Annotated in this window: 50 protein-coding genes and 1 riboswitch (1 of these 51 cut by a window edge); of the genes, 33 read left to right on the top strand and 17 right to left on the bottom strand. The window is 73.2% G+C overall.

All coding sequences use genetic code 11. From position 1 onward, the window contains the following. The 5 genes from MNZ29_RS00970 to MNZ29_RS00950 all read right to left on the bottom strand — a co-directional run. Positions 1-827, bottom strand: the start of a protein-coding gene (locus MNZ29_RS00970; protein WP_242352273.1) for a sensor histidine kinase. 859 nt of this gene lie to the left of the window's left edge; 827 of the gene's 1686 nt are visible here — the first part of the coding sequence; it begins with the start codon at positions 825-827; its stop codon lies beyond the left edge, outside the window. A gap of 158 nt (positions 828-985) precedes the next feature. Next, positions 986-1690: an NAD(P)-dependent oxidoreductase gene (locus tag MNZ29_RS00965; protein WP_242352271.1), complete on the bottom strand. Its 705-nt coding sequence runs from the start codon at positions 1688-1690 to the stop codon at positions 986-988. 249 nt (positions 1691-1939) lie between these two features. Further along, positions 1940-2698, bottom strand: coding sequence for an amino acid ABC transporter ATP-binding protein (locus MNZ29_RS00960; protein ID WP_242352269.1), 759 nt, complete (start codon positions 2696-2698; stop codon positions 1940-1942). Positions 2699-2706: 8 nt separating this feature from the next. After that, positions 2707-3342 carry an amino acid ABC transporter permease gene (locus MNZ29_RS00955; RefSeq protein WP_242332954.1) on the bottom strand — a complete coding sequence of 212 codons (636 nt, stop codon included), beginning with the start codon at positions 3340-3342 and terminating at the stop codon, positions 2707-2709. A 10-nt stretch (positions 3343-3352) separates the two neighbouring features. Further along, complete coding sequence (locus MNZ29_RS00950; protein WP_242332953.1) at positions 3353-4141, bottom strand: amino acid ABC transporter substrate-binding protein; 789 nt, start codon at positions 4139-4141, stop codon at positions 3353-3355. A gap of 182 nt (positions 4142-4323) precedes the next feature. Beyond that, a riboswitch (cobalamin riboswitch) is annotated at positions 4324-4529 on the top strand. A gap of 126 nt (positions 4530-4655) precedes the next feature. Between MNZ29_RS00950 and MNZ29_RS00945 the strand changes: the two genes are divergently transcribed. The 5 genes from MNZ29_RS00945 (at position 4656) to MNZ29_RS00925 (ending at position 9614) form a co-directional block, all read left to right on the top strand. Next, complete coding sequence (locus tag MNZ29_RS00945) at positions 4656-6764, top strand: ribonucleoside triphosphate reductase (RefSeq protein WP_242352267.1); 2109 nt, start codon at positions 4656-4658, stop codon at positions 6762-6764. Continuing rightward, complete coding sequence (locus MNZ29_RS00940) at positions 6761-7444, top strand: anaerobic ribonucleoside-triphosphate reductase activating protein (RefSeq protein WP_242332951.1); 684 nt, start codon at positions 6761-6763, stop codon at positions 7442-7444. The genes MNZ29_RS00945 and MNZ29_RS00940 overlap by 4 nt, the downstream gene beginning before the upstream one ends. A gap of 32 nt (positions 7445-7476) precedes the next feature. Continuing rightward, positions 7477-8199, top strand: coding sequence for an adenine nucleotide alpha hydrolase (locus MNZ29_RS00935; RefSeq protein WP_242352265.1), 723 nt, complete (start codon positions 7477-7479; stop codon positions 8197-8199). A gap of 59 nt (positions 8200-8258) precedes the next feature. Next, positions 8259-8687, top strand: a complete 429-nt coding sequence (locus MNZ29_RS00930) for an Rrf2 family transcriptional regulator (protein WP_242352263.1) — start codon at positions 8259-8261, stop codon at positions 8685-8687. Between the two features lie 75 nt (positions 8688-8762). Further along, positions 8763-9614 (top strand): SDR family oxidoreductase, encoded by an 852-nt coding sequence (locus tag MNZ29_RS00925; protein ID WP_242352262.1) that lies wholly within the window; start codon positions 8763-8765, stop codon positions 9612-9614. A gap of 45 nt (positions 9615-9659) precedes the next feature. On the opposite strand, the gene MNZ29_RS00920 is transcribed toward MNZ29_RS00925, so the two are convergent. Then, entirely contained in the window at positions 9660-10466 is an 807-nt protein-coding gene (locus MNZ29_RS00920) for a hypothetical protein (protein WP_242352260.1), read from the bottom strand. A 201-nt stretch (positions 10467-10667) separates the two neighbouring features. Here MNZ29_RS00920 and MNZ29_RS00915 point away from each other — a divergent pair, with 201 nt between their 5' ends. After that, positions 10668-13379: a serine/threonine-protein kinase gene (locus tag MNZ29_RS00915; RefSeq protein WP_242352259.1), complete on the top strand. Its 2712-nt coding sequence runs from the start codon at positions 10668-10670 to the stop codon at positions 13377-13379. An 18-nt stretch (positions 13380-13397) separates the two neighbouring features. Next, positions 13398-13817 carry a hypothetical protein gene (locus tag MNZ29_RS00910; protein WP_242332943.1) on the top strand — a complete coding sequence of 140 codons (420 nt, stop codon included), beginning with the start codon at positions 13398-13400 and terminating at the stop codon, positions 13815-13817. A gap of 46 nt (positions 13818-13863) precedes the next feature. Here MNZ29_RS00910 and MNZ29_RS00905 read toward each other — a convergent pair whose 3' ends face one another. Together MNZ29_RS00905 and MNZ29_RS00900 are read right to left on the bottom strand one after the other, a co-directional pair. Further along, positions 13864-14508 carry a dihydrofolate reductase family protein gene (locus tag MNZ29_RS00905; protein ID WP_242332942.1) on the bottom strand — a complete coding sequence of 215 codons (645 nt, stop codon included), beginning with the start codon at positions 14506-14508 and terminating at the stop codon, positions 13864-13866. A 78-nt stretch (positions 14509-14586) separates the two neighbouring features. After that, a complete protein-coding gene (locus MNZ29_RS00900) occupies positions 14587-14787 on the bottom strand; it encodes a hypothetical protein (RefSeq protein ID WP_242332941.1) in 201 nt (66 codons plus the stop codon). Positions 14788-15051: 264 nt separating this feature from the next. Between MNZ29_RS00900 and MNZ29_RS00895 the strand changes: the two genes are divergently transcribed. From MNZ29_RS00895 to MNZ29_RS00830, 14 genes are all read left to right on the top strand, one after another. Beyond that, positions 15052-16314 carry a hypothetical protein gene (locus MNZ29_RS00895; protein ID WP_242352257.1) on the top strand — a complete coding sequence of 421 codons (1263 nt, stop codon included), beginning with the start codon at positions 15052-15054 and terminating at the stop codon, positions 16312-16314. Positions 16315-16331: 17 nt separating this feature from the next. Next, positions 16332-17033 carry an ABC transporter ATP-binding protein gene (locus tag MNZ29_RS00890; protein WP_242332939.1) on the top strand — a complete coding sequence of 234 codons (702 nt, stop codon included), beginning with the start codon at positions 16332-16334 and terminating at the stop codon, positions 17031-17033. Beyond that, positions 17030-18385 carry an ABC transporter permease gene (locus tag MNZ29_RS24775; protein WP_242352255.1) on the top strand — a complete coding sequence of 452 codons (1356 nt, stop codon included), beginning with the start codon at positions 17030-17032 and terminating at the stop codon, positions 18383-18385. The genes MNZ29_RS00890 and MNZ29_RS24775 overlap by 4 nt, the downstream gene beginning before the upstream one ends. Beyond that, complete coding sequence (locus MNZ29_RS00880; protein WP_242352253.1) at positions 18382-19113, top strand: outer membrane lipoprotein-sorting protein; 732 nt, start codon at positions 18382-18384, stop codon at positions 19111-19113. Before MNZ29_RS24775 ends, MNZ29_RS00880 begins: the two co-directional genes overlap by 4 nt. Positions 19114-19115: 2 nt before the next feature. Beyond that, entirely contained in the window at positions 19116-20438 is a 1323-nt protein-coding gene (locus MNZ29_RS24770) for an ABC transporter permease (RefSeq protein WP_242352251.1), read from the top strand. Between the two features lie 367 nt (positions 20439-20805). Further along, positions 20806-21822, top strand: coding sequence for an ABC transporter permease (locus MNZ29_RS24765; protein WP_242352249.1), 1017 nt, complete (start codon positions 20806-20808; stop codon positions 21820-21822). 2 nt (positions 21823-21824) lie between these two features. Further along, positions 21825-22577 carry an ABC transporter ATP-binding protein gene (locus tag MNZ29_RS00865; RefSeq protein WP_242352247.1) on the top strand — a complete coding sequence of 251 codons (753 nt, stop codon included), beginning with the start codon at positions 21825-21827 and terminating at the stop codon, positions 22575-22577. 10 nt (positions 22578-22587) lie between these two features. After that, positions 22588-23544: an MlaD family protein gene (locus tag MNZ29_RS00860; RefSeq protein WP_242352245.1), complete on the top strand. Its 957-nt coding sequence runs from the start codon at positions 22588-22590 to the stop codon at positions 23542-23544. Beyond that, complete coding sequence (locus MNZ29_RS00855; protein WP_242352243.1) at positions 23541-24140, top strand: membrane integrity-associated transporter subunit PqiC; 600 nt, start codon at positions 23541-23543, stop codon at positions 24138-24140. Before MNZ29_RS00860 ends, MNZ29_RS00855 begins: the two co-directional genes overlap by 4 nt. A gap of 111 nt (positions 24141-24251) precedes the next feature. Continuing rightward, the gene (locus MNZ29_RS00850) at positions 24252-25583 is read left to right on the top strand and encodes a hypothetical protein (protein ID WP_242352241.1); all 1332 of its coding nucleotides are present in this window, start codon (positions 24252-24254) and stop codon (positions 25581-25583) included. A 150-nt stretch (positions 25584-25733) separates the two neighbouring features. Continuing rightward, positions 25734-26069 (top strand): hypothetical protein, encoded by a 336-nt coding sequence (locus tag MNZ29_RS00845; RefSeq protein WP_242332925.1) that lies wholly within the window; start codon positions 25734-25736, stop codon positions 26067-26069. Between the two features lie 246 nt (positions 26070-26315). Continuing rightward, positions 26316-28016 carry an AMP-binding protein gene (locus tag MNZ29_RS00840; protein ID WP_277957193.1) on the top strand — a complete coding sequence of 567 codons (1701 nt, stop codon included), beginning with the start codon at positions 26316-26318 and terminating at the stop codon, positions 28014-28016. Positions 28017-28018: 2 nt separating this feature from the next. Then, entirely contained in the window at positions 28019-31306 is a 3288-nt protein-coding gene (gene icmF, locus MNZ29_RS00835; RefSeq protein WP_242333168.1) for a fused isobutyryl-CoA mutase/GTPase IcmF, read from the top strand. Between the two features lie 13 nt (positions 31307-31319). After that, complete coding sequence (locus MNZ29_RS00830) at positions 31320-33119, top strand: acyl-CoA dehydrogenase (protein WP_242332923.1); 1800 nt, start codon at positions 31320-31322, stop codon at positions 33117-33119. Between the two features lie 120 nt (positions 33120-33239). Here MNZ29_RS00830 and MNZ29_RS00825 read toward each other — a convergent pair whose 3' ends face one another. Further along, a complete protein-coding gene (locus MNZ29_RS00825) occupies positions 33240-34295 on the bottom strand; it encodes an AraC family transcriptional regulator (RefSeq protein WP_242332922.1) in 1056 nt (351 codons plus the stop codon). Between the two features lie 147 nt (positions 34296-34442). Between MNZ29_RS00825 and MNZ29_RS00820 the strand changes: the two genes are divergently transcribed. Next, positions 34443-35240, top strand: a complete 798-nt coding sequence (locus MNZ29_RS00820; RefSeq protein WP_242333166.1) for an electron transfer flavoprotein subunit beta/FixA family protein — start codon at positions 34443-34445, stop codon at positions 35238-35240. A gap of 9 nt (positions 35241-35249) precedes the next feature. Beyond that, positions 35250-36203 (top strand): electron transfer flavoprotein subunit alpha/FixB family protein, encoded by a 954-nt coding sequence (locus MNZ29_RS00815; RefSeq protein ID WP_242332921.1) that lies wholly within the window; start codon positions 35250-35252, stop codon positions 36201-36203. Positions 36204-36206: 3 nt separating this feature from the next. On the opposite strand, the gene MNZ29_RS00810 is transcribed toward MNZ29_RS00815, so the two are convergent. Then, positions 36207-38642 (bottom strand): GNAT family N-acetyltransferase, encoded by a 2436-nt coding sequence (locus tag MNZ29_RS00810; RefSeq protein ID WP_242332920.1) that lies wholly within the window; start codon positions 38640-38642, stop codon positions 36207-36209. A 326-nt stretch (positions 38643-38968) separates the two neighbouring features. Between MNZ29_RS00810 and MNZ29_RS00805 the strand changes: the two genes are divergently transcribed. Next, on the top strand, positions 38969-41374 hold the full coding sequence (locus tag MNZ29_RS00805; protein WP_242332919.1) for a catalase: 2406 nt from the start codon (positions 38969-38971) through the stop codon (positions 41372-41374). 94 nt (positions 41375-41468) lie between these two features. On the opposite strand, the gene MNZ29_RS00800 is transcribed toward MNZ29_RS00805, so the two are convergent. Both MNZ29_RS00800 and MNZ29_RS00795 read right to left on the bottom strand, forming a co-directional pair. Further along, the gene (locus MNZ29_RS00800) at positions 41469-41819 is read right to left on the bottom strand and encodes a DsrE/DsrF/TusD sulfur relay family protein (protein WP_242332918.1); all 351 of its coding nucleotides are present in this window, start codon (positions 41817-41819) and stop codon (positions 41469-41471) included. Between the two features lie 32 nt (positions 41820-41851). Continuing rightward, complete coding sequence (locus MNZ29_RS00795; RefSeq protein WP_242332916.1) at positions 41852-42376, bottom strand: OsmC family protein; 525 nt, start codon at positions 42374-42376, stop codon at positions 41852-41854. Positions 42377-42788: 412 nt separating this feature from the next. On the opposite strand from MNZ29_RS00795, the gene MNZ29_RS24185 reads away from it, so the two are divergent. From MNZ29_RS24185 to MNZ29_RS00785, 3 genes are all read left to right on the top strand, one after another. After that, positions 42789-42923 carry a hypothetical protein gene (locus tag MNZ29_RS24185; protein ID WP_255821288.1) on the top strand — a complete coding sequence of 45 codons (135 nt, stop codon included), beginning with the start codon at positions 42789-42791 and terminating at the stop codon, positions 42921-42923. Positions 42924-43091: 168 nt separating this feature from the next. Next, positions 43092-45176 (top strand): M13 family metallopeptidase, encoded by a 2085-nt coding sequence (locus MNZ29_RS00790; RefSeq protein ID WP_242352239.1) that lies wholly within the window; start codon positions 43092-43094, stop codon positions 45174-45176. A gap of 156 nt (positions 45177-45332) precedes the next feature. Continuing rightward, a complete protein-coding gene (locus MNZ29_RS00785; protein WP_242352237.1) occupies positions 45333-46244 on the top strand; it encodes a hypothetical protein in 912 nt (303 codons plus the stop codon). Positions 46245-46294: 50 nt separating this feature from the next. On the opposite strand, the gene MNZ29_RS00780 is transcribed toward MNZ29_RS00785, so the two are convergent. The 4 genes from MNZ29_RS00780 to MNZ29_RS00765 form a co-directional block, all read right to left on the bottom strand. After that, positions 46295-47662, bottom strand: coding sequence for a glycosyltransferase family 39 protein (locus MNZ29_RS00780; RefSeq protein ID WP_242352235.1), 1368 nt, complete (start codon positions 47660-47662; stop codon positions 46295-46297). Between the two features lie 87 nt (positions 47663-47749). Further along, positions 47750-48121 (bottom strand): helix-turn-helix transcriptional regulator, encoded by a 372-nt coding sequence (locus MNZ29_RS00775; RefSeq protein ID WP_242352233.1) that lies wholly within the window; start codon positions 48119-48121, stop codon positions 47750-47752. Beyond that, positions 48105-48566, bottom strand: a complete 462-nt coding sequence (locus MNZ29_RS00770) for an SRPBCC family protein (protein ID WP_242352231.1) — start codon at positions 48564-48566, stop codon at positions 48105-48107. The genes MNZ29_RS00775 and MNZ29_RS00770 overlap by 17 nt, the downstream gene beginning before the upstream one ends. An 85-nt stretch (positions 48567-48651) precedes the next feature. After that, a complete protein-coding gene (locus MNZ29_RS00765; protein ID WP_242352229.1) occupies positions 48652-49602 on the bottom strand; it encodes a PAS domain-containing protein in 951 nt (316 codons plus the stop codon). A gap of 534 nt (positions 49603-50136) precedes the next feature. On the opposite strand from MNZ29_RS00765, the gene MNZ29_RS00760 reads away from it, so the two are divergent. The 4 genes from MNZ29_RS00760 to MNZ29_RS00745 all read left to right on the top strand — a co-directional run bounded on the left by MNZ29_RS00760 (position 50137) and on the right by MNZ29_RS00745 (position 52398). Continuing rightward, a complete protein-coding gene (locus tag MNZ29_RS00760; protein ID WP_242332902.1) occupies positions 50137-50517 on the top strand; it encodes a co-chaperone YbbN in 381 nt (126 codons plus the stop codon). A gap of 218 nt (positions 50518-50735) precedes the next feature. Further along, complete coding sequence (locus MNZ29_RS00755; RefSeq protein ID WP_242332900.1) at positions 50736-50963, top strand: hypothetical protein; 228 nt, start codon at positions 50736-50738, stop codon at positions 50961-50963. Between the two features lie 46 nt (positions 50964-51009). Then, positions 51010-51687, top strand: coding sequence for an HAD family hydrolase (locus MNZ29_RS00750; protein WP_242352227.1), 678 nt, complete (start codon positions 51010-51012; stop codon positions 51685-51687). A 21-nt stretch (positions 51688-51708) separates the two neighbouring features. Next, positions 51709-52398 (top strand): SDR family oxidoreductase, encoded by a 690-nt coding sequence (locus MNZ29_RS00745; RefSeq protein ID WP_242332896.1) that lies wholly within the window; start codon positions 51709-51711, stop codon positions 52396-52398. A 106-nt stretch (positions 52399-52504) separates the two neighbouring features. On the opposite strand, the gene MNZ29_RS00740 is transcribed toward MNZ29_RS00745, so the two are convergent. Then, positions 52505-53626, bottom strand: coding sequence for a hypothetical protein (locus MNZ29_RS00740; protein WP_242352225.1), 1122 nt, complete (start codon positions 53624-53626; stop codon positions 52505-52507). A 59-nt stretch (positions 53627-53685) separates the two neighbouring features. On the opposite strand from MNZ29_RS00740, the gene MNZ29_RS00735 reads away from it, so the two are divergent. Both MNZ29_RS00735 and MNZ29_RS00730 read left to right on the top strand, forming a co-directional pair. Continuing rightward, positions 53686-55203 carry a DUF3943 domain-containing protein gene (locus MNZ29_RS00735; RefSeq protein WP_242352223.1) on the top strand — a complete coding sequence of 506 codons (1518 nt, stop codon included), beginning with the start codon at positions 53686-53688 and terminating at the stop codon, positions 55201-55203. A 513-nt stretch (positions 55204-55716) separates the two neighbouring features. Further along, the gene (locus tag MNZ29_RS00730) at positions 55717-56856 is read left to right on the top strand and encodes an HNH endonuclease (protein WP_242352221.1); all 1140 of its coding nucleotides are present in this window, start codon (positions 55717-55719) and stop codon (positions 56854-56856) included. The last annotated feature ends 49 nt before the right edge of the window (positions 56857-56905 follow it).

Raw genomic sequence — 56905 nt, 5'->3', positions numbered from 1 at the left:
TAAGGCGAGGCGATCGGGTTGCCCGGCAGGTGGTGGTCGGAGCCCATGCCGGCCCAGCCGAGGACGCGCTCGGTGTCGGTGACCCCCACCGCGCCGACGCCCGTCTCCTCCTTGATGATCGCGGCGAGCTCGCCGGCGGTGTCGCGGCCGATCCCGCGCACGAGGAGGCGCAGCGTGCGGTCCGCGACCTTGAGGGCGCGGGCCGAGGACGTCGCCGCGACGCGGTCCTGCTCGCGCTGGCGCTCGAGGAGCACCGCCATGAAGAGCGCGGCGCCGATGGGGTTCGCGATCACCATGGGCCCGGCGATCGCCTTCACGATCGCGATGGCCTGCTCGGGCGGCGCCTGCGTCAGGTACCGCACGATCACCATGTGGAGGATCTCGCCGACGAGGGTCGTCGCGAAGGCGACCCGCGGCGTCATCAGGCGCTCGGGCCGGCGCTTCAGGGCGACGTGCACGAGGCCGCCGAGGAGGCCCTCCAGCGTGGTGGAGACGGCGCCCGGGAACGCGGCCGCGCCGGTCATCGCGGTCACGCGGTGCAGGCCGGCGGTGGCCCCCACGAGCATCCCGAGGGCGGGGCCGCCCAGCAGGCCGGCGAGCGTCGAGCCGACCGCCCGCGCGTTCACGATGGCCTGCCCGCCGACGACCGGCACGCCGAGGTAGTTCCCGAGGATCGCGATGCCGCTGAAGACGAGGTACAGGCGGATCTTGCCGCGGGGGCGGGGCCAGTCGGGCTTGAGCGGCCGGAACGCGGGGGACCGGCAGTACAGGTAGAAGATGACGAGGAAGACCGAGAGCGCCTCGATGAGCTGCAGCGCGAGCTTCATGCCGGTCTCCCGTCGGCCGCGCGTCCCTCCTCGAGGTCGGGAGGGGCGCGGCGAGCGGGCATTATGGCCCCCGCGCCGTCCTGCGCGAAAGCCCGCCGGCCGAGCTCCGAGTCGGCGGGTTCCGCGGCGCCTGCGACCGGGCGCGGCGAGCGCGGCGCCTAGAACTGCTCGCCGGCGCCCTCCCTCTCGGCTGCCTTCACCGACGCGAGCCCCACCATCCGGCGTACGTGCGCGGGGTGCTCGAGCTCGTCGAGCAGGAAGTTCGCCAGGTCGGCGCGGCTCAACGTGAGGCGGGCGCCGGGAGGCATCCGGCCGTCTCCCACGCCGTAGGCCCGCGTGAGCCCGCCGTTCGTCAGCCGCGGCGGTCGAGCGATGGTCCAGTCGAGGCCGCTCTCGCTCACGACGTGCTCCATCTCGGCGGAGTCCCTCGCCACGTTGCGCAGGAACGTCCGGCGCGCGATGGCGCTCAGGAGCCCGTCCGCCTCGAAGAGCACGGCCACGCCGACGATGAGGAGCCTTCGCACGCCGGTCGCCTCCATCGCGGCGACGGTGCTCCGCGCGCAGTCGCTCACGAGGGTGGTCGGCCCCAGCCCCGCGGGCCCGAGCGCCGACAGCACGGCGTCGTGACCGGACATCGCCGCGCGCAGCGCGTCGCGATCGCGCGGGTCGCCCGGGACCACGCTCAGGCCGTCGCGGAGGAGGGGCTCGAGCTTCTCCGGCGAACGCACGAAGGCGGTCACGAGGTGGCCGCGCCAGCGAGCCTGCTCGATGATCGCGCGACCGGTGCCACCCGTCGCGCCGAGGACGAACAGCCTCTTCTTCTTCCCCCCCAGGTCCTCTCGCTCCAAGGCTGAAGCGCTCAAGCTCGCGTCCTTCCGCTCGGCGATGCGGTCGTCCCGTGGGTCGGGCGGCGCTCCCGAGACCGGGGCGGAACTGCACGGCGCAGGCCACGTCGCGGCGCTCTCGGGGCCGCGAAAAGCCCCGCCGAAGGCTCGCGATTGCTCGCGCGGCGAATCCTCGCGGAGGGGCGGCGCGGCCGCGGCCTGAGCAGATCGCTCAGGGCGTGAGCGCCGACCTCGCGGCGGGGCGTGGAGACGTGACGAGCCGCCGACCTACGTGGGGCCGTTCTGGGAGAAGCGCCTCAGGAAGGCCCGGGTCCGCTCGTTCCTGGGATTGTCGATGAGCTCCCGGGCCGGGCCTTCCTCCACGATGACCCCGCCGTCCATCAGCATGGCGCGATCGGCCACCTCGCGGGCGAAGCCCATCTCGTGAGTGACGACCACCATCGTCATCTTCTCGGCGGCCAGGGCGCGCATGACCTTGAGGATCTCGCCCGTCAGCTCGGGGTCGAGGGCGCTCGTCGGCTCGTCGAAGAAGAGCACCTGCGGGTCGAGGGCGAGGGCGCGCGCGATGGAGACGCGCTGCTTCTGACCGCCCGAGAGCTCGCAGGGATAGGCGCCGGCCTTGCCGGTGAGGCCCATCTTCTCGAGCAGCGCGAGCGCCACCTCCCGCGCCGCGGCCTTCCCGCGCCCCAGCACGCGCACCTGCGCCTCGGTGATGTTGCGCAGCACGGAGAAGTGGGGGAACAGGTTGAAGTCCTGGAACACGAGGCCGAGCTTGAGGAGCGCGCTGCGCAGCGTGGCCTTGTCGGCGTAGACGCCGCGGTCGAGGATCCGGGTGCCGCAGATGGAGATGCTGCCGCTGCTGGCGGTCTCGAGGTGGGTGACGGCGCGGAGCAGCGTGGACTTGCCCGAGCCCGACGGCCCGATGATGGCGAGCACCTCGCCCTGGTGCACCGAGAAGGAGATGTCGGTGAGGACCCGGAGGTCGCCGAAGGACTTGGAGAGGTGGTCGACGGTGACGACGTCCATGGCCCGGCTCAGCTGTAGTACTCGAGCTTCCGCTCGGCGCGGAGGAAGAGCTCGGAGACCGCCCAGTTCATGACGAAGTAGAACACCCCCGCCACGAAGATGGGCGTGGTGGAGAACTGACGCGCGGAGGCGTTCTGCGCCACCCGGAAGAGCTCGGCCACGCCGATGGTCTGGGCGAGGGCGGTGTCCTTCACGAGCGTGATGACCTCGTTGGCGGAGGCCGGCAGGATCCGCTTCACCACCTGGGGCAGGACGATCCGGAAGAAGGTGTCGGCGCGCGTGAAGCCGAGCACCTTGGCGGCCTCGTACTGGCCCTTCGCGATCGACTGGATGCCACCACGGTAGATCTCGGCGAAGTAGGCGGCGTAGTTGATGGTGAAGGCCACGATCACGGCGGTGAACCGATCGTACGAGGCCTCGAACAGATAGTAGGGGGCGAAGTAGACGAAGAGGATCTGCAGGATGAGCGGCGTGCCGCGCATCACGAGGATGTAGAGGTTGACCGGGACGCGCAGGAGCCGGCTCGCCGACATGCGGCCGAGCGCGACCGGCAGGGCGAGGGGGAGCGCGAAGACCAGCGTCAGGAAGAAGATCTCCAGGGAGACGAGCGATCCCTGGAGCATCGCCCCCAGCAGCTTCACCATGCGCGGGTGCTCACTTCCCGACGACCGAGATGTCCGAGCCGAACCACTTCGTGGTCACCTTGGCGAGCGTGCCGTCCTTGGCCATGCTCTCGAGCGCGCCCTGCACCGCGTCCCGGAGGGCGAGATCGTTCTTGCGGAAGCCCACCCCGAACACCTCGGGGGCGAGCGTCTCCTTCAGGACGGCGTAGGCCTTGCCCGAGCGCTTGATGTTGTCGTCGGCGACGATGAGGTCCATCACCACCGCGTCCACGCCGCGGGCCTCGAGGTCCATCAGGGCGGTGAGGTTGTCCTTGAACTCCACCACCTCCTCGAGCGACGCGCGGAAGGCCTTGGCGCCCTCGAGGGCGTCGGCGGCCGAGGAGCCGGCCTGGAGGCCGACCTTCTTCCCCTTGAGGCTCGCGAGGGTGGAGTAGCCGGAGGCCTTCTTCACCACCACCACCTGGGCGTTGCGCAGGTACGGCTTCGTGAAGCTCATCGCCTTCTTGCGCTCGTCGGTGATCGTGAAGCCGTTCCAGATGCAGTCGATCTTGCCGGTGTTGAGCTCCTGCTCCTTGGCGTTCCAGTCGATGGCCTGCGGGACGAGCTTCACGCCGAGCCGCCGCGCGACCTCCTTCGCCAGGTCGATGTCGTAGCCGACGATCTGGTTGTCGTCGTTCCGGAAGCCCATCGGCGGGAACGAGTCGTCGAGGCCGAGGACGAGCGTGCCCTTCTTCTTCACCGTCTCGAGCGAGGTGTCGGCGGCGAGGGCGGTGGCGTGGAGCGCCACGAGGGCGAGCGCGGCGAGCAGGGTCTTCTTCATCGGCGGTTCCTTCGCGTGGGCCTGGGGCGTCGGCGGGCGCCCTGTTCGGGGGCAGCGGAACTTCGCACGCGAGGCGGGCGTCGGCAAGGGGCCTCGATCCCCTGGATCGACGTCTCGCGAGGGGCCCGGCGCATGAACGGCCGGGCACAACATATCCCGTTGACCGTGACCGTGAACCACCATAGGTTGGGTCTCGCGCTGGTGCTCGGGGTTCGCTCCGAGCGAATAGGGAACCCGGTGAGATTCCGGGGCTGCCCCGCAGCGGTAAGCGAGAACGACCTCCGCCACACGCACTGGCCGGTTCGGCTGGGAAGCGGCGGACAGTAGGGTCCGGGAAGCCCCGGAGCGCTCGCGAGCCCGAAGACCTGCCAGCGACCGTCGCCCGGATGCTCGGGCGGCGGCACGACCGACACGCCTCGTGGGAGGGCGGAGGGTCCTCGGCGCACTGCCCTCGTACGGGCCGTCGTGTGCTCGGGTCCTCCTCCGTGTCCCGAGGCCGCCACGAGGAGGGCCCGTGTTCGAGACCATCGAGAAGCGCGACGGACGGGTGGTCCCGTTCGACGCCGAGCGCATCCAGCGAGCCATCGCCAAGGCGGGGGCCGTCACCGGCGAGGTCGACGCGGCCGAGGCGAGGCGGCTCTGCCAGCGCGTCCTCGCCATCGCGATCGCGACGATCGAGGGCCGGCCGTCGGTGGAGCGGATCCAGGACGTCGTCGAGGAGGTGCTCCTCGCGAGCCCCTACCGGCGCACGGCGCGGGCGTACGCCGTCTACCGCGAGCAGCACCGCGCGCTGCGCGAGATCTCCGACACGGCCAGCGTGGCGCTCGTCGACGCCTACCTGGAGCGCTCCGACTGGCAGGTGGCCGAGAACGCCAACATGGCGTTCAGCCTGCAAGGCCTCAACAACTACGTCGCGAGCCACGTGAGCTCCACCTACTGGCTCGAGCGGCTCTATCCGCCCGAGGTGCGGGACGCCCATCGCTCGGGCGACCTCCACCTCCACGACCTGAACCTCCTCGCCGTCTACTGCGTCGGCTGGGATCTCGCCGACCTCCTCACCGAGGGGTTCCGCGGGGCGCCCGGGAAGGCCGAGAGCGCGCCGGCGCGCCACTTCCGCACCGCCCTCGGCCAGATCGCGAACTTCTTCTACACGCTCCAGGGCGAGGCGGCGGGCGCGCAGGCGTTCTCGAGCCTCGACACGTACCTCGCGCCGTTCATCCGGCACGACGGGCTCGGCTACGAGGAGGTGCGCCAGGCGCTCCAGGAGTTCGTCTTCAACCTCAACGTGCCGACGCGCGTCGGGTTCCAGACGCCGTTCACGAACGTCACCCTCGACCTCGAGTGCCCCGCGCTGCTCCGCGACGAGGCGATCGTCCTCGGGGGCGAGCGGCAGGCGGCCACGTACGGCGAGTTCCAGGCGGAGATGGACCTGTTCAACCGCGCCTTCCTCGACGTCATGGCCGGCGGCGACGCGAAGGGGCGCGTCTTCACGTTCCCGATCCCCACCTACAACGTCACGCCCGGCTTCGACTACGAGGACCCCCGGCTCGATCGCCTCTGGGAGGTCACCGCCCGGTACGGCCTCCCGTACTTCGCGAACTTCGTGAACTCGGAGCTCTCGCCGGAGGACGCCCGCAGCATGTGCTGCCGCCTCCGCCTCGACACGCGCGAGCTCGAGCGGCGCGGCGGCGGCCTCTTCGGCGCGAGCCCGCTCACGGGGTCCATCGGCGTGGTCACCGTGAACCTGCCGCGCCTCGGCCACCTCGCGCGCGACGAGGCCGACTTCATGGCTCGCCTGGACCGGGTCATGGACCTCGCCCGCGACAGCCTGGTCCTCAAGCGGAAGATCCTGGAGCGTTACACCGAGCAGGGCCTCTATCCGTACGTCCGCCACTACCTGCGCCACATCCGCGCCCGGAGCGGCTCGTACTGGCGCAACCACTTCTCCACCATCGGCCTCGTCGGGCTCGCGGAGGCCGCCGACAACCTGCTCGACACGACGCTCGCGAGCGGGCCCGGTCGCGCCTTCGGGCTCCGCGTGCTCGACCACATGCGCGCTCGGCTCGAGCAGTACCAGGCGGAGACGGGCAGCCGGTTCAACCTGGAGGCGACGCCGGCCGAGGCGACGAGCTACCGGCTGGCCAGGTTCGACAAGGCGCGCCACCCGGGCATCCGCTGCGCGAACGAGGACGCGGCCGTCCGGGGCGCCGCGCCGTACTACACGAACTCCTCCCAGCTCCCGGTGGACGCGAGCGACGACGTCTTCGCGGTGCTCGATCACCAGGACGATTTCCAGGCGCGGTACACGGGCGGGACCGTCCAGCACGTCTTCGTCGGCGAGGCCATCGACGACCCCTCGACCGTGAAGCGGTTCGTGCGAACCGTGTGCGAGCGCTACCGGCTCCCGTACTTCACCGTCACGCCGACGTTCTCCGTGTGCGGCGAGCACGGGTACCTCGCCGGTGAGCGCCCGACCTGCCCGCGGTGCGGCGCCGCCGCCGAGGTCTACTCGCGGATCGTCGGGTACCTCCGCCCCCTGCAGCAGTGGAACGCGGGCAAGCAGGCCGAGTTCGAGCGGCGCCTGTCGCTCCGCCCGGGCGACGCCGCCGAGGTGCCAGCTTGATCATCGCGGCCCTGCGGCCCTGCTCCTTCGTCGACTGGCCCGGGAGGCTCGCCGCCGTCGTCTTCACGCAGGGCTGCAACCTCGCCTGCCGCTACTGCCACAACCCGTCGCTGCTCGCGGCCACGGCGGCGCGACCCGTGCCGGAGGGCGAGGTGCTCGCGCTCCTGGAGGCGCGGCGCGGGCGGCTCGACGGGCTCGTCGTGACGGGTGGCGAGCCCACGCTGCACGCGGGCCTGGCGCCGTTCCTGGCGCGGGTGAAGGCGCGCGGGTTCGCGGTGAAGCTCGACACGAACGGCACGCGGCCGGAGGTGGTCGCGGCGCTGCTCGCGGCGGGGCTCGTCGACTTCCTGGCCGTCGATCTGAAGGCGCTGCCCCAGGCCGCGGAGTGGCTGACCGGCTCGGCCGAGCAGCCCTTCGGGGCTCGCCGCTGCCTCGAGCTCGCGCTGGCGGCGGGGATCGAGCACGAGGTGCGGACGACGCTCGCCTCCCCCGTCCACGACGCCGGCGAGCTCGACGCCCTGGCGGCGTTCGCGGCCGGCGCGCAGCGCTGGGCGGTCCAGCGCTTCCGCCCGGGCGGCCACCTCGACGACGGATGCGGGCTCGCGCCCCCGGACGAGCGACTGCTCGCGGCGGCGGGGCACGCGGCCGCGGCGCACGGGCTGACGCTCTCCGTGAGATGAGGGGCGCCGTGGAGCGCCGGGAGGAGCCGACGATGTCCATCCCCGCTGGAGGCAGGACCCCGACGCGCCCGAAGGCGATCGTCTCGTGGAGCAGCGGCAAGGACAGCGCCTGGGCGCTGCACCTCGTGCGCGCCCGGGGAGACCTCGAGATCGTCGGCCTGCTGACCACCGTGACCGCCGAGTTCTCGCGCGTCGCGATGCACGCGGTCCGCGAGACCCTCCTCGACGCGCAGTCGCAGGCGCTCGGCCTCCCGTGCAGGAAGGTGAAGCTGCCCTGGCCCTGCTCGAACGAGGTCTACGAGCGCGAGATGACCGAGGCCCTCTCGGCCGCCCGCGCGGCCGGCGTGACGCACGTCGTCTTCGGTGACCTGTTCCTCCGCGACATCCGGGCCTACCGCGAGGCGCGGCTCGCCGGCACGGGGCTCTCGCCCGTCTTCCCGCTGTGGGATCGCGACACGCGAGCGCTCGCGGGTGAGATGATCGACGCGGGCCTGCGGGCCACCCTGACCTGCGTCGACCCGAGGGTGCTCGACGCGCGGTTCGCGGGACGCGCGTTCGACGGGGCGCTCCTCGCCGAGCTCCCTTCGACGGTGGACCCCTGCGGCGAGAACGGCGAGTTCCACACGTTCGCGTGGGCCGGGCCGATGTTCGAAACGCCCATCCCGGTCGCCGCTGGAGAGGTGGTCGAGCGCGACGGCTTCACGTTCGCGGACTTGCTGCCACGGCCCGCCGGCGATCCGGCAGCGCAGCGGTAGAAGAGCGCGCGACGCCTTGACATCGAGGCTAACCGCAACTTATTCTGTTACGAGTTGCGATGAGCCCGAGCAGCCGCCTCACGGTAGCGATCCACATCCTCACGCTGCTCGCCCACGAGGCGAGCGGTGAGCCCGTCACGTCCGAGTACATCGCCGGCAGCGTGGGCACGAACCCGGTCGTCATTCGACGGCTGCTCGCGATGCTGCGGAAGTCGAAGCTCGTCCGCTCCCAGGGCGGGCCCGGCGGCGGGTGGCGACTCGTCGTTCCCGCCAGAGGGATCACCCTGCGCGACGTCTACCGTGCCGTCGAGAGCGAGGCGCTCTTCCCGCTGCACGCGAGCACGCCGAACCCCCGGTGCCCCGTGGGCAGGACCATCCAGGCGGCGCTGGCCGGCCGCTACGGCGAGGCCCGGCTCGCCCTCGAGCGGGATCTCGAGCGGACGAAGATCGCCGATCTGCTGCAGGAGGTGACGAGGCTCGCGCGCTGACGCCGGAAGATCGAACCCTTTTTTTTGGCCGCATCTGTAGCTCAACCAGTTACGAATACCAGCGAAGAGAGAGACATGATCGTCGTCACCGGAGCCACGGGCCACCTCGGCCGCCTCGTCGTCGAGAAACTCCTCACGAAGGTACCGGCCCGCGACATCGCGGTCGCGGCGCGGAACCCCGATCGGGCGAAGGACCTCGCCGCGCTCGGCGTCGAGGTGCGGCGCGCCGACTACGCGAAGCCCGACACGCTGGGCCCCGCCCTGGCCGGCGCGGAGAAGGTCCTGCTCATCTCGTCGAGCGAGGTCGGGCAGCGCGTGCCGCAGCATTCCGCCGTCGTGGAGGCCGCGAAGGCCGCCCGGGTGCGACTCCTCGCCTACACGAGCGTGCTGCACGCAGGGACCTCGAACCTGGCGCTCGCCGCCGAGCACCAGGCCACCGAGGCGGTGATCCGCGGGTCCGGCGTGCCGTACGTGTTCCTGCGGAACGGCTGGTACCTCGAGAACTACACGGAGCACCTGGCGCCGGCGCTCCAGCACGGCGCCCTCGTGGGCAGCGCGGGGGATGGCCGGATCGCCGCTGCGGCGCGTGCCGACTACGCCGACGCCGCGGTCGCGGTGCTCACCCGCGACGTCGAGAAGCCCGTGTACGAGCTCGCCGGCGATCATCCGTTCACGATGGCCGAGCTCGCCGACGAGCTGTCGCGGCAGACCGGCAAGCAGATCGCGTACCGGGACCTGCCGCCCGACCAGTACAGGGCGGTGCTGATCGGCGCCGGGATGCCGGGCGCTGCGGCGGACCTGTACGTGGACGCGGACGTCCACGTCGCGAAGGGCGAGCTCGACGATTCGAGCGGCGAGCTGAGGCGTCTCATCGGCCGGCCCACGACGCCGCTCGCGGCGGCCGTGCGTGCCGCGCTGGGGCGCTGAGGGCGCGTCGCGCGGCCGCGCTACCGGCCCGCGGCGGCCTCGACGTCACGGCATCAGGCCCTCGCCGAGGGCCTGCCGCATCACCTCGGCGAGCGTGTCGAGCGAGCCGCTCGTGTCCGTGCGGGTGGTGGTCCTCGTGGGCGTCACCGAGCCCGACTCCCCCGCCGCGACGAAGGGCAGCGGCCGGCGACCGAGGCGCATGAGCCGCTCGTCGTAGAACGCGCTCCTCGCCTCCTCGCGCAGCCTCCGCGAGAGCTCGAGCATGTTGCCGGTGCTCGAGGGCTGCATCCCGGCCCCGAGGCAGGAGAAGTCGAGCTGGGTCTCCGAGAGCGTCGCCGCGCGTCCACTGCGGGCGTAGACGAGGATCACCTGCTCGAGCTCCTCCTTCGACGAGCGCACCGCCTGCGTGGAGGTGCGAGTCATGCCGAGGCCGCCCGTCAGCACGGCCCTGCCGACCGAGAAGCGCTTCGACTTCTCGAGGCGCTCGATCTCGGACCGCGAGGCGCGGAGGCCGCGGAACAGGGCCGTCACGTCGGCCCACGCGAACGTCGTCGAGTCCCCGAACCGCGGCGTGAGCGTGAGCCCCAGGTCGTCGAGTGCAAAGGAGTGAGCCACGATGCGGTCCCGGTCGGACGGGCAACGGGCCTCGACCGCCACGGCCGCGAGCCCGGCCTCGCGCAGCGCGAGGACGAGCCGGTCGGCCTCGTCCGGCGCGAGTCTGGCGAGGAGCGCGGGTGGCTCGGGGGCGAGGCGCATGCGAGCCTCGGCCAGCGTCAGCCCCGCGGCGTCGGCCACCGCGTGCGCCGCCTCGTCGGGGCGCGTCGCGGGGCGGACGAGGGCCACGAGCTTCATCCGGTCACCGTAACAGACCGGCGACAGGGACGGACCCCGCGCACCGACCGTGCCGCGCCGCCGGCTCCGCGGCCGCGCCCGCAGGCCGGGCGGTCGGCCGGCTCGCCGTAGAGGGTCGGCCCGAGCCCCTCCGTGACGTGCGCCTCGACCGCACGCGGCGAATTCGACACGAGAGCATCACTTCCGCTCGCGGGGTCCGAGGTGGCAAGGCAGGAGCAGCGCGACGAGATTCGCGGCGCGGCGGCCGCGGCGCCGCCCGTGGCCCGCTCGCTCTCCGCGCTCCTGAAGGAGCTGGCGCGCGCGCCCGCGGTGCGTCCGGGTTCGTGGGAGGGCGCGCTGCGGCCCGGCGCGGCGATCGGCCGCTTCGAGCTCGTGCGCGAGATCGGCCGGGGCGGGTTCGGGATCGTGTGGGAGGCCCGCGACACCGAGCTCGGGCGGTCGGTCGCGTTCAAGGCGGTGCGGCTCGAGACGCGAGTGGCCGCCCGCGAGGAGCGGCTCCTTCGCGAGGCGGAGCTCGCCGCGCGGCTGTCGCACCCGAACATCGTGACGCTCCACGACGCCGGCCGGAGCGAGCACGGGCCGTACCTCATCCTCGAGCTCCTGCGCGGGGAGACGCTCGCCGAGCGGCTGCAGGCCGGGGAGCTGCCGCTGCGTGAAGCGGTCCGGATCGCGGCGGAGGTCGCGAAGGGGGTCGCGCACGCGCACGGCCAGGGGGTCATCCACCGCGACCTCAAGCCGGCGAACGTGTTCCTCTGCGAGGACGGGCAGGTGAAGGTCCTCGACCTCGGGCTCGCGCACGCGTTCGGCCAGCGCAAGGTGGACGGAGGGACGGTCGAGTACATGGCGCCCGAGCAGCGCCGGGGCGCCCCGGAGGACGAGCGGACCGACGTGTTCGCGCTGGGTGCGATCCTCCACCGCCTGCTGGCCGGCTCGCCGGCCCGCGGGGAGGGGAGGGCGCGCGTCGCGGCGCTCGAGGTGCCGGACGCGCCCGCGCTCGGCGAGCTCGTGGGGCGGATGCTCGAGGTGGATCCCGTGAAGCGCCCGCGCGACCTGGGCGAGGTGCTCGGGGCGCTCACCGTCCTCCAGCGCGACCTCGAGCGACCGGAGCGAGCCGACGCCCCCGCGGCCCGCGCCCGGCCTCGTCGCCGGCTCGCCCGGGTTCGCCGGCGGCTCGCCGGGCGCGCCGGCGCGCTCGTCCTCGCCTCGGCGATCGCCGCGGTCGCCGTCGTCGCGGCCGTCGCGGCGTCGCCCGCCGTCCGCGAGCACCTCCCGGGCTTCGCGCGCCGCCCGGCGCTCCCCGACGAGAAGCTGGTCGCGGTGCTGCCGTTCCGTCAGGTGGGAGGGAGCCGCTCGGACGAGGCGTTCTCGGCCGGCCTCGTCGAGCTCGTCACGAACAAGCTGCGCCAGCTCGAGCAGCTCCGCAGCTCGCTGCGCGTCGTCTCCCCGAGCGACGTGCTGAAGGAGAAGGTGGCGAGCGCGAAGGAGGCGCGGTCCGCCTTCGGCGCGACCCTCGCCGTCACGGGGAGCGTCCACTGGGATCGCGATCGGGTCGTCGTGGCCGCGGACCTCGTGGACGCGAGGACGCTGCTCGTGGTCGCCGCGCGCGACGTGGAGGCGCCGAGGGCGGACGCCGCCGCGCTGCAGCGGGCGCTCGTCGAGCGCGTGGCCGAGATGCTCGAGATCGAGCTCGGGCCCGAGGCGGGGCGGAGCGCGTTCGCTGATCCGCCGCCCGCGCCGGGCGCCTACGAGTTCTACCTGGAGGGGAGGGGCTACCTGCAGCGGTACGACCGCGCCGAGAACCTCGACAGCGCGGTGGCCGTGTTCGACCAGGCCCTGGCGCGCGATCCCGCGTACGCCCTCGCCCACGCCGGCAAGGCGGAGGCCTTCCTCCGCCGGTACGATCTCACGAAGGACGCACGCTTCCTCGAGCAGGCGCGGGCCAGTGGCCGGCGCGCGATCGAGCTCGACGAGCGGCTCGCCCCCGTGCAGCTGACGATGGGGCTCGTCCACGCGGCCTCCGGCGACCACGCGAGCGCGATCCGGAGCTTCGAGCGCGCGCTCGAGCTCGAGCCCGCCAGCGCCGACGCTTACCGCGAGCTGGCGCGGGCCTACGACGCCGCGGGGCGGACGCAGGAGGCGGAGGCGACCTACCGGCGCGCCATCCAGCTCCGGCCCAGCTCCTGGGCCGCGTACAAGGACCTCGGCGTCTTCTACAACCGGCACGAGCGGCTCACCGAGGCGCTGCCGCTGTTCCAGCGCGTCGTCCAGCTCACGCCCGACAACTACGCGGGCTACGCAAACCTCGGCGGCCTCTACCTGCGCCTCGGGCTGCACGACGAGGCCGCGGCCGCGCTCGAGAGGTCCCTCTCGCTCCGCCCCACCGCGCAGGCGCACGCGAACCTCGGCGCGGTCTACTTCTACGAAGGACGGTTCCGGGACGCCGTGCCCGCGTACCGCGAGGCGGTCCGGCTCGGCCGGAGCGACGCGCGCGTGTGGGGCGCCCTGGCCGACTCCGAGCGCTGGTCGGGGCTCGCCGAGGACGCCGCGCGCGACTACCGGCAGGCGATCGCGCTCCTGGAGAAGGAGCTCGCAGTCGATCCGCGCAGCGCCGAGCCCTGGTCGAGGCTCGCCATCCACGAGGCCGCGCTCGGCGAGCGGGACAAGGCGGCGGCGAGCATCGGGAAGGCGCTGCGGCTCGCTCCCGGCGACGGGCTCGTGCTCTTCCGGTCCGCCCTCGTGAAGGCCGACGCGGGCGACACCGAGCGCGCGCTCGACGCCGTGCGCGCCGCGCTCGAGGCCGGCTACCCGCGGGAGTTCATCCGGAACGCGCCGCCGCTCGCGCTGCTCGGACGGGATCCGCGCTTCCGGGCGCTCGTCGATCGCAAGGAGCCGGCGGTGTCGAACCCGAAGTGACCGTCAAGGAGAGAGCAGATGCCCGACGCCAAGAAGAAGCAGGTGGAACCGAGCGCCTTCGTGAACATCATCGTGCACGACGACACCCTCACCGTCAGCCCCACGATCGTCAGGGCCGCGGCGGGCGAGGTCGTCCAGTGGCAGGCGCCGGGAGCGGACTCGTTCGTGCTCGTCTTCAGGGACGGCGCAGCGCTCGCCGGGCGGAACGAGCGTGACGAGGAATACGGCAGCGGCGTGGAGGTGAGCTCCCTCCCCGGGGACTTCGTCGTCGACGACAAGGCGAAGGCGCTGTTCGCGGTCGCCCGCTGGGGAGCGTCCGGCCCCATCGCGCGCGCCACCCTCCGCGACCTGAAGGGCGTCCACACGTACCAGCTCGCGATCCGCAAGGGCGACAAGCTCTACCTGGACGTGGGCTGCCCGGAGGTCATCATCCAGTAGGGCGTCGCGCTCGCTCGCCTCGCCCGGCGCCGACTGCTGCCTGAGATCACCTCCGCGCGAACTTCAGGTGGACCACGCCCGGCGCGGCCACCGTGCGCACGAGCTCGAGGCCGCGCAGGTCGTCGCCGACGCCGTCGAATAGCCGCTCGCCCGAGCCCAGCAGCGCGGGCACGAGGTGGAGCTCCATCTCGTCGACGAGGCCCGCGGCGAGATACTGCCGGGCCACGCTCGCGCCCCCCGCGAGCGACACGTCCCTTCCCCCCGCGGCGCGCCGGGCCTGCTCGAGCGCGGAGTCGGGGCCGTCGGTGACGAACGTGAAGGTCGTCCCGCCCTCGAGGACGAGCGGCTCTCTCGCGTGATGGGTGAGCACGAAGACGGGGTGGTGGAAGGGTGGATTGGCCCCCCACCAGCCGTTCCAGGGGCTCTCGGGATTCCACGGTCCGGGGTGGCCCCCGAACATGTTCCGCCCCATCACCGTGGCGCCGATGTTCACGAGAGACTCCTCGACGACGGGGGTGCTCTCGTTCACCTCTCCACCCTGGAGGCCATGCGGCGCGCGCCAGACGGCGAGCGGGAGCGCCCACTGGTGCAGGCGCATGCCACCCTCGCCGAGCGGGTTCTCCACGCTCTGACGCGGACCGGCCACGAAGCCGTCCAGGGACATCGAGATCCTGAAGCGCAGCTTGGACATCGAGGACTCCAGCGCCGCGCGTGACGCGCGACGGCGCCCGGCGGCGGATCGGAACCGGGTTCCTGCGTGCGCCGCGGGCTAGTCGCCCCCGAGCTCGCAGCCGGTGCAGAGAAAGACAGGCTCGGTGTCGTCGGCGCCAGGCTGGACGCGCTCGAGCGCCGCCTCGCGGCTCAAGGCCTTGCCACACCGGTCGCACTCGGGAAAGTCGTCCGCGCTCGAGCCGGGGCGGGAGAGGTACCTCGAAGCGGTGTCGGCATGGGGTTCCGTCGCGGAGTTCATGAGACATGGATGTCCGCTGCGGCACGCCGCCGCAACGCTCGGCTGGGCCGTGCCTCCGAGCGGCGGAACGCCTCCCGCGGGGTGCTTGCCGGCGCAGCGCCGCAGCGCCGGTCTCGCCTCTGACGTGGACGCGTGTGCTCCACGAGACCGTCGGGAGCGCGAGATCGTCCGGCCCGGACCGTTTGACATGCTCGTACGCACCGTGTAGTCCGAAACGCACCGATGGGGGCGCTCTATCGCACGCATGCGTGCAGGATCGTCGCCGTGGCGACGCTCCTCCTGTGCGCGACCGCCGCGGCAGACGAGGGCGCCGTCGCGGAGCTGCCAGCGTTCACGTTTCGTGGAAGGCTCGAGTGGGTGACCGCGGTCGGCGGATCGTCTCCCCGCGACACGGATCAGAATCCGCGGAACGTCCTCGGCGCGCCGCAGGCGGCGGGCGGGTCGGAGCTGCGTCCGGACCTGCGGGTCGAGCACGGGTCGATCCTCCAGCTCTTCGCCCGGCCGCGCCTGCGCGTGCAGGTGACGAAGTCCCGCGCCGCGAGCCAGTGGCAGGCCGAAGAGCGCGAGGCCTCCGCGGAGTGGCTCGAGCTGTACGGTGCCTGGCGCGTCTCCGATCGGCTCGCGCTCGCCTACGGGCTCCAGAACTTCCAGTGGGGCCCCGCGGAGCTCGCGAGCCCGTCGAACCGGATCTTCCACGAGACGGGGTTCCTGCGCGATCCGCTCTACACGGTGCGTGGGAAGCACCTCGCGCGCGTGAACGTCTCGCTCGGGTCCGCGTGGAGCGCCGTCGTCCTCGCCGAGATCGAGCCGAACGGCGCCGAGCCGTTCGTCGCGCGGGAGCCGTTCGAGCCGAAGGCGCAGGCCAAGGCCGAGTGGTCGGCGCCCGATGGCGGCGGCTACCTCGGGGTCACCGGAGGCGCCGGCGAGAGCTCGCGCGGCTGGTTCGGCGAGTACGGAGCCGTCTCGCTGACCGACGGGCTCTCGATCTACGCCGACGCGGTCCACCAGTCCGGCTCGCGCGCCTGGTATCCCGTGGACGGCGCCGGGACCGTCTCGTTCCAGCAAACCGGGACGGGCCGCGGCCTCCGCACGCTCGCGCTCGGGGGCGTCCGCTACACGTTCGCGGGTGGGGCCGACCTCCGGCTCGAGTACGTGTTCGACGAGGCGGGCTGGACCGAGGCGCAGCTGGCCCTCGGGGCACGCGCGGTGTCCTTCGCGAGCGGCGCGCCCGCGCCCGAGAGCCTCGCGGCCTGGCTCGAGCCCGGCTTCGAGATCGTCGGCCGGCAGCACGCGTACGCCTCGCTCCGCCTGCCGGACCTGCCGCCCGCGAAGAGGACGTCGCTCCAGCTTCGCTATCTCGCCGCGCTCGAGGACGGCTCCGGCGCGGCGTTCGCGACCGCGAGCTTCGACGCGACGGACTCGCTCGTCCTCTTCGCCTCGGCCATGGGGACGCACGGCACGTACCGCGGCGCGCTGTCGAGGCTCCTGCGTGCGACCGCGGTCGCCGGCGCGGTCGTGAGCTGGTGACGGAGGGAGGAATGGCAATGTCGCAGGCGCTCATCCGGCTCGAGGACGTGCATCGCATCTACCGCCTCGGCGAGACGGAGGTGCCCGCGCTGCGCGGCATCACGCTCGAGCTGCACGCGGGCGAGTTCACCGCGCTCGTGGGGCCGTCCGGCTCCGGCAAGTCCACGCTGCTGAACCTCGCCGGCTGCATCGACGAGCCGGACAGGGGCCGCGTGCTCGTCGAGGGCGTGGACGCCGCGACGCTCGCCGACGACGCGCGGAGCAGGCTCCGCAACCGGAAGATCGGGTTCATCTTCCAGTCGTTCAACCTCGTCCCGGTGCTCGACGTGTACGAGAACGTGGAGCTGCCGCTCCTAGTCCACTCGCACCTCTCGAAGGTCGAGCGACGCGAGCGCGTCCACCGCGCCATCGACGACGTCGGGCTCCACGACTACGCGCGGCATCCGCCCGACAAGCTCTCCGGCGGGCAGCGCCAGCGCGTCGCCATCGCGCGCGCGCTCGTGACGCAGCCGATCCTCGTCCTCGCGGACGAGCCCACCGCGAACCTGGACTCGGAGACCGCCCGGCGAATCGTGGACCTCATGGTGGAGCTGAACCAGAAGCGGAACGTCACGTTTCTCTTCTCCACCCACGACGAGAAGCTCATGGCACGCGTCGGCCGGCACGTGCGCATCCGCGACGGGCGCCTCGACGGCGCCGCCTCCGGAGCGGCGGCGTGACCGGCGGGTGGAAGCTGGCGCTCCGGAACCTCTCCCGGAACCGCCGGCGGAACCTCGTCACCGGCGCGGCCATCGCCCTCGGGTACGCGGGCCTCGTCCTCCTCGGCGGGTACGCGAACGGGAACGAGGGGCTCATCCGCCTCTCCTCCGTGTACCTCCAGCACTCCGGCCACCTGGCCGTCTATGCGCGCGGCGGGCTCGGCAAGGCGCAGACGAAGCCGGCGGCCTACACCCTCGACGCCGCGGCGCAGGAGGAGATCCTCGCGGCGCTGCGCGCCGATCCGCGCGTCGAGTTCTGTGGGCGCTACCTCCTGGGCACCGGCATCGCCGGGAACGGGTGCAAGACGTTCCCGTTTCGCGGCCTCGGGATCGAGCTCGACGTGGAGCGCCGGATCCTCTCGCACCCCCAGCTCGAGCCGCTCCGGGACGTCGCGCGCCCGCGCGCCGGCCGCCCGCTGCCCGACGCCGCCGGCGAGGAGAGCCCCGTCGCGCTCTCGGTCGGCCTCGGGGGCGCGCGACTCGGGAAAGCGGCCGTGACCGGAAGGGAGGCGGCGGTCGCGCCTGGCGCCCTGGAGTGCGAGGCGCCCGACGTGAAGGCGAGGATCGCGGCGGATCCGTGGGTCCAGCTCGCGGTCCAGACGCACGAGGGGAGCTTCGGGGCGATGGACGCGCGGCTCGTGTCCCTCTTCCAGGCGGGGACGGTGGACGGCGACCAGGCCGGCCTCGTCGCCGGGCTCGATCTCTTCCAGCGCCTGTACGACACCGACCGCGTGACCTACGTGGCCGCCTATCTCCATGATCACCGGGACACGGCTGCGGTGGCGAGGGACCTGTCGCAGAAGCTCGCGGCCGCGGGGCTCGAGGTCTCCATCTACCCGTACGACGACCCGAAGGCGAACCCGTACTACGTGGGCACGATGGAGACGATCGGCGCCGTCGTCACCTTCATCGGGCTCCTCCTCGCGAACGTCGTGGCGCTCTCCGTCCTCAATGCGATGACGCTCGCCGTGCTCGAGCGGACGCGCGAGATCGGGACGCTCCGCTCGCTCGGGTTCACGCGGCGTCAGCTCCTGGGCGTGTTCCTCCGCGAGGCGGCGACGCTCGCGGGGCTGTCCATCGCCGCCGGGCTCTTGCTCGCGCTCGCGGTCTCCGCGGGGGTGCGCGCCGCGAAGGTGCGGTTCCAGCCGCCCGGAGTGGGCGGAACGATCCCGCTCGTGATCGCGCCGAGCGCCGGCATGTGGGTGGGGGCGGCGGCGCTCCTCCTCGTCCTCGCGCTCGGGGCGACGTGGGTCGCGGTGCGTCGTCGCGTCCGCGAGCGGGTGGCGAAGCTCATCGTGGAGGTGGCGGCATGAACGCGGTGCTCCTCGTCGGTTCGCTCCTCCTCGCGGGCGCCGCGGCGGCGCCGGACGCCGAGACGCTGCTCAGGGACTCCGACCGCGCCCGCGGGGGCCTCGAGCGCGGCGTCACGTGGACGGTCGCGGTGGTGGCCACCGACGAGGGCTCGGTCTCGAAGAGCAGCTGGCTCATCCGCGCGCGAGGGAACGACGGCCTCGCCGAGGCGCTCGGGCCCCCCCGCCGCAAGGGCGAGGTGATCCTCTTCAACAACCGGTCGATCTGGTGGGTGAAGCCGGGGCTCCGCCGCCCCATCTCGATCTCCGCCCGGCAGCGGCTCCAGGGCGAGGCCGCGAACGGCGACATCTCGAGCACGAACTACGCGCGCGACTACGAGGGGACGATCGCCGGCGAGGAGGACGTTGACGGCGAGCCCTCCTGGCGGCTCGACCTGAAGGCCCGCTCCAAGGACGTCACCTACGACCGGATCCGCTACTGGATCTCGAAGAAGCGCCGCCTCGGGGTGAAGGCGGAGTTCCTCACGGTGGGGGGCGACGTGTTCAAGGCGGCGACGTTCGAGTACGGGAACCGGGTGCGGCTGGCCGGCGGCGAGGAGATCGACTTCGTCTCGCGCATGATCATCCGCGACGCCATGGGCGCGGGGAACGTGACGGTGCTCGAGTTCCAGGCGCCGCGCGCCGAGACGCACGCCGCGAGCGTGTTCAACGTGAACAACGTCGTGAGGTGATCGTGCGCTCCTCGCCCCCGCTCCTCCGGATCGCCTGGCGCAACGTCCGGCGCAACGCGCGGCACAGCCTCGGCTCGATGCTCGCCATCGCGGTGGGGTTCGTCGCGATCTCGCTGTTCGACGGGTACATGACCTTCCTCGGCGAGAACAGCGCGAACATGTTCGCCGAGATGTTCATGCTGGGCGACCTCATGATCGAGCCCGCCGGCGCGAGCGACGTCGACCAGGGCACGGCGGGGATGGTCCTGCTCGGCGAGCGCGAGCGCGCGTTCCTCGACGGGTTCCTCGCGGACCGGTCGGGCGAGGTCGAGGCGCGGATGCGCTTGCTCTATGCCTGGGGGGTCGCGAGCGCCGGGAAGGCGAGCGCGCCGTTCGTCGCCTTCGCCTTCGATCCCCTGGAAGGCGCGAGGCTCCGGCGGCGCTTCGCCTGGAACGCCGTCGCCGGAAGGCCTCTCCAGCTCGCGCCCGAGAGCTCCGTCGTCCTCGGGATGGGGCTCGGGAGCCTCCTCGACTGCGAGCCGGCGGGCCACGCGGCGGCGCGGCGGCGCGACGGCACGCTCATCCCCGAGGAGCGCCCCCTCGCCTGCCGGCGGCCGCGCGTCCAGCTCGTCGCGAGCACCGCGTCGGGTCAGCTCAACGTCGTCGAGCCGGAGGTCGTCGGCCTCATCGACGGCGGCACCACGGACCTCGACGCGAAGCTCGCGAACATGCCGCTCTCGCTCGCGCAGAAGCTCCTCGATACGAAGGGCCTCTCGATGTACCTGCTCCTCCTGCGCGATCCGAGCCGCGCCTCCGCGTTCGGGCGCGAGCTCGAGCGGGCGGCGGCGGCGAAGGGGCTGGCGCTCCACGCGGTGCCCTGGCGCGAGCACACGGCGGGCGTGGAGCACATGCGCGGGATGAAGGTGCTCGGCGTCTTCCGCTCCCTGATGGCGTTCGTCGTCGTGCTCATCGCGGGCATGACGGTCCTCACCACGATGGCGAAGGCGGTGAGCGAGCGGACGCGCGAGATCGGGACGCTCCGCAGCCTCGGGTTCCTGCGGCGGCAGATCGTGGCCCTCTTCGCCCTGGAGGCGGCCCTCCTCGCCATCGTGGCCTCGGCCATCGGCCTCGTCGCGACGCTGGCGCTCGCCGCCGCGACGAACGCCGCGGGGATCACCTACAACGCTGGCCTGCTCGCCCAGCCCATCGCGCTGGGGGTCCGGTACCTCCCGCGCACCTGGTCCGCCGCGGCCGTCTTCCTCTCGACCGTGGCCGCTGCCGCCGCGGTCCTGCCCGCGCGCCGGGCCGCGCGGGCCCGGATCCCGGACGCGCTCTCGCACACGTGAGGAGCGGCGCTCGCTCGGGGGCGTCGACCGAGAACCGGCGCGCTCGTGGCCCCGGCACGTCGCCGCACGGTGCGCGGCGTCGCGCATCGGTGCTCGGGGCGTCACGCGGTCGCGGCCGTTCGGAGCCGCCCGCCCGGGTCCGGACGGTGGGTGAGGAGCGGCGCTACGATGCGGGCGGAGGTTCGCGATTCGCGAACACGACCCAGCCCGGCCAGCCGGCCTTGCGCTCCTCCGCCGGATCGCGGGGCGCGGCCCGGCGGCGAAGGCGCGTGCGACGGTCGAGCTGGGCCGGGCCGTCGACGGATCGCTGCGCGTTCGCCTCGCCGGGCCCTGGCATATCGCGGAGGGCCTGCCGCGCGCGGAGGACGTGGGGCGCGAGCTGGACCGCGCGCCCGCACCGAGCGTCACGATCGATGGGCAGGGGCTCGCCGCGTGGGACAGCGCCCTCGTGGTGTTCGTCGGCGCCGTGCTCGAGGGCTGCCGCGCCCGCGGCACGCCGGTGGACACCAGCGGGCTCCCGCCCGAGGTCGGCCGGCTCCTCGGGATCGCGCAGGAGTCCGCCGCCCCCGCCGAGCGGGCGGCGCCGGGGCCCGGCGGGATCGAGGGCGTGGGGGTGCGGGCCCTGAAGCGGCACGTGAAGCTGCTCGACGCGGTCGCCTTCGTCGGCGACACCGCGCTCGCGCTCGGGAGGTTCGCGGGCGGGCGCGCCCGCTACCGCTCCCAGGACCTGTGGCTCGTCGTCCAGCAATCCGGCGCCGAGGCGCTCCCCATCGTCGCGCTCGTGAACTTCCTCGTGGGGATCATCCTCGCCTTCGTCGGGATCACGCAGCTCCGGTTCTTCGGCGCGGAGACCTACGTCGCCGACATCGTCGGGATCGCCGTCGTCCGCGACATGGCCGCCCTCATCACCGGCGTGACGCTGTCGGGGCGGAGCGGCGGCGCGTTCGCCGCGCAGATCGCCACGATGAAGGTGACGCAGGAGGTGGACGCGCTGCGGACGTTCGGCATCTCGCCGACCGAGTTCCTGGTCGTCCCCCGCGTCCTCGCCCTCACGGCGATGACGCCGCTCCTGACGCTCTTCGCGGACGCGACCGGCATCCTCGGAGGCGCCGTGGTGGCCACGACGATGCTGCACCAGCCCTTCGCCGGCTACGTGCGGCAGACGGCGCTCGCCGTCACGGCGGGGGATCTCCTGGGCGGGCTCGTCAAGGGCGCGACGTACGGGCTCCTCATCGCGCTCACGGCCACGCTCCGGGGCATGCAAGCGGAGCGCAGCGCGGCCCGCGTCGGCGACGCGGCGACGGAGGCGGTCGTGACGGGCGTCGTCTCGATCATCGCCGCCTGCGGCGTCTACCAGTACGTGTTCTTCCTGCTCGGGTGGTGATCGTGGGCGACGAGGTCATCAGCGTACACGAGCTCACGATGGGGTTCGGGGACCGCGTGGTCATCCGCGATCTCGGCTTCACGGTGCGGCGCGGCGAGATCTTCGTGGTGATGGGCGCGAGCGGCTGCGGGAAGACCACGCTGCTCCGCCACCTCCTCGGCCTCCAGGAGCCCGCCGGCGGCGAGGTCCGCTACGGCGGCGAGAGCTTCACGAGCGCGCCCCCGGAGGTGCGGGAGCGCATGCTCCGGCGCGTCGGCGTCCTGTTCCAGGGGAGCGCGCTCTGGACGTCCATGACGCTCGCCGAGAACGTCGCGCTGCCGCTCGAGCAGTTCACCTCGCTCCGCGCCGCGGCCATCCGCGCCGTCGTGCGGCTCAAGCTCTCGCTCGTCGGCCTGCGCGGCTTCGAGGACTACTACCCGTGGGAGCTGTCGGGAGGGATGCAGAAGCGCGCCGGCCTGGCCCGCGCCATCTCGCTCGACCCCGAGATCCTGCTCATCGACGAGCCCTCGGCGAGCCTCGACCCGCCCACCGCGCGCCGGCTCGACGCGCTCATCCTGCAGCTTCGCGACGCGCTCGGCACGACCGCGGTCATCGTCACCCATGACGTCGCGACGATCCTGGGGGTCGGGACGCGGGCGCTGTTCCTCGACGGCGAGGCCCGGCGCGCGATCGCGGAAGGACCTCCTTCCGAGCTGCGCGCGCAGGGGCCGGCGCCGGTCCGCGCGTTCTTCGCCGGGAGCGTGGCCAGTCCGTGAAGGAGGTCTCATGCCGCGGAGGTTGGATCCGAAGTTGGTCGGCGCGTTCGTCATCGCCGCCGTCGCGCTCGGGGTCGTCGCGGCGGTCTACCTCGGCGCCGGCCGCATCCTGCAGGCCCGGGTCCGGTTCGTGGTGGTCTTCTCCGAGGACCTCGCCGGGCTGGAGGTGGACGCGCCGGTGAAGTTCCGGGGCGTCCCGGTGGGGCGCGTCACGAGCATCCACCTCTCGATGGGCTCCGCCACCGAGCCGCTGCGGGAGCTGCGCATGCCGGTCGTGATCGAGCTCAACCAGACGAGGATCCGCGAGATGGGCGGGGAGATCGACCTCTCGGACCCGCGGGCGGTGCGCACCCTCGTCGACCACGGCCTCCGCGCGCGGCTCGCGCTCGAGAGCTACCTCTCGAACCGTCGCTACGTCACCCTCGACATCCTGCCCGACGCGCCGCCCGCGAAGCCGTCACCGCTCCGGCTCCCGTACCCGGAGATCCCGGTCTACTCGGAGCCCGGCCTGGCCGCGCTCCAGGCGGACGCCTCGAAGCTCCTCACCAAGCTCCAGTCCCTCGATCTCGACGGCCTCGTCGCCGATCTTCGCGCCGCCGCGCGCTCGTTCGAGCGGACCGCCGGCGGCGTGGACGCCGCCGTCGCCCGGCTGCCGGGCACGCTGCGTGCGGCGGACGCCGCGATCGCCTCGGTGGGGAGCGCGGCCCGCGCCGTCGACGCGTCCGTGACGCCGCTCGCCGCGGACACGCGCGCCGCGGTGGTCCAGCTCCGCACGACGCTCGAGCACGCGGAGTCCGCGGTCCGGCACGTGGACGAGCTCCTCGACCCCGCCTCGCCGCTCGCCTGGCAGCTCACGCGCACGCTCGCCGAGCTCCAGAGCACGAGCCGGTCGCTGCGCAACCTCGCGGAGCGGCTCGATCGCGATCCGAGCGCGCTCCTCCGCGGCCGCGCGGAGGACGGGCGATGAGCCGCGCGAACGCGCTCGTGGCGCCGCTCGCGCTGCTCGCGGCGTGCCTCTCGCTCGGCCCGCGACCCGAGCGGACCCGCTACTACCTCCTCGAGGCCGAGGCGACCTCACCTTCCGCGAGCCGCCCCGCGCTGCCCGTGCTCGGCGTCGGGCCGGTGCGCCTCCCCGCCTACCTCGACCGGCCGGAGCTCGTGACGCGCGCCGGTCCCGCGCGCGTGGAGGTGGCGAGCGTCGATCGCTGGGCCGCGCCGCTCGACGTCCTCTTCACGCGCGTGCTCGCCGAGGACCTGCGGGTGGCCGTCCCGGCCAGCGAGGTGCTCGGGTGGCCGTGGGCCGTGAGCGCCGCGCCGGAGTGGTCGGTCTCCGTGGACGTGCTGCGGTTCGACGGCGAGCCGGACGGCACCGCCGTCCTCGAGGCGCGGTGGGTCGTGCGCCGGGGTGGCGCGGTCGCGAGCCAAGGAGTGACGACCGCGCGCGAGCGCGGCGCCGGAGCGGAGGTCGCGGCGACGGTCGCGGCGCTGAGCCGGACGATCGGAACGCTCTCCCGGGACGTCGCCGCGGCGCTCGAGGCGAGGTCGGGGACGACGTCGAGGTGATCCCAACGGGAGGCGCTCGTGCGCCTCCATGGCGACGACGAGGTCCTCCTCGAGGGACGTCTCCCCGGCGAGCGCCGGTGCTATGGTCCGCCGCTCACGAGGAGACCGCTCATGCCGGACGAGGCCAAGCTGGCGAGGACCGTCGCCACCGCCATCCTGGGGATCGACACGCTGTGGGGAGGCGACGTGATGAGCCCCTCCGGCACTGGCCGCTACATCGCGGACTCCTGGTTCTCCGACGAGCCGCTCCCGCAGGCGTACACGCACGCGGCCGCGGCGCGGCTGCGGGAGACGGGCGGCGTCGCCGCGCCGGCGCCGGACGCGGCCGCCCTCGACGCCTACCTCGCGGCGGTGGACGTGCCGGGCGCGATCGACGCGCTGGCCGCCGACGCCCGCGCCCTGGGCGGCCTGCGCGGCGCCTTCCTCGCGGGGCAGGCCGAGTCGCTCCGCGTGATGTGGGAGCTCGTGGAGGAGCTGCGCGGGCGCGGGCCGAAGGTGCCCTACGAGCGGTGCGTGGTCGCCTCCACCGGGAAGCCTCCCGAGCCGTCGCGGCCGGAGACGAAGCGGCAGCTCCTCGCGGAGCTGCTCGGCGTGGCCGCCCGGCCGGAGCCGCTCCTCGCGGCCGTCGACTCCTGGCGTGCCGAGCGGCTCGTCCCCCGCAAGGCAATCAAGCTCCTCGCCGACGGCTTCATCGCAGAGCTCGAGGAGGGCACCCGCCGGCACGTGGTGCCGTACCTCCCGCCCTCGCTCCACGCCGTGCCGCGCGCGAACATCGAGTTCCTGCCCATCGAGAACGCCTGGTTCTCGGGCTCGATGAACTACGTCGGAAGGGCGCGCGACGCGCGAGGCGCGCCGCTCTACGAGGCGACCTACGAGATCAACGCCGCGCTCGAGATCTCGGTCCCGGAGTTCCTGGACCTCGTCTCGCACGAGGTGGTCCCCGGCCACGTGACGAACTTCGCGCTCGCCCAGGCCCTCTACGTCCAGGGGAAGCTCGGCTTCGAGGGCACCGTGCTGACGATGAACACGCGGGGCGCCGCGCTGTCCGAGGGGCTCGCCAACAACGCCGTCCTGATGGCGTTCGGCGTCAAGGAGGTCGCGGAGCTGCCCGACCGCGATCTGCGGATCGGCACGCTCCTCGCGCTCCTCCAGGACGACGCCAAGAACCAGTCGTCCTGGCTCACCTGGGAGGAGGGCCGTCCGCAGGACGAGGTCGCCCGGGTGCTCCGGGGCGAGTACCTGTGCTCCGAGGAGCGCGCCGGAAAGCTCTCCGGCGCCTGGGGTCGCCACCCGCTCAACGGGCGCATGTACCTGCCGGCGTACCGGGCCGGCACGGAGAAGGTGGCCGAGCTCCGGCGCCGCCACCCTCCGGAGCGGATCATCCCCGCGCTCTACCAGGTGCTCGGCCTCGTGGACGTCGTCACGATCGATCGCGTGCTGTGAGGCCGTCGCCGGCGGGGTGAGCTCGGGCAAAGGGCGCCCCGCGCCGGCGAGGCGCCCTGTCCTCCAGGCCGCGCGGCCCGGCACGCGCAAGCGAGGCGCCGACCGGTCCCTTTCGGGGCCCGGAGGGTCCTGGGGTATCCTCGCCGGCGAATGAGCTCGAGCTTGTCGCCCGTGTGGCGGGACTACCGGGCGCGCCGCCGGGTGCTCGCCGCCGCGATCGTGGGTTTCGCGCCGGTGCTGGGATGGGCGACGAGGCTGTTGCCGGAGCTCTCCGGCAGCGCCACGCCGGGGCACGTCCTCCTCGCCGCCTGGATCACGGCCTCCGCCGGCGCGGCGATAAGGTTCGCCTCGTTCCGCTGCCCTTTCTGCGGATGCCACTTCCACTGGACGATCTGGGTGGCGAACCCGTTCTCGGACGCGTGCCTCCATTGCGGGTTTCGCAAGTGGCGCGACCCGCACGCCGCGCGCGCGTTCGCGCGACGCTGAACCCCGGACGTTCCCGGCCCGAGCCGCCTGAGCGCTCGGGCGGACGGGGCCGTCCCCCTGACGCGCTCGCTCGCTCTCGGTCGGGCCTGGGGGGGCGGCGGCTCCGCCCCGCGATGGACCGGCGCCGCAGGCGGGGTGTGGCAAAAACTGCCAGGTGACACGGCCGGCTCGGGCATCGTCGCCCGGCGTGGCCCGCGCGTACAGTCACGGGCGCGTCCACACCCGATCTACCGAGGTGCGTCCATGATGAGCCCGTCACGGCCCTTCCTCGAAGCGCGAGACTTCCTCCTCGCCCACCGGACCGACTACGAGCAGGCCTACCGGGAGTTCCGGTGGCCGAAGCTCGTTCAGTTCAACTGGGCGCTCGACTATTTCGACGAGCTGGCGAAGGGGAACGACCGCCCGGCGCTGTGGATCGTCGACGAGGGCGGCAAGGAGGTGAAGCTCTCCTTCGCCGAGCTCTCCCGGCGCTCGGGTCAGGTCGCGAACTTCCTCCGCGCGATGGGCGTCCGCCGGGGCGACGCGGTCCTCATGATGCTCGGGAACGTCGTGCCGCTCTGGGAGGTCATGCTCGCCTGCATGAAGCTCGGCGCGGTGATCATCCCCGCCACGACGCTCCTCACCACCGACGACCTGAAGGACCGCTTCGAGCGCGGCAAGGTGCGCCACGTGATCGTCGGCGAGGCGGACACGTCGAAGTTCGACGCGCTGCCCGGCGACTACTCGCGCATCGTCGTGGGGCGCGAGCGCTCCGGCTGGACGAGCTACGAGAGGGCGGGCGGCGCCCTGGCGCAGTTCACGCCGGACGGCCCCACGGCGGCGGACGAGCCGCTGCTCCTCTACTTCACCTCCGGCACGACCGCGAAGCCGAAGCTCGTGCTCCACACGCACACGAGCTATCCGGTCGGTCACCTCTCGACCATGTACTGGATCGGCCTGATGCCGGGCGACGTGCACTACAACGTCAGCTCGCCGGGCTGGGCGAAGCACGCCTGGAGCAACCTCTTCGCGCCGTGGAACGCGGGCGCCACGGTGTTCATCTACAACTACGCGCGGTTCAACGCGAAGGCGATGCTCGACGTCGTCACGCGCTGCGGGGTCACCTCCCTGTGCGCCCCGCCGACCGTGTGGCGGATGCTGATCCAGGAGGACCTCGCGAGCCACCCGGTGAAGCTCCGCGAGCTCGTCGGCGCGGGCGAGCCGCTCAACCCCGAGGTGATCGAGCAGGTCAAGAAGGCCTGGGGGATCGTCATCCGCGACGGCTACGGCCAGACCGAGACCACCTGCCAGATCGGCAACTCACCCGGACAGAAGGTGAAGCCCGGGTCGATGGGCCGGCCGCTGCCGGGCTACCGGGTCGCGCTGCTCGGCGACGGGGAGCAGCCCGCGCGCGAGGGCGAGATCTGCCTCTCGCTGGAGGAGCGCCCGGTCGGGCTCATGACGGGCTACAAGGACGACCCCGCGAAGACCGCGCACCTGCTGCGCAACGGCCACTACCACTGCGGCGACGTCGCCTCGGTGGACGACGAGGGCTACTACACCTACGTCGGCCGGATGGACGACGTGTTCAAGTCGTCCGACTACCGCATCAGCCCCTTCGAGCTCGAGAGCGCGCTCATCGAGCACGAGGCCGTGGCCGAGGCGGCGGTCGTGCCGAGCCCCGACCCGCGCCGCCTCTCCGTCCCGAAGGCGTTCGTCGTGCTGAGGGACGGCTACGAGCCGAGCCGGGAGCTGGCGCTCTCGATCTTCCAGCACATCCGCAAGGTGCTCGCCCCCTACAAGCGCGTCCGCCGGCTCGAGATCGCGGACCTCCCGAAGACCATCTCCGGCAAGATCCGCCGCACCGAGCTCTCCCGCCTCGAGAAGCAGCGGCACGAGTCGCCCGACGCTCGCGGCGAGCGCGAGTTCTTCGAGGAAGACTTCCCCGAGCTGAAGGCGAACCCGTGACCATCGCGACCGGCGAGCTCACGCCCGTCACCGAGGATCGGCCGAAGCACAAGGTCCGCATCGTCACCGCCGCGGCGCTGTTCGACGGCCACGACGCCGCCATCAACATCGTGCGGCGGATCCTCATGGACCGGGGGGCCGAGGTCATCCACCTCGGCCACAACCGCTCGGTCGACGAGATCGTCACGGCGGCGCTGCAGGAGGACGCCCAGGGGATCGCCATCAGCTCGTACCAGGGCGGCCACCTCGAGTTCTTCAAGTACGTGGTGGACTCGCTGCGGCAGCGCGGCGGGGAGGACATCCAGGTGTTCGGCGGCGGCGGCGGCGTCATCGTGCCCGCCGAGATCCGGGAGCTGCACGCGTACGGCGTCGGGCGCATCTACAGCCCCGAGGACGGCCAGCGCATGGGGCTGCCCGGGATGATCGGCGAGATCGTGAAGCGCTGCGACACGGGCCCGTCGCCGCTCGCCCCGAGGACGCTCGACGCCGTCACCGGCCACTCCGACGCCGCCTGGCGGGCCCTCGCGCGGCTCGTCACCGCCCTCGAGAACGGCGACGCGGACCCGAAGCTCGTCATGGCGCTCCACGCCCAGTCGCGCACCCGCCGCGTGCCGGTGGTCGGTGTCACCGGGACGGGCGGCGCGGGGAAGTCGAGCCTCACGGACGAGCTCATCCGGCGGCTGCGCCTCGACCAGGACGACGCGCTGCGCATCGCCGTCGTCAGCATCGACCCGTCGCGGCGGAAGAGCGGCGGCGCGCTGCTCGGCGACCGCATCCGCATGAACGCCATCGGCCCGTGGACGCACGGCCCGCGCGTCTACTTCCGGAGCCTCGCCACCCGGGACACGGGCAGCGAGGTGAGCCGGGGGCTGCCGGACGTGGTCGCCGCCGCGAAGGTCGCCGGGTTCGACCTCGTGATCGTCGAGACCCCCGGCATCGGCCAGGGCGACGCCGCGATCGCGCCGCTCGTCGACGTGCCGCTCTACGTCATGACCCCGGAGTTCGGCGCGGCGAGCCAGCTCGAGAAGATCGACATGCTCGACTTCGCCGAGCTCGTCGCCATCAACAAGTTCGACCGCCGGGGCGCGGCGGACGCCCTGCGCGACGTCTCGAAGCAGGTGCAGCGGAACCGCGGCGCGTTCGATCGCCCGCTCGACGAGATGCCGGTCTTCGGCACCATCGCGAGCCGCTTCAACGACGACGGCGTCACGGCGCTGTACCAGGCGCTCCGCCCGCGCCTGCGCGAGCTGGGCCTTCCGCTCCGCGAGGGCCGGCTGCCCGAGGTCCAGACGCGCCACAGCACGCACCAGATCCCGCTCGTGCCCAGCGGGCGGGTGCGCTACCTCGCCGAGATCGCGGACGGCGTCCGCGGCTACAAGCGCCGCGCGCGCGAGCAGGCGGCGCTCGCGCGGGAGGCGCAGCAACTCCGCGCGGCGCAGCGCATGGTGCGCGCGGCCGATCCGGACCACCCGGCGCCCGCCGAGGCGCTCGAGCCGCTCGCGCAGGCGCGCGAGGCCCGCCTCGATCCCGGGGCGAAGAAGCTGCTCGCGTGCTGGCCCGAGCTCGTGAAGGCGTACGCGGGCGACGAGTACGTCGTGAAGGTCCGCGACCGCGAGGTGCGGACCCGGATCGTCCACACCTCCCTGTCCGGGACGAAGATCCGCAAGGTCGTCCTGCCCCGGTTCGAGGACGACGGCGACCGGCTCGCCTGGCTAATGCTGGAGAACGTGCCGGGCGCCTTCCCCTACACGGCGGGCACGTTCCCGTTCAAGCGCGAGAACGAGGATCCGACCCGCATGTTCGCGGGGGAGGGGGACGCGTTCCGGACCAACCGGCGCTTCAAGCTCGTCTCCCAGGACATGCCCGCGAAGCGGCTGTCCACCGCCTTCGACTCGGTGACGCTGTACGGCTGCGACCCGGACCCGCGCCCCGACATCTACGGGAAGATCGGGAACTCCGGCGTCTCGATCGCGACGCTCGACGACCTGAAGGTGCTGTACTCCGGGTTCGACCTCTGCGACCCCGCGACGTCCGTCAGCATGACGATCAACGGCCCGGCGCCGGCGATCCTGGCGATGTTCATGAACGCCGCCATCGACCAGCAGGTCGAGCGGTTCGCCGCCGAGCACGGGCGGGAGCCGACGGTGGCCGAGGCGGCGGCGCTCCGCGCCCGCGCGCTCTCGAGCGTGCGCGGCACGGTCCAGGCCGACATCCTCAAGGAGGATCAGGGCCAGAACACCTGCATCTTCTCCACCGAGTTCAGCCTGAAGGTGATGGGCGACATCGCCGAGTACTTCGTGCGCCACAAGGTGCGCAACTTCTACTCGGTGAGCATCAGCGGCTACCACATCGCGGAGGCGGGGGCGAACCCGATAAGCCAGCTCGCGTTCACGCTCGCGAACGGCTTCACGTTCGTCGAGGCCTACCTCGCGCGCGGCATGCACATCGACGAGTTCGCGCCGAACCTGAGCTTCTTCTTCAGCAACGGCATGGACCCGGAGTACACGGTGCTCGGCCGCGTGGCGCGCCGCATCTGGGCGGTGGCGATGCGCGACCGGTACGGCGCGAACGAGCGCAGCCAGAAGCTGAAGTACCACATCCAGACCTCGGGCCGGTCGTTGCACGCGCAGGAGATCGCCTTCAACGACATCCGCACGACGCTCCAGGCGCTCGTGGCGATCTACGACAACTGCAACTCGCTCCACACGAACGCCTACGACGAGGCGATCACCACGCCGACGGAGGAGAGCGTCCGCCGGGCGATGGCGATCCAGCTCATCATCAACCGGGAGTGGGGGCTCGCGAAGAACGAGAACCCGAACCAGGGTGCGTTCGTGATCGACGAGCTGACGGAGCTCGTGGAGGAGGCCGTGCTCGCCGAGTTCGAGCGCCTCGCGGACCGCGGGGGCGTGCTCGGCGCGATGGAGACCGGCTACCAGCGCAGCCGGATCCAGGAGGAGAGCATGCACTACGAGATGCTCAAGCACACCGGCGAGTACCCCATCGTCGGCGTGAACACCTTCCGCAACCCGCACGGCGACCCGGTCTCCGACCACATCGAGCTGGCGCGCTCGACGGAGGAGGAGAAGCGCTCCCAGCTCGACCGGCTCCGGGACTTCCACGCGCGCCACGCGGACGAGGCGCCGCTCGCGCTGCGCCGCCTCAGGCAGGCGGTCCTCGAGGGCCGCAACGTCTTCGAGGTCCTGATGGACGCGGTCCGCGTGTGCTCGCTCGGTCAGATCACGGCCGCGCTCTTCGAGGTCGGCGGGCAGTACCGGCGCAACATGTGATTGGAGGTCAGCCATGAAGGAATACACCGCACCCCTCCGCGACATGCAGTTCGTCCTGCGTGAGCTCGCCCCGATCGACGAGGTCGCCCGCCTGCCGGGCTGCGGCGAGGTGAACCTCGAGCTCGCGGAGGCGATCCTCGCCGAGGCCGGGAAGTTCGCCGCCGGGGTCCTCTCGCCCCTCAACGTCGTGGGCGACCGCGAGGGGGCGCGGGTCGTCGCCGACGGCGAGGTCGTCACGGCCACCGGCTGGCGAGGCGCGTACCGCAGCTTCGTGGAGGGGGGCTGGAACGCCCTCTCCTGCAGCCCCGAGTACGGAGGCCAGGGGGTCCCGCGCCTCGTCTCCGCGCTCGTCGAGGAGATGTGGAACGCGGCGAACCTCTCGTTCGCGCTCTGCCCGATGCTCACGCGCGGCGCGATCGAGGCGCTCGAGCTGAAGGGCTCCGAGGAGCTGAAGGGTCGGTACCTGCCGAAGCTCACCTCGGGCGAGTGGGCCGGCACGATGGTGCTCACCGAGCCGCAGGCGGGCTCCGATCTCTCGGCGGTGCGCACCCGCGCCGTGCGGCAGCCGGACGGCAGCTACCGCCTCGAGGGGCAGAAGATCTTCATCACCTACGGCGAGCACGATCTCGCCGAGAACATCGTCCACCTGGTCCTCGCCCGGACGCCCGACGCCCCCGAGGGCGTCAAGGGCATCTCGCTGTTCGTGGTGCCGAAGTTCCTCGTGAACGCCGACGGCAGCCTCGGCGCGAGGAACGACGTCCGCTGCGTGTCGCTCGAGCACAAGCTCGGCATCCACGCGAGCCCCACCGCCGTCCTCGCCTTCGGCGACAAGGACGGCGCGGTCGGGTGGCTCGTCGGCGAGGAGAACCGCGGCCTCGAGTACATGTTCATCACCATGAACGCGGCCCGGTTCTCGGTGGGCCTGGAGGGCGTCGGCATCGCGGAGCGCGCCTACCAGCTCGCGCTCGCCTGCGCGCGGGAGCGCCTCCAGGGGACGGAGCTCGGCACGCGGAGCAAGGAGAAGGTGGCGATCCTCCGCCACCCGGACGTCCGCCGGATGCTCCTGCTCATGAAGTCGCGGACCGAGGCCATGCGCGCCGTCGCTTGCGTCACGGCGGCGGCGATGGACACGGCGCGCTGCCACCCCGAGGCGGAGCAGCGCGCGCGCAGCCAGGCGTTCGTCGAGCTCATGATCCCGATCGTGAAGGCCTGGAGCACCGACAACGCGATCGACATCGCGTCGCTCGGGATCCAGGTCCACGGCGGCATGGGCTTCATCGAGGAGACCGGGGCGGCGCAGCTCTTCCGCGACTCCCGGATCACCTCGATCTACGAGGGCACGAACGGCATCCAGGCCATCGACCTCGTCGGCCGGAAGGTCGCGCGCGACGGCGGAGAGACGATCCGCCGGGTGATGGCCGAGATGCGCGAGGTCGTGACGCGGCTCGAGCAGGAGAAGAGCGAGACGCTCTCCGCGATCGCGGCGCGGCTGCGCGACGGCGTCACCGCCCTGGAGCAGGCGGTGCAGTTCGTGGTCGCCACGTTCGGACCCGACGTGCGCCGCGCCGCCGCCGGCGCCGTGCCGTTCCTCGAGCTCTTCGGCACCGTCGCGGGCGGCTGGCAGATGGCCCGCGCCGCCCTCGCGGCGCACCGGCACCTCGAGGCGGGCACCGGCGAGGCCGGCTTCCTCCGTGCCAAGATCTCGACGGCCCGCTTCTACGCCGACCACGTGCTCGTGCGCGGCGGTGGGCTCGCGCGGACCGTCGTCGCCGACGCCGACGCGGTGCTCGCCCTCCCGGACGACCAGTTCTGACGGCCGTCGCTCGCTCGGGCCGAGCCCGCCGCAGGCAGCGTGCGCCGCGGCAGGGCTCGGCCCGAGCGGATGTTGCACCGGGGGGGGCGGCGGCGCGCCTGAGCGCGGGCGGGCCCGGACTCAGCCGCGGGCAGAGGCGGGCGCGGACGGCGCGTCGTCGGAGCGCGGCGCGAGCTCGGCCTGGCGCCGGCGGTACTCGCCCGGCTGCACCCCGCTCCAGCGCTTGAACGCGCGGTGGAACGCGCTCGTCTCCTGGAAGCCGAGCGTGGCGGCGATCTCGGCGACGCTCAGGCGGGTGCCGCACAGGTGATGGACGGCCGCGTCCCGCCGCAGCTCGTCCTTGATGCCCTGGTAGCTCGTCCCCTCCGCGTCGAGCCGGCGGCGGAGGGTCGTCGGCGCGACGTGGAACTCGCGCGCGACGTCCTCGAGCCGGGGCCACTCCAGCTGGCCGATGCTCCGGCGGAGCCGGCGGCGCAGGCGCGCCGTCCAGCTCTCCTCGTTCGTGTACTTGAGGAACACCGACTGCGGCGCCGTGCGCAGGAAGGTCTTCAGGCTGCTCGCGGTCTGACGGATCGGCAGCGCGAGGAGCTGCGCATCGAACCGGATGGCCGTGCGCTCCGCGTCGAACCGCAGCCGCTGCGAGTACATGACCGTGTACTCCTGGGCGTAGGGGGGACGCGGGTGCGCGAACTCCGCCGTCGTGAGCGGGATGCGCCGTCCCGCGAGCCAGCACATCAGCCCGTGGACCATGATGAGGAACGTCTCGTCCGCGAAGCGGCGGGCGGAGGCGTCCGCGATGCCGTTCGTCACGACGACGACCGCGTCCCGCCCCTCGACGCGCAGCTCGGCGCGGACGTCGTCCAGGAACACCGCGAACCCTCTCAGCATCCGCCGCAGCGCCCGCTCGAGCGTCCCGGCGTGCAGGACCGCGTGGCACAGCAGGGCGAAGCTGCCGCACTTCATCCGCCGGCGATCGAGGCCGAAGAACTCGTCGTCGAGCTCGCGGTTCACGGCGAGCCAGAGGGCGGAGAAGGACTCGGCCGGCACCCGCGCATGGGGCGTCGCGAGGAGGTCGGCGGGGATGCCGGCGGACGCGAGGACCCGCGCGCGCGCGTCGCCGGAGAGCCCGGCGACGGCGGCGCCGACGAAGTGCATCGAGACGGTGTGCTTTTGCATCGCTCTCGGGCCGGTTCGGGGGCCCCGATGGTACAGCGCCCCTGCGCCGACTGGCAAAAACCGCCAGCCGGCGCGGCGCGCCGGGCATCGCGCCCGCCGTCCGCGGCTGCGTAGAGTCGAAAGGAGCGAGGGAGGGACGGCATGCCGCTGAAGCTGCTGGTCACCGCGAAGCGCGTCGAGGATCCGGAGTCACGGATCCAGGTCAAGCCGGACGGCACGGGGATCGTGACCGAGGGCGTGAACTACAAGCTGAACCCCTTCGACGAGATCGCCGTCGAGGAGGCGCTGCGGCTCGAGGAGCAGCACGGGGGCGAGGTCGTCGTCGTCTCCATCGGCGGGGCGCGGGCGGTGACCGAGCTCCGCGCCGCGCTCGCGATGGGGGCGGACCGCGGGATCCACGTCCGGCACGACGGCCCCCTCGACCCGGTCGTCGTGTCCGCCCTCCTCGCGAAGGTGTTCGAGCAGGAGAAGCCCGACCTCGCCATCCTGGGGAAGCAGTCCATCGACGACGACCAGAACCAGGCCGGCCAGTACCTCGCGGAGCGGCTCGGGCTGGGGCAGGCGACCTTCGCCTCCAAGCACGACAGCCTGGAGAGCGAGGCGGAGCAGAAGCGGCTGCCCGGCCTCGCCGTGTCCGCCGACGGGACGCGCGTGACCGTCGTGCGCGAGGTCGACGGGGGCGTCGAGACGCTGGAGGTCCGGCTCCCGGCGGTCGTCACGACGGACCTCAGGCTCAACAAGCCGCGGTTCGCGTCGCTCCCGGGGATCATGAAGGCGAAGAAGAAGGAGATCCGCGAGATCCCGGCCGCCTCGCTCGGCGTGGACCTCACGCCGAAGGTGGCCGTGAGGAAGCTCGCGGCGCCGCCCGCCCGCAAGGGCGGCGTGAAGGTCGCGGACGTGGACGAGCTCGTCCGGAAGCTCCGCGACGAGGCGAAGGCGGTCTAGGGGGACCACATGGCGAACGTGCTCATCGTGGCGGAGCAGCACGCGGGACACCTCCGGAAGGCGTCCCTCCACGCGCTCTCGGCCGGGCGCGAGCTGGCGAGGCGGACCGGGGGCAGGCTCGCCGCCGCGCTCCTCGGGAGCGGCATCGACGCGGCCGCGGCGGAGCTCGCCGCGCACGGCGTCGAGGTGCACGTCGCGGACGCGGCCGTGCTCGAGCACCCCCTCGCGGAGGCGTGGGCGCCGGTCGTGGCCGACCTCGCGCGGGCGACCGGGTCGACCCTCGTCGGCGCCGCCGCCACCGCCGTCGCGAAGGACGTGCTGCCGCGCGTCGCGGCGAGGCTCGAGGCCGGCATGGCGACGGAGGTCGTCGGGTTCGGCGGAGAGGGGAGCGACCTCACGTTCCGGCGGCCGATGTGGGCGGGGAACGTGCTCGCCGAGGTGGAGATCACGACGCCCGTGAAGGTGTTCACGGTGCGCCCCACGGAGTTCGCGGCGGCGCCGAGGGAAGGGCAGGGCGAGCTCCGGCGGGCGCCGGTCGCGGTCGACGCCGCGAGCCTCCGGACCCGGCACCTCGGCTTCGTGGAGGTGAAGAGCGCGCGGCCCGAGCTGACGGAGGCGCGCACGATCGTCGCGGGCGGCCGCGGCACGAAGGGCGACTTCAGGCCGGTCGAGGCGCTCGCGGACGCGCTCGGCGCCGCGGTCGGCGCGACCCGCGCCGCGGTCGACGCCGGGTGGGTGCCCAACGACTGGCAGGTCGGGCAGACCGGGAAGGTGGTCGCGCCGGAGCTCTACGTGGCGGCCGGCATCTCCGGCGCGATCCAGCACCTCGCGGGCATGAAGGGGTCGCGGGTGATCGTGGCGGTGAACAAGGACCCCGACGCGCCCATCTTCCAGATCGCGGACTACGGCCTCGTCGCCGACCTCTTCCCCGCGCTGCCGGAGCTGCAGGCGAAGCTGAGGTGATCGCTACGCGCCCGTCAGGCTCATCTCGATGAGGCAGAGGTCGGGGCTCTCGGGGTCCCGGCGGATCGAGAACCCCACCCGCGCCATCAGCTCGAGCGCGGTGGTGTTCTCGTGCAGCACCTCGCCCTCGAGGCGGAGGATCCCCCGCGCGCGCGCCGCCGCGATGAGCATCCGGAGCAGCCGCGCGCCGATCCCCTTCCCCTGCCACGCGTCGGCGACCACGATCGCGACGTGGGCGGTCTCGGGGTCCGCCTTGATGAAGCGCGCCACCGCGATCTGCGTCTCCTTCCCCTCGCGCTCGACCAGGGCGACGAGCGCGAGCTCGCGGTCGTAGTCGATCTGCGTGAACCGGATGAGCATCTCCCGGGTGAGCTCCTTCAGCGCGATCATGAAGCGGAAGTGGCGCGCGTTGTCGGAGAGGTTGCGCACGAAGCTCGCCTCCATCTCCGCGTCCTCCGGCCGGATGGGCCGCACCGAGACCGTGACGCCTCCGGGGAGCTGCCAGCGCGCGCCGACGTCCGTCGGGTACGGGTGGATCGCCATGTGCCCGTACCGCCCCGCCTCCGGGAGGGCGGGCGCGATGGAGGTCCGCGCGCCGGACGCGTAGACGTCGTCGTCCGCCACGACGAGGGGCGAGATCTCGAGCTCACGCAGCTCGGGCAGCTCGCTCACGATCGCGGACACCGCCCAGAGCGTGCGCTCGAACGCGGCGACCTCCCGCGCGGTCATCCCGCCGGCGGCGGTGAACACGGAGGCGATGCGGCTCGTCCGCACGAGGGTCTGGATGATGGCCGTGTCGAGGGGCGGGAGCGCGACGACCGCCTCGCCGGCGAGCCCGGAGGGTCCCCCCCGGCCGAAGCGGATCACCGGCCCGAAGACCGCGTCGCGGGCGACGCCGACGTACAGCTCGGTCCCGCTCACCCGCTGCCCGGCGGAGTCGCGATCGCGGATGCCGATGGCCGCGAGGAGCCGGCGCAGCTCCGCGCCGGTGAGCCGGTCGCGCCCGCGCGCGAGCGCCGCCTGCACGATCTCCCGGGCGCGGTCGAGGTGCGGGATCGCGTCGGGGGCGAGCGGGCCGGGCACCTGCCGGAGCAGGCGCTGGTTGCGCGCGTGGCTCGCGAGGAGCGCGAACCCGTCCACCGCCGCCTCCGGCGAGGAGAAGTCCGGGACGCCCGCCTCGAGGAAGCGCGCGTGGGCGCTCCGCACGAGCTCCTCGCCCATCCAGCAGGCCACGATCGGCTTCGAGCGGCCCTGGCTCGCCGCGACGACCGCGTCGGCCGCGCCCGCCGGCTGCGCGCGCGCGAGCGGGGCGAGCATGGCGAGCACCGCGTCGACGTCGGGATCGGCGAGGCAGCGCTCCACCGCGATCCGGTAGCGCGCGGGATCGGCGTCGTCGAGGAGGTCGAGCGGGTTCGAGCGGGAGCACGCCGCCGGCAGGAGCGCGTCGAGCTCCCGCCAGGTCGCGTCGGCGAGCGGCGGGACGACCACGCCGAGCTCGGCGGCGCGATCGGCGGCGAGCAGGCCGGGCCCGCGGGCGTTCGTGACGACGGCGAGCCGGTTGCCGCTCACGGGGCGCGGGGTCCCGAGGAGCCGCGCGGCGGCGAACATCTGGTCCATCGAGCCGACCCGCACGGCGCCGGCGCGCGCGAGCGCGGCGTCGAAGGCGTCGTCCGACGACGCGCTGCCCGCCCCCGCGCCGTGGCGACCCGCCTTCACCACCACGACGGGCTTGAGGCGCGCGGCGAGGCGCAGGCCGCTCAGGAACGCGCGCGCGGAGCGGATCGTCTCGAGGTAGAGGAGGATGCTCTTCGTGGCGCGGTCGAGCGCGAGGTACTCGAGCACCTCGCCGAAGTCGACGTCGAGCGCGTCCCCGAGCGACACCACCGCCGAGAACCCGACCCGGTGCGCCGCCGCCCAGTCGAGCGCGGTGGCGCAGATCGCGCCGGACTGCGAGACGAGCCCGATGGACCCGGGAGACGCGCCCCCGTTCGTGAGGGTCGCGTTGAGCCGCGCGGCCGGCCGGATGAGGCCGACGCTGTTCGGCCCGAGGAGCCGCAGACCGCCTCGCGCGGCCTCCGCGAGGAGCGCGCGGACCGCGCCCGCGTCGAGCGCCGCGCGGCCGGTCGCGCCCGACGCCGGGGGAGCGATCACGGCCCCGCCGACGCGGCGCGCCGCGCACGCGCGCACCACCTCGGGAAGCGATGCGGCGGGCGAGGCCACGATGGCGAGGTCGATCTCGCCCTCCACCTCGGCGAGCGAGGCGCAGCGCCGCACGCCGGCCGGGCACTCCGCCGGCTCGCCGATGACGTGGACCGGCCCCGCGAACCCGCCCGCGACCACGTTCCGGAGGATGCGATGGCCGGCCGACTCCTGGCCGTCGGCCCCGAACACCGCGATGGCGCGGGGAGCGAAGACACGTTCGAACGGGTGGGGGCGCACGCTCCCGCGATGCTACCTCCGACGGCGCCGCCGCGGCGGGCCAGATCTCGGGGGCGTGGCCAACACCCCTTCGAAGGCGGGCTCGCGCCCTCGACGCAGCCTGTCTCCCCGAGGTGCAAAGCGAAGCTGCGCTCCGTGCCTCGCCGGGCGAGGTGGCGGCGGGGGCCGCTCCGCGGCACACCGCCGCGGCGACTGCGCGCCCGTGGTGGCGTCGGCGCTACCGCCGCGGGGGTGGCGGACCGAAGTTGAGGACACCGCACGCGCAGTCGCCGCCCCGGCCCCGGGCGCCAGCTGCCGAGCGGGACCCGCACCCGGGAGTACCGCGCATGGCCGCCAAGCCGAGGAAGCCGTCCCCGCCGCCGAAGAAGTCCACCGCCAAGGCGTCCGCCCGCTCCACGGTGAGCGGGTCACGGCGAGGAACCTCCGCTGCCAGAGCGGACGACGCGCTCGCCGCGAAGCTGGCCGCGACCGACGCGCTCGCCGCCGCCATGCCGTTCAACGCCAACAAGAAGGCCGAGCACGGCGCCCTCGCGCGCAATCCGCCGGAGGGCGCGCACGTGCCGCCGGGGGACGTGGCCGCGACCGGCAGCACGCTCAGCGAGGCGGTCTCGTCCGCCAAGGTGGGGCGGGGCAAGCCGCAGGAGAGACTCGGCGTCAATCCAGGCAACCTGCCGCTCGACCGCGTCCGGGTGGACTCCACCGACCGGGGACTCACCACCAACCAGGGCGTTCCGATCGCCGACGACCAGAGCTCGCTCAAGGCGGGGCTGCGCGGCCCCACGCTCATGGAGGACTTCATCCTCCGCGAGAAGATCACGCACTTCGACCACGAGCGGATCCCCGAGCGCATCGTGCACGCGCGAGGCTCGGCCGCGCACGGGTTCTTCGAGTGCACCGAGGCCCTCACCGAGGTCACCCGGGCGTCGTTCCTGGCGGAGGAGGGCAAGCGCACCCCGGTCTTCGTGCGCTTCTCGACGGTCGCGGGGGAGCGCGGCTCGGCGGACCTCGCCCGCGACGTGCGCGGGTTCGCCGTGAAGTTCTACACGGACGAGGGGAACTTCGATCTGGTCGGCAACAACATGCCGGTGTTCTTCATCCAGGACGCGATCAAGTTCCCGGACTTCGTCCACGCGGTGAAGCCCGAGCCTCACCACGGCATGCCGCAGGCGGCGAGCGCGCACGACACGTTCTGGGACTTCGTGTCGCTCATGCCCGAGTCGACGCACATGCTCCTCTGGGTCATGAGCGACCGCGCGCTGCCGCGGAGCTACTCCATGATGCAGGGCTTCGGCGTGCACACGTTCCGGTTCGTCAACGCCGCGGGCGAGTCACGGTTCGTGAAGTTCCACTGGAGCCCGGTGCGCGGGACCCACTCCCTCGACTGGGACGAGTGCGTGAAGATCAACGGGGCCGATCCCGACTACCACCGCCGGGACCTGTGGGAGTCCATCGAGGCGGGGCAGTTCCCCGAGTGGCAGCTGGGCGTCCAGCTCTTCACGGAGGAGGAGGCCGCCCGGTTCTCGTTCGACGTCCTCGACCCGACCAAGATCGTCCCGGAGGAGCTCGTGCCCGTGCGCCCGGTGGGGCGGCTCGTGCTGAACCGGAACCCGGACAACTTCTTCGCCGAGACGGAGCAGGTCGCCTTCTGCGCGGCGCACGTCGTGCCCGGGATCGACTTCTCGAACGATCCCCTCCTCGCCGGCCGCATCCACTCGTACGTCGACACGCAGATCTCGCGCCTGGGCGGGCCGAACTTCCACGAGATCCCCATCAACGCCCCGGTGGCGCAGGTGCACAACGGTCAGCGCGATGGGATGCACCGGCAGGCGATCCACCGGGGGCGCGTGGCGTACGAGCCCAACTCGCTCGCCGGCGGCTGCCCGTTCCAGGTCGGCGCCGCGGCGGGCTTCACCTCGTTCCCCGATCCGACCCCGGAGGACAAGGTGCGCGGCAAGCCCGAGAAGTTCGCCGACCACTACACGCAGGCCACGCTGTTCTGGGAGAGCCAGTCCGAGATGGAGCAGGCGCACATCGTGCGGGCCTTCCGGTTCGAGCTCACGAAGGTGCAGACGCCGGCGGTGCGGGAGCGCGTGGTCGCGCAGCTCGCGAACGTGAGCGACGCGCTCGCCCGGGCGGTGGCGGACGGCCTCGGGATCGAGGTGCCGGACCCGCTGCCGCCGTCGGGGAGGGCCGCCAAGCCCGAGGTGACGAGGTCGCCGGCGCTCTCCCTCCTCGCGCGCCCCGGCCGTGGCGACGTCGCAGGCCGGAAGGTCGCCATCCTGGTCGCGCCCGGGGTAGACGGCGAGGGCGCGCTCTCCGTGCACCGCGCGCTCACGCGGGCGGGCGCGGTGCCGCGGGTGGTGGCGGCCCGGCTCGGGCCGGTGGAGAGCGCCACGGGCGACGCGCTCGATCCCGACGCGACGCTCGAGACCATGCCCTCCTGCCTGTTCGACGCGGTGGTGGTGCCGGACGGCGAGGCCTCCGCGGCCGCGCTGGCGGCGCTGGGGCAGGCGGTCGAGTTCGTGAAGGATCAGTACCGCCACTGCAAGACCCTCCTCGTGCTCGGCGCCGGTCAGAAGCTCCTCGAGAAGGCGGGCCTGCCGCTCGACGCGGGCGATCCGGCGCTGATCGTCGTGCCGGCCGGCAAGGTCGAGGCGGGGACGAAGGCCTTCCTGCAGGCGGTCGCGAGGCACCGCAACTGGGATCGTGCCCAGGACCCGCCTCCCGTGTAGCCGCGCTCGAGCGCCCGGGTGAGCGGCGAGCGGCCCCGCGAGGCGGGGGCCGCTCCGCAAGGTCGCGGTGGCGTGGCGCGACGGCGCGGGACGCTCAGAACACGAGGACCTTGCCCGCCGCCACGGTGAGCTGGGTCAGCTCGTCGAGGGAGCTGCGCTTCGCCCCCTCGACCACCTCGGGCTCCTTCAAGCCGCGGGCGTCCATGCAGCTCCCGCACAGCAGCACGCGTCCGCGCCGCAGCACCGGCTTCAGCATCCGCTCCAGGTTGTAGTAGCCGTTCGGCGTCGTCTGCCCGGCCTTGGCGCAGGCGACCGCGTCGCCCATGAGGAAGACGTCCACCTCGACGTCTTCATGCTTCGTCAGGAGGTTTCCGGCGAGCCGCAAGCCGTTGTAGCTGCGCTCGGTGCCGTAGGGCGGGTCGTTCAGGATGATCAGGAATCTCATGGCTCTTCGATCCGGGAGGGTGGAGGCGACGGTCACGCGCGCTCGACGCGGGTCTCCAGCGGGACCGCGTGCGCGACGGTGAAGGCGAACGGGCAGCCCTCACGCGCGGCCTGCGCCCAGCGGGCGAGCCGCGCGTCGTCGACGTCGGCGGCCACCGAGACGCGCACGGACACGCGCTCGACCAGCGGAGCCTCGCCGAGGCCCAGGACCCGGGACGTGTCCACGGCGTTCTCCGCGACCGTCTTGACGTCCCGGAGCTCCACGCCCTCCAGGGAGGCGATCATCACGAGCGTGGCCGTGTAGCAGGCGGCGAGCCCGAAGAGCATGTACTGCAGGGGATCCGGGGCGAGGCCGGCGCCGCCGAACGGTACCGCCATGTCCGCCTGGAGGAACGAGGCGCGATCACCGTGCGCGACGGTCGCGGAGAACTGGGGGGAGCCGTCGCGGGAGCTCCACGTCCCCTCGACCCGCTTCGTCAGCTTCGCCGCGCCCCGATCGACCTTCGCGCGCTCCGCGAGCGCGCCCACGGCGGCGAGGTTCACGTTGTTCCGCTTCATGCATTCTCCTCGATGACGCCGCGCCGCAGGGAGGGCGCGGTGCGACGCTTCCGGGCGTCTATTCAAGAACTAACTTGAATAATGAAGCAAACCCGCTCTCCGCTGTCAACGGGCGCCTCCGCGATCGCCGGCGACCCGGGCTCGCCCGAGGCGGGGGCTGCGCGCCCGAACGGCCATGGGGACCCCCGCGGCGAGCCGATCACGCTCCTCGACGCGCCGGGGATGCGCGCTCGCATGCAGCCGCCGAGCCGTCCGTCGAGCGTTCGCTCCCCGAAATGCGGTGCGGCGCGATGCCTCCTCGCAGTTCGGGCCGGCGCAGCGCCATCGTCTCCACATGGTGGCGCGAACGAAAGCTGGTCTCTCGGCGCATCTGCAGTTTCGCCGCGCGACGCTCGCCGGCGCGGCCGAATGGATGTTCGCCGCCCTGCTGGTCCACGTGGACGGTTGCCCGCTCTGCAAGTGCCAGACGTGCAACGACGCGACCCACGAGTCGGTGAGGGCGGTCCGCGAGGCGCTGCGGCGGGACCGACTCGAGCAAGAGGGGTGAGCGGCGACCGCCGTTCGCGTCCGCTCGGGAGCTCGACCCGGTCTTCCGTCGTCACGGAAGGGACCGCCGAGGTCGCTCCTTCGCGCGGCCGCCCCGTCGGTGACAGAATGCGCCCCCGATCCGGCTGAAAACCTCGCCGGATCGGTCCTGCCAACCCCGAGGCCGCCCGTGATCCTGCGCACTGCCCTGGTCCTTTCCGTCGCCGCGCTCGCCGCCTGCGCGGGCAAGAAGCCCTCCGCCTCAGGCTCCCCGCCGCAAGCGCAGACGCCGGCCGCGGGGCCGCACGGCGTCGAGCTGGCCGCGATGAACCCTTCGGTGAAGCCAGGCGACGACTTCTACGAGTACGCGAACGGTGGGTTCATGCGCACCGCCGAGATCCCTCCCGATCGCGCGAGCACCGGCGCGTTCCTGCGCGTCTTCGAGACGGTCGAGGCGCGCAACCGCGGGATCGTCGAGGAGGCGGCGCGCGGCGACGCGCCCGCCGGCACGGACGCGCGCAAGATCGGTGATCTCTACGCGAGCTTCATGGACGAGGCCGGCCTCGAGGCGAAGGGCCTCGAGCCGCTCCGCCCCACGCTCGCCCGCATCGCGGCGCTCTCCGACGCGCGCGCGCTCGCCGCCGAGCTCGGCGCGACCGTGCGCGCCGACGTCGACATCTTCAACTGCACGAACCTCACGACCTCGCGCCCGCTGGGCGTCTTCGTCGAGCAGGACCTCGACGAGCCGGCGCGGAACGCCGTCTACCTGGTACAGGGGGGCCTGGGGCTCCCGGACCGCGACTACTACCTCGACGCGTCCCCGCGGTTCGCGGCGCTCCGGGCCCAGTACCGCGCGCACCTCGAGAAGACCTTCGCGCTCGCCGGCCTGTCCGAGCCGGGGAACCGCGCGGAGCGCGTGCTGGCCTTCGAGACCCGGCTCGCGAAGACGCACGGCTCGCGCGAGGAGGCGGGCGACGTGCAGAAGGGCAACCACCCGTGGACGCGGGCCGACCTCGAGCAGCGGGCCCCCGGGATGGACTGGGGCGCGTTCCTCCGCGCGGCCGCGCTCGACGGGCAGCAGCGGTTCATCGCCTGGCAGCCCACCGCGCTCACCGGGCTCGCCGCGCTCGTGAAGAGCGAGCCGCTCTCGACCTGGAAGGACTACCTCACCGTCCGCGCCCTCGATCGCGCCGCGCCGCTCCTCTCCAGGGCCCTGTCGGACGAGGCGTTCGCGTTCTACGGCACGGCGCTCAACGGGACGCCGCAGCAACGCGCGCGCTGGAAGCGCGGGCTCGGGGTCGTGGACGCAGCCCTCGGCGAGGCGGTCGGGCGCATCTACGTGCAGCGCTACTTCCCCCCCGAGGCGAAGGCGGAGATCCAGGGGATGGTGCGGAACCTCCGCGAGGCGTTCGCCCGCCGGATCGACGCGCTCGACTGGATGGCGCCCGCCACGAAGGCGCGCGCGAAGGAGAAGCTGGCGGTGCTCGAGGTCGGGGTGGGGTACCCGGACCGCTGGATCGACTACGGCGGCCTGGAGATCGTGAAGGGCGACCTCCTCGGCGACGTGGAGCGCGCGGAGCTGTTCGAGTACCGCCGCCAGCTCGCGAAGCTCGGCAAGGCGCCCGACCGCGGCGAGTGGTGCATGCTCCCGCACACCGTCAACGCGGTGAACCTCCCGGTGCGGAACGCGCTGAACTTCCCGGCGGGCTTCATGGAGCCGCCCTTCTACGACCGCGGCGCGACGGCCGCCGTGAAGTACGCCTCCATCGGCGCGACCATCGGCCACGAGATCAGCCACAGCTTCGACGACCAGGGCGCGCTCTTCGACGCGCGCGGCAAGCTCGAGAACTGGTGGACCCAGGCCGACCTCGCCCGCTTCCAGGCGGCGGCGCAGAAGCTCGTCACCCAGTACGACGCCTACCGGCCGTTCCCCGACGCCGCCGTCAACGGGAAGCTCACGCTCAGCGAGAACATCGCCGACCTGGCCGGCCTCGCCGCCGCGTACGACGCCTGGCGCGCCTCCCTCGGCGGCGTGGCGACGCCGCGGGTGGGTGGGCTCGACGGCGAGCAGCAGTTCTTCGTCGGTTACGCGCAGACCTGGCAGACGAAGGCGCGCGAGCCGGCGGTGCGCCGGCAGCTCCTCACCGACGGTCACGCGCCCGGCCGCTACCGCTCCCTCACCGTGCGCAACCTCGACCCGTGGTACGCCGCGTTCGACGTGGAGCCCGGGCAGGCGCTCTACCTCGACCGCGCGGCGCGCGTGCAGGTGTGGTAGGGGCCGCCCCTCGCCCGAGCGCCTGGACGGCGGCGGACACCCTCCGCTCCCTGCGAGGAGATCGGTTGCTCGGGGTCCGCCGCGAGGGGGTGACGCGAAGTGGCGTTGCCGCGGCCGCGAGGTTCCGGGACGATCGACGGCGAGGATGGCCGTGGCTTGACGCTCGAAGCCGATGCCGTGGGTGCGGACGCCCTGCCGGGCCGGGTCATCGACCTGTCGCAGGTGCGCCACCCGCATGAGCGCCGCATCCTCCTCCTCTCCGCGGCCGCGAACCTCGCCCTCGTCGCCGGCGCGGTAGCCGCCATCCTCCTCGCGCCGGAGTGGCTCTCCGCGCACCCGCAGGCCGCCCGGCTCGTCCGGCGGGTGCAAGCGGCCGCCGTCCTGGCGCTGCTGCTCGTGCCGGCGCTGGGCTTCCTGCGGCTCGGGCGGTGGATGATGATCCACCTGAACTCGGTCAGGCTCGGGAGCGATCAGCTCCCCGAGCTCCACGCGATCCTGGAGCGGCAGTGCCGGATGCTGGGCATCTCCGCGCCGGCGCTCTACGTCTCGGCGCTGCCGAGCGTGGGGCTCTCCGACGCGCTCGCGCTGCGGCGCGGGACCCGGGCCATCGTCCTCGGGGAGAAGCTCTTCGACGGGGTCCAGGACCTCGCGACGCGCCGGGAGGTCTTCGCGTTCATGATCGGCCACGAGCTGGGGCGGATCACGCTCGGGCACGCGAGCTGGTGGGCCGAGCTCCTCCTCGGATACCTGAAGCGCATCCCCGTGCTGCGCCTGCCGCTCGTCACGGTCCAGACCTACTCGCGCGATCGCGTGGCCGCGCTCCTCGCGCCGGGTTCGCTCGACGCGCTCGCGCTGTCCGCGTCGGGGGGTGAGATCTTCGGGCTCGTGAACGTCCGCGCCTACGTCCGCGACGCGCTCACACCGACCCCGCGGCCCGCGCCCGCTCGCCTCGGGGCGATCCTGAGGAAGGAGCCGCACCTCGCGGACCGGGTGCACGAGCTCCACCGGTACGGCTTCTTCCGGCCGGACGCGGAGCTCGTCGGCGCCGTTCCCGACCCCCGCGCCTGAGCCCGGGAGACGCGGCGGCCGGCGAGGCGCCCTCGCGCTCGCCGCGCCCGTCAGCGCGGGATCGCGTCGAGCGCGCGGAGGATCTCGTAGGTCGTCGGGTCGCCGACCTGCCCCTGCACGAAGACCCGGTCGAAGATCCACAGGTTCGAGGCGGCGACGATCGCGACGACCGCGGCGACCCGCCGGAGCGGCGCCCGCGTGCGCTCCGCCAGCGAGACGACGAACCACGCGGCCAGGAGCGAGGCGAGCACGTCCGTGGCCGCGACGAAGCGAACGCTCTTCGACACGAGCGCGAACGCCGCGAGCGCCAGGGCGGCGAACGCCGCGAGGTGGCGAGCGTCGCGCTCCGCGGGGCCGCGCGACGACACGATCACCGCGCAGGCGCCGACGGCGAGCAGCACGGGCACCGGCGAGAGCACGAGGAGGTCGAGGAGGTACCGGTGGGGCGGCCCGGACTGGTACTGCCGCGCGTACTCGGAGCCGAGCGACGCGACGGCGACGCGCGCCATCTCGAAGAACTGGGTCGCGGAGTGCGTGAGCAGGCAGTAGCCCGCGTAGTAGACGAGCGGTGGGACGAGCAGGAGCGCGGCGTCGAGCGGGCGGCCCCCGCCGCGCCGCTCGCGCGCGAACAGCCACAGCGCGACGAACGCGGGGGCGTAGAGGACGAAGGTCTCCTTCACGGCGAAGGCGAGGGAGGCGGCCGCGATGGCCGCCGCGTAGCGCCCCCACGCCCGCGCCTCGCGCGGAACGTCGAGCACGCGCAGGGCGGTCCAGAGGGACAAAAGGACCGTCGCGCACACGAGCTCGTCCTGCAGGGCGCGACGCCCGAGCCCGAGCTGCAGCGGCGACACGGCGACGAACGCGCCGCCGAGCAGGGCCGCGCGCTCGCCGAGGCGAGCCCGACCGACCGCGTAGGCGAGCAGGACGACGAGCACCCCCGACAGCGTGGAGAGCCAGGCCAGGCTGCGGTGGGAGCAGTCAGGCTGGGCCTTGCAGATCGTCGCCCCGATCCCGTACCAGCCCCAGCGGAGGAAGCTCGGGAACTTCCACGCCCCGGGCTGGGAGAGGTACTCCGACGCGAGCACGGGGTACCGCTCGAGCAAGGACGGGGCGAGCGCCCTCGCGGTCTCGAGGTAGTGCGTCTCGTCGGCGGGCGAGAACGTCGTGACGTCGTTCCACGCCACCCGCAGCGCCGCCGCCACCACGACGACGGCGAGCAGGGCGAAGCGATGCGCGCGCCGCCGTGTCGAAGGGGCGCCTGCGGGAGCGTCGGACGCGTCCTCCGCGACGCGGAGCATCGAGGCAGGTGCCGCCGCGGACCGCGAGCGGGCGCGCGCCTCCGCGCCGCGCGACGGCACGTGGACGACGTCCGACGGGGCCTCGCCCAGCACGCTGCGCCGATCTCTCACGTCCGCCATGTCGCACGGCTTTCGCCGGGTGTCCACGAAAGCCAGTCGGGCCCCGCTCGCGTTCGAAGGAGGGTGCCCGCTAGGGGCCGCAGGGTCTCAGGGCTCCTCCTCCACCGCCGCCCGCAGCCGCTCGAGCGCCTCGTCCCAGCGGCGCGAGATCTGCTCGAGCGCGCGGCGCGCCTCGTCGAGGCGGCGGGGCTCGATCTCCCAGCGCCGCTCGCGGCCCGGGCCCCCCTCACCGCGCCGCACGAGGCCCGCGCCGGCGAGGACCTCGAGGTGCTTCGCGATGGCCTGGCGCGAGATGGCGGCGCCCTCGGCGAGGCGCGCGGTGGAGAGCGGTCCGGCGGCGCAGAGCCGCGCCACCAGGGCGAGGCGGGTCTCGTCGCCGAGCGCCGCGAACATCGGCGCGGCGTGGGCGGCGGCAGCGCGGACGGCGCCTCGCCCCGCGCCGCTAGGCCCCGGAGACATGGCGCGCGATGTTCTTCATCTGCTCGGCCCAGCCGCCCTCGTTCATCCGGAACGCCTCGGCGCGGCGCGCGAGCGGGAGCTCGTCGAACCCCGACTCGACCACGGTGAGCCGGGTCCCCTCGGGCGCCTCCTCCAGCGTGAAGGTCACGAGCGTGGAGGGCTCCTTCGAGTAGTCCGCCCCCGCGTCGACGGGCGCCGGGTGCCAGCGCCAGGACAGGAGCCGCTCCGGCTCCATCCGCTCCACGGTCGCCTCGAAGACGAGGTGCTCGTAGCCGGGGTACGTGATCCGCCCGCGCGTCACCGACCCCGGCGCGAAGCCGGTCTCCAGCTTCACCCCGAACCAGCTGCCGAACTCCCGCGGGTCGACGAGCGCTCGCCAGACCCGCGCGCGGGGTGCCCGCAGGAGGACCTGCTTCTCGATGCGATCCGTGCTCGTCGTGGCCATGTGCAACCTCCAGGTTGCAGGTGTAGCCACGCGCGCCGCGGGATGCAACCTCTCGGTTGCGCCCGGCCGACGGGGACCGCGCGCGTCAGGCCGCCTCCTCGAGCAGGCGGCGCTGCCCGGTGAGCCGCTGGATCGGGGCCACGTCCTGGACCGTCTCGAGGCAGCCGAGGTAGCGGCCCGCCTCGTCGCGCACCGGCCAGTAGCGGATGTGGACCTTGCGCGGGCCCATGTCGATCCAGAACTCGGCCACCTCGCGCCGGCCGGCCTTGAAGTCGGCCAGGATCTTCTCCACGAGGTGCACGCTCTTCTGCGGATGGCAGTTGCGGACGTTCGTCCCGATGGCGCCGCGGCTGCGCGGGAAGATCTTCTCGCCCCGCTCGTGGCTGAAGTAGCGGACCCGGTCCTCCTCGTCGATGAACGACAGCTCGACCGGCAGCGTGTTGAGGATCGCGGCGAGGACGTCGCGGTCGAGGCCGTACGAGAGGTCCTCGAGCTCGACGGCGCGCACGATCTCGTCGGCCATGCGGTGATAGCGCCGGCGCGTGTCGGGGCCGAGCCCGGCCTCCACCGCCTCGATGGCCGCGACGATGCCGGCCTGCGTCTCCCCGTCCAGCATGCGCGCCGCGAGCGGGTAGAGGATGTCGTTCTCCTTCCAGAAGTGGTCCTTGCACAGCGCGGCGTAGGCTCCGAAGACCTCCCGCAGCTCGCCCAGCCGCGCCCGGTCGCCCGCCACGAACGCGGCGGCGGCGGCGTCGAGCCGCTCCACCAGCGACTTCGCCTGCCGGTGCTCGGCCAGCATCACGGCGAGCGGGCCTCCCTCGACCGGCATGCCGGCCCGCTCGAGGAGCGGGAACACGGTCCGCTCCTCCTTCTGGTTGTGGCAGCGATCGACGTAGCCGACGAGGTACTCGCGCAGGTTGGCGACGAGCCCCGGCGTCGGGCCCTCCGGCGCCGCGAGGGCCTTCTCGGCCGCCGAGAAGACGCGCTCGGTGGTCTCGTGGTCGGTCATCAGCAGCTCGCGCCAGGTCTGGCTCATGGGGGCTCCGGTGAGAGGGGAGGGTGGGGTGGGCGAGTCGCCGGCGCCGGCCGGCGTGCCCTCGTGGCGCCGTACGAGAGCAAGGACCCGGCCAGCGTCGAGCGCCGCGGACCTCCTCCGCATTTTCCCCTCGGCAGCCGCCGCGACACCCAGCAGCCGTTGAGCGCGCAACGCCATCTCGGTGCGCGGCGCCAGGGTTGCGGCGCGGAACCTCCAGGCCGAGGGTCCGCCCGTAGAACTCCCTGGCCTTCTGAAGGTCGTCCACCGAGAACCCCGAGAATGCCTTCGTGCTCCTGAACATGCGCGTTCCTCCCCGGCTCCCATGTCGAACGACGGGGGCCGGATCGACGCGGTGACGCCCGCGTCTCCCTCGAGGACACGGCGGACCTCGCGTGCGCCCGTTCGGACGGCCGAACCGCCGGTGCGCCGTGGGGCTCGAACCCAAGCGACGACGTCGTCGTGTCCCACCGCAGCGGGGAGGTAGGCCCGAGCGCGGGGGACGGGGCCGGCGGCTTTCACAGGCAGGGAGACCGAATGGGACTGCTCTCGCGGATCTTCGGACCGAGCGCGTCGAAGGTGCAGCCGGTCCACCTCACGGACGGAAACTTCGCCGCGGAGGTCCTCCGGTCCGACGTGCCCGTGGTGGTCGACTTCTGGTCGCCCGGCTGCGGCCCTTGCCAGCGGCTCGAGCCCGTCATCATGGAGCTGGCGAGCGCATACGAGGGGCGCGTGAAGGTCGCCGAGCTGAACGCCGCGGAGGCGGGCCGGACGACCGCGCGTCACGGTGTGATGGGCACGCCCACCGTGATCTTCTTCAAGCGAGGTCGCGAGGTGGACCGCGTCGTCGGGTTCGTCGGCAGCCGGTACCTTCGCGAGGTCGTCGACCACGAGCTGCTCGCCCTTCCCGCGCCGTGAGGCGCGGCCGGGCGCCAGGCCGGGGTCTCTCCAGCCGTGCAACCGCGGAAGTGGAGACGCGGGGGTCCTCCGATCTTTTCCAGCGGCCCGACCGCCGCGCGGAGACGGGGCCCCGCTAAGAGGCGGCGGCGCGGGACGGTGCTCCTCTATCACCCCCTCGGAAAGGCGAAGGAGCTGCACGCCGCGGGGCTCGACCGCTGCGCGAGCGCGGACGCGACATGGACGTGAAGGTGGACAGCCATGCGGGGTATCGCGGCGAGGAGGCGCCGCGAAGGCTCGACCTCGGCGGTCGGCATGTCGAGGTGGTCGAGATCATCGACCGCTGGCTCGGCCCCGACCACCGCTACTTCAAGCTCCGGGGCGACGACGGAGCGGTCTACCTCCTGCGCCACGACGAGGCGGCGGACCGCTGGGAGCTGAGGATGTTCGAGCGCGCCGGCGCGTGAGCGCGACGCCTTCGGCGCAGGCCGGTGCACGGGAACGGAGACGACGATGCTCCATCCGCAGACGTCCTTCCTCTTCGACCTCGACGGGACGCTCGTCGACAGCGTCTACCAGCACGTGCTCGCCTGGCGCGAGGCGCTCGAGTCGGAGGGGATCGAGCTCTCCGTGTGGAGGATCCACCGCCGGATCGGCATGAGCGGCGGGCTGTTCACGAACATGCTCCTGCGCGAGACGGGCGTGGAGCTGTCCGGCGAGCGCATCGAGCGGCTGCAGCGCCTGCACGGCGAGGCGTACCGGCGGCGGCTCGCCGACGTTCGCCCGCTGCCCGGGGCGCGCGAGCTGCTCGCGGCGCTCGACGCGGCGCGGATCCCGTGGGCGATCGCGACGAGCGGCCGGATGGAATCGGCCGGACCGGTGATCGCCTCCCTGGGGGTCGACGCGGAGCGCGTGCCGATCGTCACGCGGGACCAGGTCAGGCACGCGAAGCCCGATCCCGACCTCTTCCTGGCAGCGGCGCAGCGGCTCGGGGTTCCCATCGGCTCGGCGTCGGTGGTGGGTGATGCGGTCTGGGACATGCTCGCCGCCCAGCGGGCGCGCGCGCTGGGGATCGGCCTGCTGTCCGGCGGCTACGGCGAGGGAGAGCTCGAGCGCGCCGGCGCGTACCGGGTGTTCGAGGATCCGGCGGACCTCCTCGAGCACCTCGACGAGGTGGGCGGCCGCCGCTGACGAGGAGCAGGGGAGGTGCGAATGGCCGAAGCTCCCGTCGCGGTCGTCAGCGGGGCGAACCGCGGGCTGGGCCTGGAGGTGAGCCTGCAGCTCGCCGACCGCGGCTTCGACGTCGTGATGGGCGTGCGCGAGCTGCGGAAGGGCGAGGCGGCGGCGCGAGGTCGCAAGGCGCTCCACCCCGCGATCCTCGACGTCGCCGATCCGGAGTCCCCGGCCCGGCTCGCCGCGGAGGTCCGCGCCGCCTTCGGGCGCTGCGACGTGCTCGTCAACAACGCCGGAATCCACTACGACACCGGAGACCACGCCTGGAGCCCCGACTGGCGGGTGGTCCGCGAGGCCTTCGAGACGAACCTCTTCGGCGCCTGGCGCCTCGCCGAGGCGCTCCTGCCGCTCATGCTCGAGCGTGGACGCGGACGCATCGTGAACGTGTCGAGCGAGGCAGGCTCGCTCGCCTCGATGGGCTCGGACACCCCCGCCTACTCCACCTCCAAGGCCGCCCTCAACGCGCTGACGCGCGTCCTCGCCGCCGAGCTGGCCGGCACCGGCATCCTCGTGAACGCGGTCTGTCCGGGCTGGGTGGCGACCGACATGGGCGGGGCCGGCGGCAGGCCCATCCCCGAGGGCGCGCGCGGGATCGTCTGGGCGGCGACGCTCCCGGACGATGGCCCGACGGGCGGGTTCTTCAGGGACGGGCGGCCGCTGCCGTGGTGAGGCGGGTCGCCGGCGACAAGTGCTTCCGCCCTCGTGAGCACCGCCTGGGCGATGCGCAGTCTGCCGGAATCCTGAACAGCCCTGTCGGATTCGCGGACACGCGTCGTCATGGCGCCCCCGGCTCCGCCACGAACCCGACCATCCACGCGTCGAGGCGCTCCTCGAAGCGGATGTTGAGCGGGTCGCGGCCCTGCTGGCGCCGCAGGAACAGTCCGAGGCCCAGGCTCCGCGGCGCGCGAGCCAGCAAGGTCACCTCGGCCGCCAGATCGCCGAACGCAGGCCGCGCGACCGTGCCGAGGTGGCGCGAGCCGGCGAGGCCCAGGCGGAGGCCGAGCTCCGAGTGCGCGGCGACGAGCGGCAGCGCCCGCGTCAGGTGCCACAGGGCGGGCAGCTCGAGCTCCGCCGACGCCCGCCCTACGACCGCGCCGTACCGGCGGCGCATCTGCGCGGGCATGCACGCCCCGAGCCCGCAGGGCACGTTCCACTCCGCCGAGGAGCGGGCGGAGAGGATCGCCCGGCCGCGTCCAGCGCCGAGCTGCCGGAGGCCGCCGACCGCTGCGCCGAGGTAGTTCGTCGTGAAGCTCCCCGCGGAGAGGTCGAGCCGCTCGCTCGGCGGATCCGTCAGCGGAACGCAGTCGAAGTCGCCCTTTCCGGTGCGGAGGTGATCCGTGAGGGCGCAGCCTTGCTGCCCGTTGGAGCGGTGCCCCACGGAGAGCTCGAGGGCGGCGAGCGTGCGCGGGCCCCGGGGTGCCGCCCCCGCGTCCTCGGGTCGGGCGGCCGCGAAGATCTGGAGCTTGGCGCGCGGCTCGTAAGTGGGCGTGCGGACGGGCGTGGAGTCCTCGCGCAGGAGCCGGAACATCCCCAGGAACGACATCGAGAGCGAGGTCGTGACCCCGCCCGACTCCTGCAGGCCCGGATCCTCGAGCCCGTTCCAGAGCACGAGGTGCAGGGCGGGATCGGCCTCGAAGGCCTGGCGCCGGTCGGTCGTGAGCGACACGTACGACCGCTCCAGGAACGGGACCCGCTCGTCCGCGCGCGGCAGGTGAGCCGCGCAGCCGCTCGAGGCGACGAGCGCGGCGGCGGCGCAGGCGGCCGCGCCGGCCCGGCCGCCGGGCCTGGTTCGCGCCGCGGGTCGCTGCCTCGGGTTCGCTCGCGACGCGCCGAGGTCGTCGCGGACGCCCCGTGGCGGCGTCCTGGCCGATGCACGGAGATCCGACACCTGGAGCACGCCACGCGCGTCTGCACGGGCCGTTCCGCTCGGCCGTCCGCTTGCAGGGAGCGCCCTCGATGGCGCCGCGCCGATCCTCGCCGAAGGCCTCCTTCCTCCTGCTCCTCCTCCTCGCCGCCGCCCCGGTCCGCGGTGCGGCGGACGCGCCGCCGCACGAGCGCCGGGTGGAGTACGCCGCGCCCGCCGCGACCCGCAGCGCTCCGGACGCGAAGAGATCCGAGCGACGGGCCGAGTACGCCGCTCGCGAGGCGGACCTGCAGCTCCTCCCGCCATCGTCGATCACGGCGGCCCCCGGGCTCGAGCGGCCGGAGCGCTCCGGCGACGGCGCTCGCCGCTTCGTGCTCCCCGCCGCCGAGGCGCTCGGCGTCCACGCCGTCATGGTGAGCTGGAACCGCTGGGTGGGCGCGGCTCCCTGGGGCGACGTCTCCGCCGACTCGATCGGCCGCAACCTGCGCAGCCGGTGGGTGCTCGACGACGATCAGTTCTGGGTGAACCAGTTCGGTCATCCGTACCAGGGCACGTGGGCGTTCACCGCGGCGCGCTCCACGGGGCTCGGCTTCTGGCAGTCCGCGTCCTACGCGTTCGCGGCGAGCGCGCTCTGGGAGATCGCGGGGGAGACGGAGCGGCCCGCGAGGAACGATCAGATCACGACCCCCGTGGCGGGCATGGTGCTCGGGGAGGTCCTGACGCGCTTCTCGGACGCGCTGCGGGCGGAGGGCGGAGCCTGGCGCGACGCCGCCGCGAGCGTGCTCTCGCCCATGTCGGCGGTGAACCGGCGGCTGTACGTCGCGACCACGCCCATGGAGGCGCCGTCCTCGCGGTGGGAGCTCTCCCTGTCGGCGGCGTCGGGGGCGGACCGCGAGGAAGCGTGGCACGGGCGGGCGGGCCTCGACTTCACGTGGGGGCTCCCCGGCGACCCGGACCTCGAGCTCGCGCGGCCGTTCGACCACTTCGTGCTCGAGGCGGCGTACGGCTTCTCCGCGGATCCGGACGCGACGGTGCGCGGCCGCGGGCTCCTCGCCGGTGCCGTGCTGGAGCCCACGCGCGCGGTGCGCGGGCTGTGGGGACTCTTCCTGTCCTTCGATCTCGACACGCCCGGACCGTACCGCGTCTCGACGAGCGCGATCGGGGTGGGCGCGAGCGGTCGCGCCGACCTCGGCGGAGACTGGGCGCTCGAGGCGGACCTCCACGGCGGGGCGGTGCTGCTCGGCGCCGCCGGATCCGTCGCGCGCGCGCCGGACGGCACGGGGCGGGACTACCTGATGGGCCCCGGCGCGCAGTCGCTGCTCGACGTCGCCCTGCTCGCCGGCACGCGCGCGCGCGCAGGCCTGACCCTCCGCCAGTACCTCGTGCTGGGCGAGGGCGAGCCGGGCGGGACGGCGCTCCTGCTCGAGGCGCGCGCGGGGGCGACGCTGCGCATCGTGGGCGCCAGCGCGATCGCCGTGGAGGTGACCCGTCGCGCCCGGCGGGTGCAGGACGCGACGTTCCACGCGGACTCTGCCGTGCAGCTCTCGTACGTGCTGCTCGGCGGCCCGTCGCCCCGCTTCTCGGCCGAGGCGATCCCCGAGGAACCTTGATGATGACAGGGGTTGCTCGCTTGGGGTTGAGCCGCTCCCCCGATGAACGCGCCAGAGGCGGCGAAGCAGCCGGACGTCACGTCGGGGCGTGACCGGCTGGGCGCGGCGCGGGCGTGAATTTGCGCGGGTGCATGCGAGCGACGCGCATCCACAGCTCGTGCGGGCGCACGGACCGGAGCGTCTCGGGAGCTCGCTAGCGTTCACCTACAGCGACCGCTATCGCCAGCGATAGTTCCTCAGGACGTCGCAGCGTCGCTCGCGCCCAGGGAGAGCGTCCCGGTTGCGGTGGGTGAAACTTTCCCATTGACGCCATCTCGCCACGATCGCGCTCGGGCGTACGGGTCGGCGCGGAAGGGCCGCTCTCGCGCACGCGCCTGGCGCGTGTCACGTGCGCCGACCGCCGAAAGGCATCGACGAGGGTGAAGCGAAGAACGCCGCGCAGGCGCGAGCCTGGAGCGTCTCCGGAGCTCCGGAAATCGCGTGTTACGAAGGGTGTACTGGAGGTGCAACCCCATGTCCGCGCTCGCCCCCGCTTCTCTCGAGTCCAATGTCCTCGCCCTGCGCCTGCGCGAGCTCGCCGGAGAGGAACGAAACGTCCAGGTCGACTTCCTCCTGCACCTCGACGAATTCGATCGGCGCCGCGCGTTCGTGGAGGCCGGCTATTCGTCGCTGTGGAGCTACTGCCTCGAGGCGCTCCACCTGCGCGAGGGCGCCGCCGGAAGGCGCATCCAGGCGATGCGAGTGCTGCGCCGGTTCCCGACGCTGGAAGCTCCGCTGCGCGATGGGCGCCTCTGCTTGTCCACCGTGGCGCTCCTCGGCCAGGTGCTCACCGAGGAGAACCTGAACGACCTTCTCGCCCGCGCCGCCTATCGGACCCGGGCCGAGGTCGAGCACCTCGTCGTGTCCGTGCAGGCGCGCACCGCTCCGCGCACGGGCCTCCGGACGCTGCCCGAGCGCGCGCCCGCCGCGGCGAGCACAGCGCTGGCCCTCCCGGCGTCCAATGGTGGGGCCGAGCGGGCGGAGGCGTCGAGCTCGCCCGGAACTGCGGAGACCCTCGATCCGAGCCCGAATGCCGGCCGGCTCCCACCGCCTGACGCCACCCTCGAGAAGCCAAAGCGACGGGCCGAGACCCTCCCCGTCTCGGACGACCACTGGTCGCTCCGCGTCACCCTCGGCCGCGCCTGTAAGGAGGACCTCGAGACGCTCCGGTCACTCCTGTCGCACAAGGTCCCGGACGGCGACCTCGCGGCGGTGCTCCACGAAGCGATCCGCTGCGCCATCGACAAGCACGGCAAGCGCAAGGGCGCGGTCACGCCGCAGCGCAAGACGAAGGACGCGAAAGAGGACGCGAAGCAGGGCACGAAGCAGACTGCGGCGAAGCCGGCGGTGGCGAGGTCCACGATCCCGGCGATAGTGCGCCGCGCGGTGTGGAGCCGCGACGGCGGGCGCTGCGCCTGGGTCGGTCCGGACGGCTGCCGCTGCAATAGCCGCTGGAAGCTCGAGCTCGATCACATCCAACCCGCGGCCCTCGCCGGACCGTCGACGATCGACAACCTTCGGCTCGCCTGCCGAGCCCCTGAAGTATCCCCACGATCGCGCGACAAATGGCGAGTGAGATCGATCGTCTGCGATACGAGGCAGTTTGAAAGTTGAAGCGCGCAAGCGCCTCTGATCCTCTGAGTCTGCCAGGACGAAGAGGGGA

This window comes from Anaeromyxobacter sp. SG64 (assembly GCF_022690745.1).
GTDB lineage: Bacteria > Myxococcota > Myxococcia > Myxococcales > Anaeromyxobacteraceae > Anaeromyxobacter > Anaeromyxobacter soli.
The sequence above is the reverse complement of the archived record's forward strand: the minus strand, read 5'-3'. Positions and strand labels throughout refer to the sequence as shown.

Excerpts from the sequence above, each read along its gene's own strand:
- MNZ29_RS00960 (WP_242352269.1), bottom strand. The coding sequence starts at position 2,698 with ATGGACGTCGTCACCGTCGACCACCTCTCCAAGTCCTTCGGCGACCTC.
- MNZ29_RS00955 (WP_242332954.1), bottom strand. The coding sequence starts at position 3,342 with ATGGTGAAGCTGCTGGGGGCGATGCTCCAGGGATCGCTCGTCTCCCTG.
- MNZ29_RS00950 (WP_242332953.1), bottom strand. The coding sequence starts at position 4,141 with ATGAAGAAGACCCTGCTCGCCGCGCTCGCCCTCGTGGCGCTCCACGCC.
- MNZ29_RS00935 (WP_242352265.1), top strand. The coding sequence starts at position 7,477 with ATGTCCATCCCCGCTGGAGGCAGGACCCCGACGCGCCCGAAGGCGATC.
- MNZ29_RS00930 (WP_242352263.1), top strand. The coding sequence starts at position 8,259 with ATGAGCCCGAGCAGCCGCCTCACGGTAGCGATCCACATCCTCACGCTG.
- MNZ29_RS00925 (WP_242352262.1), top strand. The coding sequence starts at position 8,763 with ATGATCGTCGTCACCGGAGCCACGGGCCACCTCGGCCGCCTCGTCGTC.
- MNZ29_RS00920 (WP_242352260.1), bottom strand. The coding sequence starts at position 10,466 with ATGAAGCTCGTGGCCCTCGTCCGCCCCGCGACGCGCCCCGACGAGGCG.
- MNZ29_RS00910 (WP_242332943.1), top strand. The coding sequence starts at position 13,398 with ATGCCCGACGCCAAGAAGAAGCAGGTGGAACCGAGCGCCTTCGTGAAC.
- MNZ29_RS00905 (WP_242332942.1), bottom strand. The coding sequence starts at position 14,508 with ATGTCCAAGCTGCGCTTCAGGATCTCGATGTCCCTGGACGGCTTCGTG.
- MNZ29_RS00900 (WP_242332941.1), bottom strand. The coding sequence starts at position 14,787 with ATGAACTCCGCGACGGAACCCCATGCCGACACCGCTTCGAGGTACCTC.
- MNZ29_RS00890 (WP_242332939.1), top strand. The coding sequence starts at position 16,332 with ATGTCGCAGGCGCTCATCCGGCTCGAGGACGTGCATCGCATCTACCGC.
- MNZ29_RS00880 (WP_242352253.1), top strand. The coding sequence starts at position 18,382 with ATGAACGCGGTGCTCCTCGTCGGTTCGCTCCTCCTCGCGGGCGCCGCG.
- MNZ29_RS00860 (WP_242352245.1), top strand. The coding sequence starts at position 22,588 with ATGCCGCGGAGGTTGGATCCGAAGTTGGTCGGCGCGTTCGTCATCGCC.
- MNZ29_RS00855 (WP_242352243.1), top strand. The coding sequence starts at position 23,541 with ATGAGCCGCGCGAACGCGCTCGTGGCGCCGCTCGCGCTGCTCGCGGCG.
- MNZ29_RS00850 (WP_242352241.1), top strand. The coding sequence starts at position 24,252 with ATGCCGGACGAGGCCAAGCTGGCGAGGACCGTCGCCACCGCCATCCTG.
- MNZ29_RS00845 (WP_242332925.1), top strand. The coding sequence starts at position 25,734 with ATGAGCTCGAGCTTGTCGCCCGTGTGGCGGGACTACCGGGCGCGCCGC.
- MNZ29_RS00840 (WP_277957193.1), top strand. The coding sequence starts at position 26,316 with ATGAGCCCGTCACGGCCCTTCCTCGAAGCGCGAGACTTCCTCCTCGCC.
- MNZ29_RS00830 (WP_242332923.1), top strand. The coding sequence starts at position 31,320 with ATGAAGGAATACACCGCACCCCTCCGCGACATGCAGTTCGTCCTGCGT.
- MNZ29_RS00825 (WP_242332922.1), bottom strand. The coding sequence starts at position 34,295 with ATGCAAAAGCACACCGTCTCGATGCACTTCGTCGGCGCCGCCGTCGCC.
- MNZ29_RS00815 (WP_242332921.1), top strand. The coding sequence starts at position 35,250 with ATGGCGAACGTGCTCATCGTGGCGGAGCAGCACGCGGGACACCTCCGG.
- MNZ29_RS00805 (WP_242332919.1), top strand. The coding sequence starts at position 38,969 with ATGGCCGCCAAGCCGAGGAAGCCGTCCCCGCCGCCGAAGAAGTCCACC.
- MNZ29_RS00800 (WP_242332918.1), bottom strand. The coding sequence starts at position 41,819 with ATGAGATTCCTGATCATCCTGAACGACCCGCCCTACGGCACCGAGCGC.
- MNZ29_RS00795 (WP_242332916.1), bottom strand. The coding sequence starts at position 42,376 with ATGAAGCGGAACAACGTGAACCTCGCCGCCGTGGGCGCGCTCGCGGAG.
- MNZ29_RS24185 (WP_255821288.1), top strand. The coding sequence starts at position 42,789 with ATGTTCGCCGCCCTGCTGGTCCACGTGGACGGTTGCCCGCTCTGCAAG.
- MNZ29_RS00780 (WP_242352235.1), bottom strand. The coding sequence starts at position 47,662 with ATGGCGGACGTGAGAGATCGGCGCAGCGTGCTGGGCGAGGCCCCGTCG.
- MNZ29_RS00775 (WP_242352233.1), bottom strand. The coding sequence starts at position 48,121 with ATGTCTCCGGGGCCTAGCGGCGCGGGGCGAGGCGCCGTCCGCGCTGCC.
- MNZ29_RS00770 (WP_242352231.1), bottom strand. The coding sequence starts at position 48,566 with ATGGCCACGACGAGCACGGATCGCATCGAGAAGCAGGTCCTCCTGCGG.
- MNZ29_RS00765 (WP_242352229.1), bottom strand. The coding sequence starts at position 49,602 with ATGAGCCAGACCTGGCGCGAGCTGCTGATGACCGACCACGAGACCACC.
- MNZ29_RS00760 (WP_242332902.1), top strand. The coding sequence starts at position 50,137 with ATGGGACTGCTCTCGCGGATCTTCGGACCGAGCGCGTCGAAGGTGCAG.
- MNZ29_RS00755 (WP_242332900.1), top strand. The coding sequence starts at position 50,736 with ATGGACGTGAAGGTGGACAGCCATGCGGGGTATCGCGGCGAGGAGGCG.
- MNZ29_RS00750 (WP_242352227.1), top strand. The coding sequence starts at position 51,010 with ATGCTCCATCCGCAGACGTCCTTCCTCTTCGACCTCGACGGGACGCTC.
- MNZ29_RS00745 (WP_242332896.1), top strand. The coding sequence starts at position 51,709 with ATGGCCGAAGCTCCCGTCGCGGTCGTCAGCGGGGCGAACCGCGGGCTG.
- MNZ29_RS00735 (WP_242352223.1), top strand. The coding sequence starts at position 53,686 with ATGGCGCCGCGCCGATCCTCGCCGAAGGCCTCCTTCCTCCTGCTCCTC.
- MNZ29_RS00730 (WP_242352221.1), top strand. The coding sequence starts at position 55,717 with ATGTCCGCGCTCGCCCCCGCTTCTCTCGAGTCCAATGTCCTCGCCCTG.